This is a genomic window from Serratia sp. szju (assembly GCF_044594185.1).
In the GTDB taxonomy this organism is placed as follows: domain Bacteria; phylum Pseudomonadota; class Gammaproteobacteria; order Enterobacterales; family Enterobacteriaceae; genus Serratia; species Serratia bockelmannii.
In genome coordinates this window covers 4,734,993-4,791,225 of the sequence record NZ_CP172576.1, presented here as the reverse complement: position 1 = coordinate 4,791,225, position 56,233 = coordinate 4,734,993, and the positions used below count along the sequence as shown (strand labels likewise).

Here is a 56,233-nt window from a genome sequence, read left to right as displayed (position 1 = left end):
ACCATCTGCGCGGGCCGATGTTTGGCACCGGCGAGTTCTCCTGGGGGATCAGCAACGGCTGGTCGTTGTACGGTGGGGGCATCGCCGGCGGCGATTATAACGCGCTGTCGCTGGGGATCGGGCGCGATCTGATGGCGCTGGGGGCGCTGTCGTTCGATGCCACGCAGTCGCGTGCGCGTTTGCCGCAGGATGGCACGCTGACCGGCGGTTCGTACCGGCTGAGCTATTCGAAGAACTTCGATGAATACGACAGCCAGGTCACCTTTGCCGGTTACCGCTTCTCCCAGGAAGATTTTATGAGCATGGGGGACTACCTCGATGCGCGTTACGAAGGGGGACGCAGCGGCAAGAGCAAGGAGATGTACACCATCACCTTCAACAAACAGTTCCGCGATCTGGGGCTCAGCACCTATCTCAACTACAGCCACCAAACCTACTGGGATCGGGCGCCGAACGATCGTTACAACCTGATGGTATCGCGCTACTTCGATATCGGCGATTTCAAGAACGTCAGCGTTTCGCTGTCGGCCTATCGCAACCGTTACAACGAGCGCAACGACGACGGGATGTACCTGTCGCTGTCGCTGCCCTGGGGCAGCGCCGGGACGCTCAGTTACAACATGACGCTCGATCGCGAAGAGAACGCCCATCGGGTCGGGTACTACAACCGGGTTGATGAACACAACAACTATCAGATCAGCGCAGGCGCCGCGCGCAGTGGGGCGACGGCCAGCGGGTATTACAGCCATCAGGGCGATATGGCGCAGATCAATGCCAACGCCAGCTACCAGGCCGGCCGGTACAGCGCCGTCGGCATCGGCGCGCAGGGCGGCCTGACGATGGCGGCGGAAGGAGCGGTGCTGCACCGCGTCAATACGCCGGGCGGCACGCGCTTGCTGCTCGATACCGAAGGCGTCGCCGGTGTACCGGTACGTGGCTATGGCAGTACGGTGCTGACCAACCGTTACGGCAAGGCGGTGGTGGCGGATGTGAACAGCTACTACCGCAATAAGGCCAGCATCGATCTCAACAGCCTAAGCGACAACGTCGAGGCGACGCGTTCGGTGGTGCAGGCCACGTTGACCGAGGGGGCTATCGGCTACCGCAAGTTTGAAGTGATTGCCGGCGAGAAGGCGATGGCGATCGTCAAGCTGGCGGACGGCAGCGAGCCGCCGTTCGGCGCCACGGTGCTGAATGCCCGTAAGCAGGAGACCGGCATCATCAATGACGGCGGCAGCGTTTACCTGTCCGGCCTCAACCCCGGCGAGCGCATGAGCGTGCACTGGAACGGCGCGGCGCAGTGTGAAATCCAGCTGCCGGCGCCGTTGCCGGCCGAAATGCTGATGAACACGTTGCTGCTGCCTTGCCGTCCTCTCACCGGTAACAAGCCGGCGGAGAACGCCAACTGACATACACCCGGCGGAGTGCGCTCCGCCGCTAAACCGCCGGGGCGGGCTCGCCCGCTTCCGGCCGACTGGAACCGTGAAGACATGATGAATCTGACTATGACCAGAAAGACCGTTTTCCTTGTGAGCCCGCTCGTCGCCGCGTTGGCGATCGGCGCGGTCAGCCTGCCCGCTCATGCGGCCATTGCGCTGGATCGCACGCGTGTGATTTTCGACGGCGACCTGAAAACGGTCAGTCTCAACATCAGTAACCAGAACAAACAGTTACCTTATCTGGCGCAGGGATGGATCGAAGACGATCGCGGCAACAAAATCCAAAACCCTTTTACCGTGCTGCCGCCGGTGCAGCGGGTGGAGCCGGGCAAACCGAGCCAGGTGAAGATCCAGTCGCTGCCGGCAGCACGTCAGCTGCCGCAGGACAGGGAGACGCTGTATTACTTCAATCTGCGCGAGATCCCGCCGCGCAGCAATAAGCCGAACACGCTGCAGATAGCGTTGCAGACGCGCATCAAAATGTTTTATCGCCCGGCGGCGCTCGCCCCGAAAAAGAACGCCGCACCGTGGCAGGAGCAGCTGACGCTGACCCGGCAGGGCGACAAGTACGTGGTGAACAACCCGACCCCTTATTACGTGACGATCGTTGAGGCGAGCGCCGGCAAGGGCGGGAAAGGGGCCGCCGGCTTTGAACCGTTGATGGTGGCGCCGAAGGCCAGCGCCCCGCTGAACGTCTCCGCCGCGAGCCTCGGTAGCGGCCCGTCGCTGGCGTACATCAACGATTACGGTGGTCGGCCGCAGTTGAACTTCCGCTGCGCCGGCAATGCCTGCCAGGTCGTACCGGTCGCCAAATGACGATCCGCGCGCAAGCAGGGAAGACAGAGTGAACACAGCGGAGTGAACGAATCATGCAACGAAAGATCCCCATGCTGTTGGGAAAGGCCTATGAACGTCATCAGCGACGCACTATCGGCCTGACGGTGTTGGCCGCGCTGATGGTACCGCTGACGGCAGGCACGATGCTGATGCTGATGCCGCCGGCCCGCGCGGTGGACAACTGGGACGTGGAGGGCGCGAATGGCACGCTCCACGTCTACGGCGCGTTAACGGAAAGCGCCTGCAGCCTGGAAATGACCACCGCTCGTCAGGAGGTTTGGCTGGGGGAGACCGGAACGGCGCACTTCCAGCGTCCGGGCGATCGCGGCACGCCGGTCGCCTTCGAGCTGACGCTGAAAGACTGTCTGCGGGCGCCGGCGAGCAATCGCGACGCCTGGACCGGGGTTCTGGCCTGGAGCGGCAGCCAGCCTGCGGTGTCCGTCGCGTTTTCCGCGCCGACGGATGACGACGCGCCGGGTCTGGTCAGGGTGGCCGGCGTCACCGGATTGGGGTTGCAGTTGGCGGATGCCAGCGGCCTGCCGGTCCGCCTCGGCGCGCGCAACAAACCGATCTTGCTGACGCCGGGGCAAAACACCCTGACGTATACGGTGACGCCGGTGCGCACCCCGGCGACGCTGAGCGCCGGCGCTTACCGCGCGGCGATCGATTTCCGTCTTTATTACGACTAATACGCCGCTTGCGCCTGGTAGGCGCAAGCATAACCAAAGGGAGTGGCGTCATGCGCGCGACAGAGACGAACCGGCGCCGAAGCGCGCTGCTGGGAGCCGGCATGGTCATGCTGGCCGGCATGATGGCGCAGCCGGCGGCTGCGGCGGAAAACATGCGCTTTCACGGTACGCTGGTGGCCGAGCCGTGTGTCATACAACCGGGGGATGAGGACATCCAACTGGATTTCGGCACCATCGTCGACAAATACCTGTACCTGAACACCCGCACCCACAGCCAAACCTTCGCGTTGCACCTGACTGAATGCGATCTCAGCCTGGGCAATACGGTGGCCATTACGTTTACCGGCACCGAGAACGCCAAACTGCCCGGCCTGTTGGCGCTGGATACCGGCAGCCTGGCCTCGGGGATCGGCATCGGGCTGGAGGACAGCACCGGCAAGGCGCTGCCGCTCAATCGCGCCAGCGATAAATTCCGCCTGAATGCCGGCAACACCACGCTCACGCTGCAGGCCTATGTGCAGGGGGAGCCGGAGGCCATCCAAACGAAGTCCATCGGCCGCGGCACCTTCAGCGCGGTGGCCACCTTTACGTTGGAATACGAATAAGCGTCTACAAGGACAAGAAACGCAATGATGATAAAGCCCCTCAATCGCGCCCTGCGCATGGGCCTGCTGTGCCTGTTGGCGTTTAGCGTCGCCGCCTGTCAAAACCAAAAGTCGGGCAAGCCCGCCGTGAACACCAAAAATCAGGCTGTGCAAGCTCCGTCAGAAGAGGCTTTGCGCAAGCAGCGTGAGGCCGAGCAGCTGCGGCAGTGCCAGCAGCAACTGGGTGCATTGCGCACGATCGACGAGAAACAGTATCAGCGCTACAAACAGGCCTTCGACAGCCTGATGAGCGGCGCTTCGCAGTACGCCAACCTGCGCGCCAGGGTAAACGGCGACACGCAGGAGACGGTGGATGCGCTGTATCGCTACAAGGTCAACTATCTGTGCGCCGGGGTGAATCAGGCGGTGTTGACCGGCTTGGCGGATCGCGGGGAGCAGGTTAAATGAGGCTGCGCCTGCTGGGCTGTGCGGCTCTGCTGTTCACCGGCGTCGCGCAGGCGGACGACGGCGTGCCGGCGCTGCTGCAGTTTGCCGAGCAGTATCAACGGCAGAACACCGCGCCGAAGAGCGAAAACGCGGCGCCCGCCGACCGCGAGGCGGGGCAAAAAAAGCGTGAGCCAGCAAAGCGTCCGCCGGACACCCACCAGCCTGCTTCATCGGCCAAAGCTTTTACGCTGAGCCAGGAATTATTGACGCGTGACCAACAGCTGGCGCGCCAGCGAATGGAACTGACGATGTTGCGCCAGGAACTTACTGCGCTGCGGGCGGAGAAAGCGGCGCCACCCGTCGCAGCGTTGCCGGACTCGTCGACGCTTCAACAGTGGATTGCCGGGCTGGGCGCTGCCTGGCGAGGTTCGCCCGACGCGCAGCGCGCCGAGGCGCTGTTGCGTCAGGCGACGCAGGAAACCGCCAAAAGCAGAACGACGGCGGCGCAGGCCGAACGGCGCGTCACCGAACTTGAGTCTGCCGCGCAGGCATCGGCACAGACGCTTGCACAACGCCAACGCGAGCACCAGGAGGCGTTGCACGCTCTGCGCGCCGTGTTGGAAGAAAGCGAGCAGAAGCGGGCCGGTGAGCAGAAGGCGACTCAGCAGGCGCGCGAAGACCTGCTGGCGTTGCGTAAGCGGCTGCAATGGGAGATGACGCCGGAGCAGTTGAAGGATGAACGCAAGCGGTTGTCCTATGCGGCGGGCAGTGCGCTGGGGCGGGATATTCAGGGGTTGATGGCGGAGCGTCAAAGCTGGGGCGTACCGGTGGACCGCGACAGCCTGTTGGCGGGCGTTATCGACAGCGTGGCGGGGCGTTTGCAGCTGCCGCCGGATGAACTGAATACGCTGACGGCGCAGGCGGATGCCGCCGCCGTGGCCGCGCGTGAGAAACGCGTTAACCAGCAGCGGCGGCGCGATGACGATTACCTGACGCAGTTCAGTCAACAAAAGGGCGTAAAGCAGTCGGCGATGGGCTTCTGGTATCGGGTGGATTACGCCGGGGAGGGCGCGCTGGCGCCAACGGCGGTGGTCGATGTCGTGGTGAAAGAGAAGCTGACCGACGGCACGGTGATCCAGGATATGGATCTGAGCGGCAAGGTGCTGTCGCAACCGCTGTCCGAATACCCGCCGCTGTTCCGGGAGGCGATAGGTCATCTGCACAACCACGGCTCGTTGACGATGGTCGTGCCGTCGGCGCTGGCCTACGGTGAAACCGGCTACCCGCCGAAGGTGCCGCCCAACGCCACCATGGTTTATGAATTGCGCATCGACAACAGCCAGGCGCCGGTGAAGGGCGTCCAGGCGGTTAAACGGGAAGCCGACACGGCGGGAGAACAGGGATGAACACGATGATAAAAATCGCGCTATTTGATGAGAATCGATACTTCAGCGCCGGTTGGCAAGAGGCCCTGGCGCTGCATTTCAGCACTTACGGCAAGCGCACGCTGTTAGTGGATGCGCGGCAGGTTCACGAAGCCGATTTGGTGTTCTGCTATTTTCCTCCCGGCGTGCAAAGCTGTTTTTGTCACCTCTCTGAGGCGCAGCCCGCGGGGCGTAAAACGCTGTATTTCTCGTTGCGAACGCCGGAGGGACGGCATAAACGCACCGTCGGTAACCGCTGCTCGCTGGAGGCTGGCGTCATCTACCACGATATGCCGTTGGTTTCGGCGCTGTATCAGGTGAGCGCCGAGCTGGAGCGGCGCAGCAAATGGCCGGGCAGACTGCGCTGTGGCAGGAGCTGCGTATGCCAACACCGGGGCCTGACGCTGCGCGAACAAGAGATCATGCGCTGCATGACGCGGGAGATGGGAGTCACGCAAATCGCCCGGATGCTGGACATTAGCGTGAAGACGGTCAGCAATCACAAGATGAGCGTCATGCGCAAAATGGGATTCCGGCGTAATGCCGAACTTTACGGCTGGCTGCGGCACAGCGCTCGTCCCGGGGCTGTGGGGCTTCGCGCGGGTATTCAGCCCGGCGTTGCGGCAGGAAAGGATCGCTATTGAAACGGCGCCGGCCAAGTCACACCGGCTGGCGCCTTAAGTACCTCGCCGTGGCGATCAGTTGCAGGCCACGATCTTGATCGCCAGCCCGCCCTGTGAGGTTTCGCGGTATTTGACGTTCATGTCTTTGCCGGTCTCGTACATGGTTTCGATCACCTTATCCAGACAAACCCGCGGTTCGCTGGTCCGGCGCATCGCCATGCGTGCGGCGTTGACCGCCTTAACGGCGGAAATGGCGTTGCGTTCGATGCAGGGCACCTGAACCTGGCCGGCGAGCGGATCGCAGGTCAGCCCCAAATGGTGCTCCATGGCGATCTCCGCCGCGATGCACACCTGCGCCGGGCTGCCGCCGAGCAGCTCGGTCAACCCGGCCGCCGCCATCGAACAGGCCACGCCCACTTCCCCCTGGCAACCCACTTCGGCGCCGGAGATCGAGGCGTTCATCTTGTACAACGCGCCAATCACGCCGGACGCCAGGAAGTAGCGTGTGTAGGAGTTGGCGTTCACCGGGCGGATGAACTTGTCGTAGTAGGCCAGTACCGCAGGGATAATGCCACACGCGCCGTTGGTCGGCGCGGTGACCACGCGGCCACCGGCGGCGTTCTCTTCGTTGACCGCCAGCGCGAACATGTTGATCCAATCGACCACGTTCATCGGATCGATATTGTTCTTGTCGCCGGTCACCAGAATGCGTCGCAGCGCGGCGGCGCGGCGCGGCACTTTCATCGGGCCAGGCAGCAGGCCTTCGGTGTTGATGCCGCGCTCGATACCGGCGCTCATCACCTGCCAGACGTCGGCGAAATGCGCGTCGATGTCCGCTTTGCTGCGCAGCGCCAGCTCGTTCTGCATCACCAGGCCGGACAACGACAGCCCGGTGTCTTTGCAATGCTGCTGCAGATCGTGCGCCGATTTGAACGGGTAGGGCACCGGCGTGGCGCCCTCGGCAGACTGGCCGAAGTGTTCTTCGTCGACGATGAAACCGCCGCCGATCGAGTAATAGGTTTTGCTGTGCAGCAGGCGTTCACCGGCGAAGGCACGGATGCGCATGCCGTTTTCGTGCAGAGGCAGGTTGTCGCTGTGGAAGTTCATGCCGCCGTGCAGCGGAAAATCCACCTCGTGGTGGCCGTTGGCCAGCGGCAGGCGGCCGCGCTGTTCCACGTCGCGGATAAAGCCCGGAATGCTGTCGATGTCCACGTCGTGCGGCAGGTTGCCGGCCAGGCCCATGATGATGGCGATGTCGGTGTGGTGGCCTTTACCGGTCAACGACAGCGAACCGTAGACGTCGACCACCACGCGGGTGGTGTCCTGCAACTGCTGGTGGGCGATCAGATCGTCGACGAACTGTTTGCCGGCCTTCATCGGGCCAACGGTGTGGGAACTGGATGGGCCGATGCCAATTTTGAAAATATCGAAAACGCTGACCATGGTCTCGCCTCCTTCTTCAGGTTTCAGGCGGTGAATACGGGAAATGGGGGAGTGCGGGAGGGCCGGCGCGCAAGCGGCGCCGGCCGGGCGTGATTAGCCGAGCAGGCTGAACACGATAGCAGAGATGGCGATCAGACCCATCACAACCACGAACACGTTGCTGATGTGGCCGCTGTACTTGCGCATGGCAGGCACTTTACGAATGGCGTACATCGGCATCAGGAACAGCAGCATGGCGATGATTGGGCCACCCAGGGTTTCAATCATGCCCAGGATGCTTGGGTTCAGGGTGGCGACGATCCAGGTGGTCACCAGCATGAAGATAGCGGTCATGCGGTTCAACTTGGCGGTGCTGACGGTTTTGCCACGGCTCTTCATCGATTTGGCAACCAGACCGTTGAAACCTTCACGAGCGCCGAGGTAGTGGCCCAGGAACGATTTGGTAATGGCGACGAAGGCGATAACCGGCGCGATGTACTCGATCATCGGGTTGTTAAAGTGGTTAGCCAGGTAAGACAGAATCGAGATGTTCTGCGCCTTGGCTTCCGCCAGGTTTTCCGGCGTCAGGCTCAGCACGCAGCTGAACACGAAGAACATCACGGTCAGCACCATCATGATGTGTGCATAAGCCAGAATGCGGGAGCATTTCTTCTCGGCATCTGCGCCGTACTCTTCGCGTTTGGCGACGGCGAAAGCGGAGATGATCGGCGAGTGGTTAAAGGAGAACACCATTACCGGGATTGCCAGCCACAGGGTCATGATCAGGCCGTGGCCCATGCCGGTACCGCTGCCGGACAGCGACACGTTTTCGAAGATGGCGCCGGTCCAGTTAGGGATCAGGTATACCGCCAGCAGCATCAGCACCGCCACGAACGGGAAGACCAGAATGCTCATGGTTTTCACGATGGCCTGCTCACCGAAGCGCACGATGGTCATTAGGCCGACGATCAGGATCAGCGACAGAATGGCGCGCGGCGGCGACGTCATGCCCAACTGGTGGGTAATGAAGCTGTCGACGGTGTTGGTGATCGCCACGCTGTAAACCAACAGAATCGGGTAGATGGCGAAGAAGTACAGCAGGGTAATCAGTTTACCGGCGGTGATGCCGAAATGCTCTTCCACTACAGCGGTGATGTCTTCACCGGGATTTTTGCCGGACAGCACGAAACGGCACAGGCCGCGGTGGGCAAAGAAGGTCATCGGGAAAGCGATGATGGCCATGATGATCAGAGGAATCAAACCGCCGATGCCGGCGTTGATGGGCAAGAACAGGACGCCTGCGCCGATGGCGGTGCCGTACAGGCCCAACATCCACATGGTATCCGTTTTACGCCAGGTACTGCTGGAGCCCGAGGCCGCAGAGGCAATTGTGCCGGTCTGTGTAGTGTCCATAAATATCTCCGAAGTGAACACGAATTTAAAATTAAAAGGCAAAACTTAAGGTTAAACCGTCAAACGTCCTATTCAGGCAACGCTTGCGGTAAGAATCAGGTGTTGCTTGCGGGGATGTTTTGGCGTCCCCCTGGTTGTTTATTGTGTTCATTACCAAGGCACAGCGCCGGGTAATTCACTAAAGACTTTCCACCGTCACGGGTGATAAAAGTCGTTACCGCTGCCGACAGGTCATTGCCTGTCGATTTTTGTTGGCGGCAAGATAACGATTTACAGTAGAAACAACCGTGATCCTGCTCTCAAATGCGTAATATGTGTAGTTATCTGCTTTTTTATCGATTTTTCGCGCATTTGTTGCACATTTGTGTAAGATTTTGTGCTGAGAACGCTCTCATAAAATTTTCTGCGATTATGCGGCTTGTACAATAATTAGCCGGATAAAGCGCTGTGCTCAGCAGCAAGCCGAGCAATATATTTTATGCGTGGTTTTGGATCTAGCGAAAAACCCGGATTAAGCAGTTTTAGTGATGTGGATCACATTATGTTTTTAAGGTAAATTGAATTTATCTTTTTGTTTTTAATGATTTTTATTTAAAATTCACCGCTAGTAACGAAGGGAAATTACTTACGTGGTTAGCGGATAAAAATGCGTAACCATTCATCATATAAATAACAGATAGCTAACAGGTATTGGTGAGATTTGCTGCAATCGCGTAAACCGCCGTTTATTTAAACTTCCTGGCCTTTGGTACGATTTATCATATAAAAGCCATAAATAGCCGTTAATTCACCCAGCCGACCGCGTGTTTAGCCTGCGAAAAAATAATCACGCGGGTGAGCTGTTGCATTTTATTAACCTGATGTTGCGTGCGGATAAGCGAAAAACGCGAATTGATTGCGCATTATTTGTTCATTTTTGGGTGAGGAAAGAGGGATATCGAAACGGTGCGCCGTCGGTTATGACGGCGCTGAAGGCGGATTAATAGCGGATAGCGATGGCGTTGTCGTTGAAGAATGCCAGGAAGTCGGCGGCCGGTTGGCGGTCGGTGATCACCCGATCGAATTGTGTCAGGGGGCCGATGCAGGCCGGTTTGGTTTTGCCGAATTTGCTGTGGTCTGCCACCAGGATCTTTTGCTGCGCCATCGCCATCGCGCGATGCTTCATCTCCAGTTCGTCGAAGTTGAAGCAGGTGGCGCCGTGCTGCAGACTGAGGCCGGCGGCGGAGATAAAGGCGATATTCGGGCAGATATGATCGAGCTCGTTACGGCCGCTGACGCTGGAAAAGATGTAGTTGTTCGGCTTGAACTCACCGCCGCACAGGACCACTTTGCAGTTCGGTTTGTCCTGCAGCGCCAGGAAGGTGTTCAGCGAATGGCACACGGCGGTGAAGGTCAGTTCGTCGGCGATGGCGTCGATGATCGCCGGGGTGGTGGTGCCACAGTCAAAAAACACCGTGTCGTTTTCATTGATCAGCGGCGCTGCCAGCAGGCCGATGCGCCGTTTCTCCGTGACCTGTTTGGCTTTTTGATCGGAAACGAAGTAGTTGGTCACGCCGTTGCTGCGCGGATCGGTCACCACGTAGCCGCCGAGCAGCACCACCGCCGCCGGCTCGGCGCTCAGATCGCGGCGAATGGTCATCTCCGAGACCCCTAGCAGCGCGGCGGCTTCTTTCAGGTGGATCTTGTCAGCGCGTTTTAACGCCTGAACTAACCGGTTGATACGTTCTTCGCGCCGCGTTTCCATAGATCCGTCTTCCCACAGGTAGTAGAGGTAAAGGGGCGTGCCGGCATTTCCGGCGCTAAACACAACAATGCGGGGCAATATCGGGCCGCATCAGCCGCCCGTATTGTCCCGCATCGGAGTGTATGGCCATGCCCGTCAGCGCAAGCCGACGATCAGTAGCTGCCCGCCGCCGGCTGGGCGCCGGATACGATGGCGACGCCGGAGCTGGTGCCGATGCGCGTGGCGCCGGCTTTGATCATCTTCTCGGCGGTGGCGCGATCGCGCACGGCGCCGGAAGCTTTCACGCCCATTTCGCTGCCCACAGTCTCACGCATCAGTTTGACGTGCTCTTCCCGAGCGCCGCCGGTGCTGAAGCCGGTGGAGGTTTTCACGAAGGCGACATCGAGTTCGCGACACATTTCACAAACCTGGACGATCTGCGCATCGCTGAGCAGGCAGGTTTCCAATATTACCTTCAACGGGATCGCCGCGCAAACCTCGCGCACGGCGGCGATATCGGCTTTCACTTCGTCCAGCAGGCCGCTTTTCAACCAGCCGACGTTGATCACCATATCGATCTCTTGCGCCCCGGCGGCGATCGCCGCTTTGGCTTCAAAGGCCTTGGCGACGGTCAGGCCGGCACCCAGCGGGAAACCGATCACCGAGCAGACTTTCACGGTGCTTTCTTGCAGCAGCTGGGCCGCCAGCGGCACGTAGCCGGAGTTGACGCATACCGCATAGAAGTTGTGCTGCTGTGCTTCTTCGCACAGTTTGGCGATCTGCATTTCGGTGGCGTCCATGGCCAGCAGGGTGTGGTCGACATAGCTGGCGTAATCGATGTTTTCGGTGGTCATCGCGGTTCCTTAGTGAGGTTAAGACAGTAAACGGAGTGAGGAATGTGAAAATAATAACATTCCGATGCCGATAAACCTAGTGCTGTTTAAAAAATGTCGATCCGATCGTCGCTATAATGCTGTTATAGGTATAGCTTAAAGGCGTTTCATTTGTTATTTAAATAACATTTTGTGGCTCGCGGCCTGCGCGGGCGAAACGTCGAGGGAAAAAAGATGAAGATCAACATCGATCTGGCTCCTGAAGCTTTCGGGGCGCATCGGCAGGAACTGTTCCGCAATGCGGATTTTGCGGTGAGCGCGCATCGCTGCGCAGAACGTGGGCCGATGTTAACGCTGGCGAACTGCCGTGGCGCGCTGACGGTTTTACCGTATCAGGGCCTCGCGATCTGGGACGCTGAGTTTGACGGTTACTCGCTGAAGTCGGGCCGCCGCAGCGTGCGGGGCGCCGGCAGAAAGCGCGCTGACGACGCTGCGTTCTATCCCGCCTGGCCGCATCAGGACGGTGAGCCGCTGCAGATGCAACGCGTGTGGATCCAGCTGGCGGGCGATGAGCTGACGTTGCACGGCGAGGGGGAGCGGGCGGGCGGGCGTTGGCGCATCGGCCCGGCGCTGCGTCTGGCGGCCCAGAGCGCGCAATTCGCCATAGAGATGAAGGTCACCAATCAGGCCGAGCGGCCGCAGCCGCTGCGCTATGTTTGCGGCCTCAACTATGACTGCATTCCTGATGCGGTATTCCGCCAGAACCTGCCGACGCCGGCTTTGTTAGGGGATACGATCGGGCAGGAACTGTTGTGCTCCGACGATCTGACGCGCTACGTGGATCAGGCCGAATTCTTTATGCTGGCGCCGCAGGGCCGGCGTTATGTGACGCGTTTTGCCACCGAACAATTCAACTATGGTTTCCGGCGCATCGCTGTCCAGGGCAACAGGCAGTTGCTTTCCTTTATCCAGCCGGCAAACTGCCGCCCGAATGCGCCAGAGGGTGAGGGAGTGATGCTGGGAGCGGGAAAAACGCGGACGTTCTGTGTGACTACTGGCGTGGTGTGAAAGCAGGGGCGGTAACGCCCCTGTCATGTTGTGCGGTTACTCTTTCACCCAGCCGCGTCGAATGGCGAAGGCAAACAGGAAGCGATACAGGCGCGACAGCTTGTCGGCGAGGATATCGCCGAACAGATTCCATACCAGCTGCGCGAACAGGCAGCCGACCAGGCCGAGCAGGAAACCGCCAACCATATCCAGCGGCCAGTGCACGCCGAGGTACACGCGTGACCAGGCGATGCCGGCGGCGACAATCATCAGCAGCGCGCCGGACCAGACCCGGTGCCAGAACAGGAATGCCAGCGCAAAGGTAAAGATGGCGGTGCCGTGATCGCTGGGGAACGAGCTGTCCGGCGCGTGCGCCAGGAAGGTATAACCCACGCCGGCGACGAACGGACGCTCATGCGGCAGCAGCGCGCCGATAGCGGAGGCGGCAAGCATGGCGAACAACAGCGCGATCGTGGTTTTCGCCACCACTTCGCGCTGTGAAACCAGCTGGCTTTGCGGCCCCCACAGCCACAGGCCGACGATCAGCAGCGGCACGATAATGATAAGATCGCGCGCCAAAAAGGTGGCGAAATCGATCATCCATTCGGGAGACGCCGGGGTCGCATTGATCCAGGCGAAAAGAACATGGTTTAGCTGCTCCATAACCGTTACCTCATCTTGCGGCGCCAATAGCCGCTAATCATCCAATAAATAGCCAACTGGCTTAACCAAACCCACCAACCCGCCCACAGGTTATGGGTAAGAAAATGTGCGCCACGCATGATCTGACCAAAGCCCATCACCATGCCGAGCGCAATGCCGCCGCACCAGCACCACCAGGCCAGGCGCGGACGCTGCGGATAAAACAGGAAAAACAACGCCATCACCGCGAAACCGCTCGAGGCGTGCCCGCCGGGGAAACAGCGACCGGGGCCCGGCAGCGCCGGTACCGTGCCGAATAGCGGGAAGGACATCGCCTTGCCGCCGTACTCAATCAGATCCCACGGACAGGAGTGCGCGCTGGTGGCTTTGAGAATGCCCACCACCAGCGGGCCGATACCAATCAGCAGCATGGTTACGATCAGGCGCGCGCTGCGGCGATAGAGGCCCCAAAACAGTGTCAGCACCGCCCCTACGATCACTATCTGCTTCAACAGGCGGTGATTGATCAGATCCAGCCAATAATTGTTTTGCCACGGGAAATGCCCGCTGGCGGCATCGTACCAATAATTGCTGATCGCCCAGTCCAGCTGTTCGTTACGGGAGAGCCATAGAAACACCAAACCGCTGATCAGCAGGCCAAAAACTTGCCAACGGTAAAAGGATGCCGACAGGGAGTAAAGGGCGGTTGTCTTAATTTGCGGTGTCGTTGAGGATTGATTTAATGACGATTCTGGATTCACGCGCAGGCTCAGTGACAGGATTGAATGACGTTACTGTAATAATTCTGTCTTAAGAAAACCTTAGTCCGCCGGTAAGAAAACCCTATCTGATACACTTGCTTGTACGAAGGTAATCGCTGGTTTTTCTCGTCTTAACCCGAGGGTGCGCTGGCTAATTGCTCCAGTTAACGGTTTATATTAGGCGATTGTCACTATTGATTGCCTATTGTAAAGAAGATTAAACCTGTGGCGAGCTTAGCGGTAGTGTATTAGTTTATAGACGGATTATTTGACAAAATGTAGGGATAAAACATGAACAAGGCATCCGTTGTATTTTCCGGCCTGCTGATGGCCGTTTCCGCCGGCGCTATGGCGGCGACCTCTGGCGATGACGCGGACATGAGCAAACAGCCGCTGGAAAAAGTCGCGCCTTACCCGAAAGCCGAGAAGGGTATGAATCGCCAGGTGATCTACCTGCCGAAGCAAGAGCACGAAGAGAACTACAAGGTAGAGCTGCTGATCGGCAAGACGCTGGAAGTGGACTGCAACCGCCATATGATTGGTGGCACGTTGGAGACCAAAACCCTGTCCGGCTGGGGTTACGACTACCTGGTGCTGGAGAAGCTGTCTGAACCGGCCTCGACCATGATGGCCTGCCCGGACAACACCAAGACCAAGAAATTCATCGCCGCTAACCTGGGCGACGCCGCGATGCAGCGCTACAACAGCCGCCTGCCGATCGTGGTGTATGCGCCGAAAGACGCGGAAGTGAAATATCGCATCTGGAAAGCCGAAGATACCGTAAGTCAGGCTGAGCAGAAATAACCGCCGCCTGACGCCGCTCCGCTGGCCATTCCCGGTTGGCGGAGCCTTTCTCCTTCCTGTCTCCTTATCATTCCCGCATCTTTGACACTCGACTGATTGCTTTCGGACGTGGCTTTTAGCCGCAACATGGCAACGAAATACGCTCTTCACATGGCACAGGAAGCACGCAGCTGCATGGATGGGAGAGGATGCGCGCGTATAGAAATAGAGCAAAGAAATCTTTACTGAATTGTGATAATTTTGCCCATACCCTATTTAGGCGTGACACAGAAGATAAGGATATCCAATGCGTTATCGTTCGCTAACGCTCGACGAAACCAGAAAAAGTCGCCCATCTGGCGAGCTGCACTGTGATGGCGCGTCTGTGCCGACCACGGAACCTTACGAGTGGGCTGGCGCCGTATGAAACTGATTCATTTCTCCTCTGAACACACGGCGCCGGAAAGCTTTTCCAGGATACTTAACCCTACAGCAGCGCGGTATGAGCTGGAACGGCATTATCTGTTCGGCGGCGCAGCCGGCATATCGATAAGCAGCCGGTATCCGATTACCCGCAATACTCAATCCGGGATTGGCGTCACCGGTTATCGTGAGGACGTGGCTGTGAAGCGCAGCGTGCTCGATGAGATCAACCGGGGCGGCTTGCTGGCGATTGATCAGGGAATGGGCACCTGGACGCCGACGAAATATGCTTTTTACGTCGACGCGGAAGGCCGATTACAGCGCTACCCAGGCAGCTCTCTTCCCGCCTTTTATCCTATCGGGCGCGTGATCGCCCGCTATGAAGAAATGGTTAGCCGCTATGGCCACCGGGCAAAACCGACGGTGCTGCCGGCGAGGCAGAATACGTCCCGGAATCCCCCTCTGCAGCAAGCCATCGCGACCGCAGTAGCAACCGTTGCCGCCACGGTGCAGGCCATCCGTCCGCTGACCAAGGCAGAACGCTGGCAAGAACGCCAGTACCTGATAGGGCGAGGCAACCGCAGCATTTACCCGGATGCGCGCATAGCTGCACAGCGCCTGGCGGAGAACAACGTTGCGGTCGAAAAGGCGAAGTTGGCGGAGAATGTCTATAAGACCACTAACCCGCTCAAGGACACGATAGACATCCCTGAAGGCTGGAAGGATATCAGTAACAATGATGGGGCGCTGGGTAAACTCGGTTTAAGCAAAGATATGCTCTATGACGATGAGGATACGCCGGGCTTTCTGGCTCGGGTTTATCAGCCTGATGAGAATGTCTTTGGCAAAGCGATGAACCCGACGGTGGTGTTCCGCGGATCGCGTGCGCCCGAGTTCCCGGAGGGAATAAGCAAGGCTGCCCAGAAAGCGTTATTGAACGGCGATTTGTCAGGGATTAAAAACCTGAGTGACTGGTCAAATAACGGCGCTCAGGGGTTGGGGTTTAATTCTGAATACTACAAAAAAGCGGTCAATATCGGTAAAACAATTAAAGGCGATGTTGGGATATCTGGCCATTCTCTGGGTGGAGGCATGGCATCTGCGGCCTCTATGGCCAGCGGTAAACCGGCATGGACGTTTAATGCAGCAGGCCTGAATGCGGGAACCGTAAAAAAATACGGCGGCTCTATAATAGGCAGCGCCGATAATATTCAGGCATATCGCGTAAAAGGAGAGCTGTTGACCAAACTGCAGGAGGTTGACTTGTGGGAGGACGCCAAAGACCTCAAATTTTATCCGCCTGCGGTGATGGCGAAAGAACGGCTGTCCATGTTGGCGCCTGACGCCGTGGGAGTAAAACACACGCTTCCCGGTGGAGCAGGTTCGCTGCTGGATAAGCACGGTATAGACCAGGCGATACAATGCATTGAAAATGAAAAAGACGATGACATTGCCACAATCAAGGGAAGAATATGAAAAAAATCATACTCATTATCACGATGGTAGTGTCTACACTCATCATGCAGGGGTGCAAACAAGGTATGGATCTACAACCACAAGATTACTTTGAAGGGACGCAGCTGGACATCGCCACCATCATCTACGAGGGGGACAGGCAAAAGCTGGATAAGGTTTTACCGACGGTAAGCAAAGAAACGTTAAATCGGCCGGCTAAGGCGGATATGACGTTGCTATTCTGGGCGATCAATAACGCTATCTTTGACAAGAACACGCCAGAGCGGCTCAAGATCATTACGGATTTGGTCAAGGCGGGAGCAGACCCATTGCAGCCAAGGCCGGAAGGGAGAAGTAGCCCGGCTGAGTATGTCATGAAAGCGGATAAAGGCGTCTGGATACAGGCTATGCTTGAAGGCGGACTATCGCCTAATGCAAGGGATGAAATAAACAATCAGCCAATAATTTTCAAGAGTTTTCAAGCGGTTAATACAGAGACATTGAGTACTCTAATAGCTTACAAAGCTGATGTTAATATCAAAGGCGCTATGAACAGAACGCCATTAATTAATGCGCTGTATAACAGTTGCCCAGAACACATTGAGGTTCTTTTGGCTCATGGCGCTAACCCATTAGCCAAAGATGATTTTAATGACAGCTTCCTTTCTTTGATTTCTGCGGAAATAGCCAAGGGAGACAAAAGTAATTCTTATATAAAGAAATTAATTAAAATTAAAGAGAAAATAAACATTATGAATTAGTTGGCTCTCAGGTGGGTGAAATAATTGGCGTTTGACGTGGATGGGATGGGTATGGCATGAGGCACATTATTCTCATTATCACCGTGGTGCTATCGATTTTTGTGATGCAGGGATGCAAACAAGGTAGGGATTTACAACCACAGGATTATTTTGAAGGGAAGCAGCTGGACATCGCCAATAGCATCTACGAGGGTGACAGGCAAAAGCTGGATAAGGTATTACCGACGGTAAGCAAAGAAACGTTAAATCGGCCGGCCAAGGCGGAGATGACGTTGCTATTCTGGGCGATAAACAACGCCATCTTTGACAAGAACACGCCAGAGCGGCTCAAGATCATTACAGATTTAGTCAAGGCGGGGGCTGAGCCATTACAACCTCAGCCTAACGCACCAGGCAGCCCCGCTGAATTTGTTATGAAAGCGGATAAAGGCATCTGGATACAGGCTATGTTAGAGGGCGGACTTTCTCCAAATGCTAGGGATAAGGTTCATAATCAACCCATTATATTTAATAGTATCTTTGCAAAAAACACAGAAACATTAGAGGTCATGTTGGAGCATGGTGCTGATATAAATATAAGAAATTCACTGGGTGATACGCTGCTCATCGATGCTTTAGACTATCACTCCTATGACCACGTCATTCTTTTATTAGAAAAAGGCGCCGATAGCGATATAAGAGGCAACTCGGGTTGGACGATGGGTAATCAACTACAACGGCTGATTAATAGGAGTACGGACGGCAGTGAGGCGAAAGCGTCTCTTGAGCGCATCAAAGACGAGCTAATTAAGCGTGGTGGGAAATGGCCACCTCTCCCCGTCAGTAAATAAGCCGTCTCGCTGTATTACCGGAAACTGGGCACATGTTGTAAAGGTGTTCTTACCGCAGAGGCATTGTCCACAGACGGTCGAGTTGCGAAAGTTTGCTTGGGTTGCGCACGATAAATACCTGAGCCAGTCGGCCTTCGGCATTCAAGCTGAGACTGACAGACGCCGTAATACGGCCTTGTTCGGATAGCAAGGCGCCCGGCACGCCATTGATGAGCGCGTGTTGCCAGAGATAGGCTCGCCAAAATACGGGCAATTTACCGCCGATAAACTCGAGTACGTCACGTTTGCCGACGAGTTCAGCCAGGTTGGCGGGCACTTTGCCGCCGCCGTCCGCACTGAGCTTAACGTCTTCGGACAACAGGGTCGAAAGCGGTTCGATATCTGCCGTTTCCACCGCCGTTTTGAAAGCGATCAGCAACGCCTCCTGCCGCTCTGTGGGCTGGGTTTTACGCTCCTCTGGGCGGCCAACTTTTTCGCGCGCGCGTGACACCAGTTTACGACACGCCGTTTCTTCCCCACCTAATGTCGTGGCGAGATCCGCGTAGGGCAAGTCAAAGATGTCATGCAGCAAATAGGCTGCGCGCTCGCGGGGAGTGAGTCTTTCGAGCAACAGCATAAAGGCCGTCGACAGCGACGATGCGAGTTCCAACGTCTGCTCGGGCGTTTTGGCTACGGCGGTTTGAATGGGTTCTGGTAGCCAAATACCGACATAATCGACGCGAGCCTGCTGCGCGGCGCGCAGCAGGTCAAGACAACGACGAGTGCAGACGGTGGTCAGCCAGGCCGCAGGATTCAGAATGCTGTGGCGATCCGCATGTAACCATTTGATATAGGTATCTTGCACGGCATCTTCCGCGTCGGCCAGAGAACCTAAAATACGATAGGCGAGGCCGATCAGAAACGATCTTCTCGATTCGAACAGTGCTGCATACTTGTCGTTTTTCATATTAGTGGCCGGAAATATGAATTCTATTCCACAGATTTATCATAGTGATATTTGCGGTTAGCGCGCTGATTTCTTCCTCGGAATAGTACGCGCGCAATGCCGCACGCAGTGGGCCATACTCGGTATGGCGTTCAAGCCGCGTTAACGCTTCTGTCCAGGCAAATGCGGCGCGCTCGCGAGGCGTGAAATCATCAACGTGTTCCCATACCACCAGCCTGTCCAGACGTGCGTTGGTTTCACCGTCCTCGCGCGCTTCTTTGGTATGCATCTCGACACAGTAACCGCAGCCATTGATTTGCGAAGCGCGCAGGAGGACGAGATGGTAGATCTTGCGCTCCAGATTGTGCGCATCGATAGCGCCATGCACTTTCAGCAGCGCGGAAAAAACGTTGGCAATGGTTTGCGCATGATTGACAGGGTCGGTATTCACTAACGTAGTCATAAGAACTCCTCATTTATCGGGTTAACACATATAGATGACGAATGAGAAGAGGGATGTGTGACCGAACCACAGCAAAAATGTGCATTTTGGGGCCGTGGGCCGTTGATGTAATACGTTTTTCAGGCAACAAAAAACCCGATAATCTTGAACCTAAAAGGCGGGATTATCGGGCTCCACAAAATGGGGACATCAAAGAAAAGCAGTGGCACTAATTCAGACTGCGGCCCCCAACGAAAGTTCTGGCCGGCGACAAAAAAATCAAAATATTTTTATCGCCGATCCATCTCTCCCGCTAATCGATCAGCCGAGTATGCCCGGCCATAGCACCACGATGAGTGAACCCGCCAGCGTTAACAGCACGTTAGCGATGGCGTAGGTGCCGGCGTAACCCAGCGCCGGGATGTTGCTGCGCGCGGTATCGCTGATGATCTCCATCGCCGGCGCGCAGGTGCGGGCGCCCATGATGGCGCCGAACAGCAGGGCGCGGTTCATGCGCAGCACATAGGCGCCGAACAGGAAGCAGATAACCACCGGCACCAGACTGACGATCAGCCCGGCGATCAGCATCTGGCCGCCGACCGCACCCAGGCTGTGGCCGATGCCGGCGCCGGCGCTCAGGCCCACGCCCGCCATAAACACCATCAGGCCGAATTCTTTCACCATGTTCAGCGCGCCCTGCGGAATGTAGCCGAAGGTCGGGTGGTTGGCGCGCAGGAAGCCGAGCATGATGCCGGACATCAGCAGGCCGGCGGCGTTGCCGATGCCGAACGAGAAGTTGCTGAACTGTATGGTGATCTGGCCGATCAAAAGGCCGATGATGAAGAAGGCGCAGAACGCCAGCAGATCGGTCACCTGGCTGTGAATCGAGATAAAGCCAATTTTCTCCGCCACGCTCTTCACCCGGCGTGCGTCGCCGCTCACCTGCAGCACGTCGCCTTTGTTGAGCACGATGCTGTCGTCGATCGGCATTTCGATCTGGCTGCGGATCACGCGGTTGAGGAAGCAGCCGTGGTCGGTCAGCTTTAGCTGGCTCAGGCGTTTGTTCACCGCGTTGCTGTTCTTCACCACGATCTCTTCGGTGACGATGCGCATGTCGAGCAGATCGCGATCGAACACTTCCTTGCCGTTGCGGAAGCTCGGGTCCAGCCGCGCGTGGGCGTCCGGGTAGCCGACCAGCGAAATCTCGTCACCCACCTGCAGCACCGCGTCACCGTCCGGGTTGGCCAGAATGCCGTTGCGGCGGATGCGTTCGATGTAACAGCCGGTCTGGCGGTAGATGCCCAGTTCACGCAGGTTCTTGCCGTCGGCCCAGGCCACCAGCTCGGGGCCGACGCGGTAGGCGCGGATCACCGGCAGGTAGACCTTGCGCTGGCTGTCGGTGTCCAGGCCGCGTTCGCGGGCGATCTGCTGGGCAGAGGTGGACAGGTCCTGGTGTTGCAGCTTCGGCAGGTAGCGCGCGCCGAAGATCAGGCTGACCAGACCGATCAGGTAGGTGAGGGCGTAGCCGAGGCTCAGATGATCCTGCGCCGCCAGCAGCGCCGGGCCGTTGACGATGGTGTTGCGTAGCGTGTCGCCGGCGCCCACCAGCACCGGCGTGGAGGTCATCGAGCCGGCCAGCATGCCGGCGGTCAGGCCGATGTCCCAGTGGAACAGCTTGCCGAGACCGACGGCGAGCACCATCGCCGAGCCGACCATCACCAACGCCAGCATCAGGTAGTTTTTGCCGTCGCGGAAGAAAATCGAGAAAAAGTTGGGCCCGGCTTCTACGCCGACGCAGAAAATAAACAGCATGAAGCCGAGATTCAGCGCCTCGGTGTTAATGGCGAAGTGTTGCTGGCCGAGCAGCAGGGAAACCACCAAAACGCCAATGGAATTACCGAGTTGGACGGAGCCCAGACGGAGTTTACCGAGGCACAGCCCCAGTGCGAGTACCACGAACAGTAACAGAATGTAGTTACCGTTTAACAAACTAGCGACGTTTATGTTCACGGAGGATAACTTATTGTTTACCAGTAAGTGCTTGATATAGATAACTATAAGAGATAAATTCAGCCTTAAAACGACGTCATAAATCACCACCAGCAGAAAGCGAAGCGAACCATCGTTCGGCGGCGTTCATTCTAGACGCTATGACCGATGACAGCCAGCACAGAAAGCTGATTTCCTGCGCCGCCGTGCGCATTTAACTCTCTTTTGACCAAGGAAAAAATTCGGTTCAGCGTCACCTCACGGGGGGCCGGACCGATTTCTATTGATGCGGTAATTGGGCGGGGGAGAATTCGCATGACGAGTTATCGATATTGGCTGGGCATTCTCAGCTGTTTTCTGTTGTTCAGCCTGGTGTTTCTCGGCCAGCAAACCGGCCTGTTCGGCAGCACGGATCATGAGCACCACGGGGAAACCGGCCTGCTGCTGTTCGTTGTCCCCGGTGCGATCGCCAGCTATCTGTCGAGCCGCAAGCGGCTGCTTTGCCCGTTGCTTGGCGCGCTGTATGCGCTGCCGCTGTGCCTGCTGATCCGCCACTTCTGGCTGACGCCGTCCTATTCGTTCTGGCAGGAGTTGGCTTATGCCACCAGCGCGGTGTTCTGGTGCGTGTTCGGCGCGATGCTGATGCTGTTCGCCCTCGGCCTGTTGCAGACGCTGCAGCAGCTGCACCGGCGGCAGCGGCAATAAAAAAAGGCGCGTTAAGCGCCTTTTTTGTCGTTCAAGAACTTACTGGAACAGGTTCAGGTGTTCTTTGGCGTAAGCTTCGAAATCGGTGCAACCGCCGATGTGCTTCTCATCCAGGAAGATCTGCGGCACGGTTTCAACCGGTTTACCGACGGTTTTTTCCAGATCGGCCTTGGTGATGCCTTCCGCGTGGATGTCAACGTAACGGAAGTTGAAATCGTCGCGTTCTTCAGTCAGTTTTTCCGCCAGTTCTTTAGCGCGGACACAATAAGGACAGCCAGGACGCCCGAAGATTACTGCAAACATGCAACGCTCCTTAATTGGATTTTCAATAAATGGTTCGCTATTGCAACGACATCCCGTCACCGAAAAAGTCATTACCTGCGTCAGATGGCGCCTACTATGCCCGTTGAGGCCATGAAAAAAAAGCAGGAATTACCTGTTAATCTGATTCATGTAACCAATTAGTCAGCCGGGGCTGTCGCCGTTGGCGGGAATTCACTACACTGGGGGCGGACCTTCTGGAGAAGAAAAATATGCGTTCATTCGGTGACTTACCGCGCCCGGTGCTGGTGTTGGAAGGGCTGGGTATCGTGATGTTGGTGCTGGCCTACCTCAGCATTCACGGCCACCTGCAGCTGCCTGGCTGGCTGGCATCGCAGCAGGCGGCGGTCGGCATGATTTTCCTCGGCGTGGCGTTGATGGTGCCGGCGGCGGCATTTCTGGTGTGGCGCGTGGTGCAGGGCTTTGGCCCGCTGATGCGCGGCGGGTTGCCGCCGGAAAACGATCGCCGCAAACCGCGAGATGCGGATGCATCGAAAGATAATCAGGACCGTGATCCGCGCGCCTGAGTGCCGCGGCCGCTAACCCGCCTGCCGGGCAGGCGTTGGCTTTTGGGGTGACGAGTGAAAATTGCCATTCTTTCTCGCGACGGAACGCTCTATTCATGCAAGCGGCTGCGTGAAGCGGCGGAAGATCGCGGGCACAGCATCGATATCATCGATCCGCTTTCCTGTTATATGAACATCAACCCGGCGGCGCCGACCATTCACTATCGCGGCCGCCAGTTGGAGCGTTATGACGCGGTGATCCCGCGCATCGGCTCCGCCATCACCTTTTACGGCACCGCGGTGCTGCGCCAGTTCGAGCTGCTTGGCAGCTACCCGCTCAACGAATCCGTGGCCATTACCCGAGCTCGCGATAAGCTGCGTTCGCTGCAACTGCTGGCGCGGCAGGGCATCGATCTGCCGATCACCGGCTTTGCCCATTCGCCGGACGACACTGGCGACCTGATCGAGCTGGTCGGCGGCGCGCCGCTGGTGGTCAAGCTGGTGGAAGGCACGCAGGGTATCGGGGTGGTGCTGGCGGAAACCCGCCAGGCGGCGGAAAGCGTGATCGACGCCTTTCGCGGGTTGAATGCCCATATCCTGGTGCAGGAATACGTGCGCGAGGCGCAGGGGCGCGACGTGCGCTGCCTGGTGGTGGGCGGCCGGGTGGTGGCCGCCATCGAGCGGCAGGCGAAGCCCGGCGAGTTTCGCTCCAACCTGCATCGCGGCGGCACCGCCCGCAAAGTGACCATCACCGCCAGGGAGCGGGCGATTGCGGTCAAAGCGGCGAACACGCTGGGGCTGGACGTCGCCGGGGTGGATATCCTGCGCGCCGAGCGCGGCCCGCTGGTGATGGAGGTCAACGCGTCGCCGGGGCTGGAAGGGGTGGAGACCACCACCGGGTTGGACATTGCCGGCATGATGATCGAATACATCGAGCAGCGCGGCCGGCCGGGGTTCCGCCTGAAATCCGGTGGTTGACGGGGCGGTCGGCGCGCTTTTCCCGCCGAGCAATATCTTAATTAGTGAATTAAGCCGCATTGATCGTGGCGTATCGGGTGAATATTCCGTAAGCTATGCGCCTTTTCGCGTTTTGAATATTGTGAGGCTGGTTATTATGGATTCACTCATTGTCCCCGATTTGGCGCTGTTGCGGCGCTGGCTGGATCAGTCGGGCATTTCTTTCTTTGAGTGCGATTCCTGCCAGGCGCTGCACCTGCCGCACATGCAGAACTTCGACGGCGTGTTCGACGCCAAGATAGATCTGGTGGACAACGTCATCCTGTTCTCCGCGCTGGCCGAGGTGAAACCGACCGCGCTGATCCCGCTGGTGGCGGACCTGAGCCAGATCAACGCCAGTTCGCTGACCATCAAGGCCTTTGTCGACATTCAGGACGACAACCTGCCGAAGCTGATCGTCTGCCAGTCGTTGAGCGTGGCGGTGGGCATCACCTACGAGCAGTTCACTCATTTCATGCAGCAGGGCGAAGAGCAGGTCTCGATGGTGATCCTCGAGGCGCGGGCGAACGATCTGCTGTTTATGGGGGACGAAGAAGAGATCCCCGCTGGCGCCGTGCGTCAGCCGATGCTGCACTGATCCTCGCCGTACCTTAAGCATGCCGTCGCTCCGGCGGCATGCTGCCGTTATTCCCTTCCGCAATAAAATATTCTGCACTTTGGCCTTTGCCGCCCGATCTTTCTCGTCTTTTGTGCCGTTAATGGCGTATCACATAGAGAAAAACTGCATAAAAAATCGATAAATGGCGTTTTTTACCCTGGGGGCTGGCGGGTTGCGATGGCAGCGGCTATGCTGCTGATTCTGCAAAGGGCTTGCGATTTCCCTTGTAACCACGCGAGCAGGGCAGTGCAAAAAGGCGCATGCAATCATATGCATAGCCATTCATTTCGCGGTTGCAACGATTGCGCTCAATCAGGAAAGGTTTTGTATCGCTGCAGATACAAGTTCAATTCTATGATTTACCCTGTTTTGGAGGAAGTTACGGATGGTCACCCAACGTAAAAAGTGGTTATCGGGTGTGGTTGCCGGTCTGTTGATGGCCGCGTCCGTCACGGCGTCAGCCGAAGAGAAAACGCTGCACGTGTATAACTGGTCCGACTATATCGCGCCGGATACCCTGGCCAAATTCCAGAAAGAAACCGGCATCAAAGTGGTGTACGACGTCTTTGACTCCAACGAAGTGTTGGAAGGCAAACTGATGGCGGGCAGCACCGGTTATGATCTGGTGGTTCCTTCATCCAACTTCCTCGAGCGCCAGTCGCAGGCCGGCATCTTCGAGCCGCTCGACAAGAGCAAAATGCCCAACTACAAGAATCTCGATCCCGAGATGCTGAAGCTGGTTGCACATAATGACAAAGACAACAAATACGGCATCCCATACCTGATGGTGACCACCGGCATCGGCTACAATGTCGACAAGGTGAAGGCGGCATTAGGCAAAGACGCGCCGGTCGACAGCTGGGATCTGATCCTCAAGCCGGAAAACCTCGAGAAGCTGAAAAGCTGCGGCGTCTCCTTCCTCGATGCGCCGAGTGAGGTTTACGCCACCGTGCTGCACTACCTGGGCAAGGATCCCAACAGCACCAATGCGGCGGACTATACCGGCGCGGCCAATGATCTGCTGCTGAAGCTGCGGCCGAGCATTCGTTACTTCCACTCTTCACAGTACATCAACGATTTGGCTAACGGCGATATCTGCGTGGCGATCGGCTGGTCCGGCGACGTGATGCAGGCGGCCAACCGCGCCAAAGAGGCGAAGAACGGCGTGAACGTGGCCTATGCGATCCCGAAAGAAGGGGCGCTGACCTACTTCGACATGTTCGCCATGCCGGCGGACGCCAAGAACAAAGACGCCGCGTACCAGTTCCTGAACTTCCTGATGAAACCTGACGTGATGGCGGGCATCAGCAACTATGTCTATTACGCCAATGCGGTGAAAGATTCCACGCCGCTGGTGAAGGCCGAGGTGCGCGAGAACCCGAACGTCTATCCGCCGGCCGATCTGCGCGCCAAGCTGTTCACGCTCAACGTGCAGTCGCCGAAGCTGGACCGTGTCATTACCCGCGCATGGACTAAAGTTAAAAGCGGGAAGTGATGATGGGGGGATACCCCCCGATCGTCGGTAAACCGGCAGGCGGGCGCTCCCCGCCTGCACTGCTGTTTTGGGCCACGGCACTCGCCGTGGTTTTGTGCCGCTTTACGCCGGAGAGCACCCCGATTGAACGACGCCATCCCTCGTCCTCAAGCCAAGTCGCAGAAGGTCTTCACCCCTCTGCTGGAAATCCGTAACCTCACCAAAACCTTCGACGGGCAGAATGCGGTCGAAGACGTCAGCCTCACCATCTACAAGGGCGAGATCTTTGCGCTGCTTGGGCCGTCTGGCTGCGGCAAGTCAACCTTACTGCGCATGTTGGCCGGCTTTGAACAGCCGACGGAAGGGCAGATCGTGCTCGACGGGCAGGATATGTCGCACGTGCCGCCGTACCAGCGGCCGATCAACATGATGTTTCAGTCTTACGCGCTGTTCCCGCATATGACGGTAGAGCAGAACATCGCCTTCGGCCTGAAGCAGGACAAAATGCCGCGGGCGGAGATCGCCGAGCGGGTGGCGGAAATGCTGGCGCTGGTGCACATGCAGGAGTACGCCAAACGCAAACCGCACCAGCTTTCCGGCGGCCAGCGGCAGCGGGTGGCGCTGGCGCGCAGCCTGGCCAAGCGGCCCAAGCTGCTGCTGCTGGATGAGCCAATGGGCGCGCTGGACAAGAAGCTGCGCGATCGCATGCAGTTGGAAGTGACCGATATTCTCGAGCGCGTCGGCGTCACCTGCGTGATGGTGACGCACGATCAGGAAGAGGCGATGACCATGGCGGGGCGCATCGCCATCATGAACCGTGGCAAGTTCGTGCAGATCGGCGAGCCGGAAGAGATCTACGAGCATCCGAATAGCCGCTTCAGCGCCGAATTTATCGGTTCGGTCAACGTCTTCGACTGCGTATTGCAGGAGCGCCACGACGATGCGCTGATCCTGCAAAGCCCCGGATTGCGCCATGCGATCAAAGTAGATCCGGACGCCTCGGTGGTGGACGGCGTGCCGATCCAGGTCGCGCTGCGGCCGGAAAAGATCCTGCTGTGCGAACAGGTGCCGGAAGACGGCTGCAACTTCGCGGTAGGGGAAGTGGCGCACATTGCCTACCTGGGCGATCTGTCTATTTATCACGTGAAGCTGCACAGCGGGCAGATTATCAGCGCCCAGCTGCAAAACGGCCACCGTTTCCGCAAGGGGATGCCCACCTGGGGCGATGAAGTGCGTCTGTGCTGGGAAACCGACAGCTGTGTCGTGTTGACGGTGTAGCGGAGCCGCTGAGGAGTAACCCATATGACCCTGCTTTCTGAACGCACGCCGGAGCCGCCGGCCAAAACGCCCGGCACCCTCAAGGCGCTGTTCCACCGCCTGCTGATGGCTCACGGCCGCAAGCTGGTGATCGCATTGCCGTATTTATGGCTGACGCTGCTGTTCATGCTGCCGTTCCTGATCGTGTTCAAGATCAGCCTGGCGGAGCTGGCGTTGGCGGTGCCGCCTTACACCGAGTTGATGAGCTGGGTGGACGGCAAGCTGAACATCGCGCTCAACTTCGCCAACTACCTGCAACTGACCGACGATCCGCTGTATATCGACGCCTATCTGCAGTCGCTGCGCGTGGCGGCGGTCTCGACGCTGTGCTGCCTGATCATCGGTTATCCGCTGGCCTGGGCGGTGGCCCACAGCAAGGCGTCGACCCGCAACATTCTGCTGCTGCTGGTGATCCTGCCTTCCTGGACCTCGTTCCTGATCCGCGTCTATGCCTGGATGGGGATCCTGAAAAACAACGGCATTCTGAATAACTTTCTGATGTGGCTGGGGGTGATCGACCAACCGTTGGTGATCCTGCACACCAACCTGGCGGTGTATATCGGCATCGTTTATTCCTACCTGCCGTTTATGGTGCTGCCGATCTACACGGCGCTGATCCGGCTGGATTACTCGCTGGTGGAGGCGTCGCTGGATCTGGGCGCCCGGCCGCTGAAAACCTTCTTCAGCGTAATCGTGCCGCTGACGCGCGGCGGCATCATCGCCGGTTCGATGCTGGTATTCATTCCGGCGGTAGGGGAGTTCGTGATCCCGGAGCTGCTCGGTGGGCCAGACAGCATCATGATCGGCCGCGTGCTGTGGCAGGAGTTCTTCAATAACCGCGACTGGCCGGTGGCTTCGGCGGTCGCCACCATCATGCTGCTGTTGCTGATCGTGCCAATTTTGTGGTTTCACAAACACCAGAACAAGGAAATGGGGGGGCAGGAATGAACAACTTGCCGGTAGTGCGTTCACCGTGGCGCATCGCCATCCTGACGGTCGGCTTTACCTTCCTGTATGCGCCGATGCTGATGTTGGTGATCTACTCCTTTAATAGTTCCAAGCTGGTGACGGTGTGGGCCGGCTGGTCCACGCGCTGGTATACCGAACTGTTTCACGACTCGGCGATGATCAGCGCGGTGGGGCTCAGCCTGACCATCGCCGCCGCCTCCGCCACCGCCGCGGTGGTGCTGGGCGCCATCGCCGCCGTGGTGATGGTGCGGTTCGGCCGCTTTCGCGGTTCGACCGGCTTTGCGTTTATGCTGACTGCGCCGCTGGTGATGCCGGACGTGATCACCGGCCTGTCGCTGCTGCTGCTGTTCGTGGCGATGGGGCACGCTTTCGGCTGGCCGTCGGAGCGCGGCATGTTCACCATCTGGCTGGCGCATGTCACCTTCTGTACCGCTTATGTGGCGGTGGTGATCAGCTCGCGTTTGCGCGAGGTGGATCGCTCGATTGAAGAGGCGGCAATGGATCTGGGGGCGCCGCCGCTGAAGGTGTTCTTCGTCATCACCTTGCCGATGATTGCGCCGGCGCTGATCTCTGGCTGGATGCTGGCGTTTACCCTGTCGCTGGATGATCTGGTGATTGCCAGCTTCGTCTCCGGCCCGGGCGCCACTACGCTGCCGATGCTGGTGTTCTCCAGCGTGCGTATGGGGGTGAATCCGGAAATTAACGCGCTGGCCAGCCTGATCCTGCTGGTGGTGGGCATTCTCGGCCTGATCGCCTGGTGGTTTATGGCGCGCTCGGAAAAACAGCGATCGCGTGAATTGCAGCGGGCGGCCCGTAGCTGAATCGTAACAAACCTGCTATTTTTGCAATCAATAAGTATTGCAACTAACTACCTGACTTTACATGCGCCATCTGTATTGGTGGCGCGTCGTAGCGGAACACGGATATGTCAGACATGCTGAAAAGCGGGCAGGGAATGAGATCGACTTCGGATGCGCCGGTGCCGGTGATGGTGGCGGGCACCGCCATGGTGGCGATCAAGTGTATCAGCGTGGTGTTGTTGTTGGGCGAACTGGGCGTCGACGGCGCACAGGAGTTCGTTAACACCAGCGCGCAGGCGTGGGATTCTACCTTTATCTTTCTGGCCGGCCTGATGCTGCTGTGCCTGCAAATCAGCTGTGGCTTTGCGGTGATGCGCGGCCGCAACTGGGGACGCTGGGGCTATGTGGTCTGCCAGTGCATCGTGGTGCTTTACCTGCTGTTGGCCACCATTGGCAGCGTCTTCCCCGAGGTGTTCACCGTGGAGGGGGAAACCAGCGGCCAAATCCTGCACGTTCTGATCCTGCAAAAGATCCCCGACGCGGTGATCCTGGCGTTGCTGTTCGTTCCTGCCGCCAGCCGCCGCTTCTTCACCGTGCGCAAGTGAGATTTTAGGCGTGCGGAGTGGTAAACTCTGCGCCCTTAATTCGTCATCCTGAACTTCACGGTAATCTTCATGCATTGCGCTTTGTATACGGCGGGTACCTGCCGTTCCTGTCAGTGGCTGGAAAAGCCCTATCCGCAGCAACTGGCTGACAAACAGCATCACCTGCACTCGCTGCTGGCCGGGTGCGACGTCGCGCAGTGGCTGCAGCCGATGGCGGGGGAGCTGAGCGCATTTCGCAATAAAGCCAAGATGGTGGTCAGCGGCAGCGTGGAGCGCCCGCTGCTCGGCATGCTGCACCGCGACGGCACGCCGGTCGATCTGAGCGACTGCCCGCTGTATCCCGCCGGCTTTGCGCCGATGTTTGCGGTGCTGAAAAGCTTCATCGCCCGCGCCGGCCTGACGCCGTATAACGTGGCGCGCAAACGCGGCGAGTTGAAATACCTGCTGCTGACCGAAAGCACGCTCGACGGCGGCGTGATGCTGCGTTTCGTGCTGCGCTCGGAAACCAAGCTGGCGCAGCTGCGCGCTGCGCTGCCGTGGCTGCAGCAGCAGCTGCCGCAGCTCAAGGTGATCTCCGCCAATATTCAGCCGGTGCACATGGCGATCATGGAAGGGGAGCGCGAGATCGCGCTGACCGAACAGCAGGCGCTCGAGGAACAGTTCAATCAGGTGCCGTTGTTCATCCGCCCGCAAAGCTTCTTCCAAACCAACCCGCAGGTGGCCGCCGAGCTGTATGCCACCGCCCGCGACTGGGTGCGCGCGCTGGGTATCGACAGCATGTGGGATCTGTTCTGCGGCGTCGGCGGTTTCGGCCTGCACTGCGCGCAGCCGCAAACGCAGCTGACCGGCATCGAAATCAGCGCGGAAGCGATCGCCTGCGCGCGCCAGTCGGCGCAGCGGTTAGGGTTGTTGCACGTAGATTTTCAGGCGCTCGACTCCACCCGCTTCGCCACCGCCGAAGGCCAGGTGCCACAGCTGGTGCTGGTTAACCCGCCGCGGCGCGGCATTGGCCAGGCGCTGTGCGACTACCTGAGCCGGATGGCGCCGGACTATATTCTCTATTCCAGCTGCAACGCCGAGAGCATGGCGAAAGATATCGAGACGTTGCCGGGGTACCGCATCGAACGGGTGCAGCTGTTCGACATGTTCCCGCATACCGCGCACTACGAAGTGTTGACGCTGCTGGTGCGGCGTTTATAAAACATAAGGCCCGGTTATCCGGGCCTTATTGCTTATTGCGGGAACCATTTGTCGTTGATGGCCTTGTAGGTGCCGTCGGCCTTGATGGCGTCCAGCGCGGCGTTCAGCTTGGCCAGCAGCGCCTGGTTGTCGGGGCGCACCGCGATGCCGAGGCCGGTGCCGAAGTATTGTGCATCGGTGATGTGCTCGCCGACCGGCGCCAGCTGCGGGTTGGTTTTCAGCCACTCGTTCACCACGGCGGTGTCGCCGAACACGCCGTCGATACGGCCGTTTTTCAGCTCCAGAATGGCGTTCTGGTAGCTGTCGTAAGAGACGGTGTTAATCTCCGGGTGCTTGTCCTGCATGTATTTCTGGTGGGTGGTGCCGTTTTCCATGCCGAGCTTTTTGCCTTTCAGATCCGCCAGCGAGCTGAACTTGCCTTTTTGCGCGATCACGATCGCCGAGTTGGCGTAGTAAGGCTGGGTGAAAGCGACCTGTTTGCTGCGTTCCGGCGTGATGTCCATACCGGAAATCACCGCATCGTATTTCTTGAATTTCAGCGCGGCGATCAGGCTGTCGAACGCCTGGTTGGTGAAGGTGCACTGCGCCTGCATCTGTTTGCACAGCGCGTTGGCCAGATCGATATCGAAGCCGACGATCTGGTTGTTGGCGTCCAGCGATTCGAACGGCGGGTAGGTGGCGGAGGCGGCGAAGCGGATGGTCTCGGCCGCGGTGGCGTTAAAGGTCATCCCGGCCAACATCGTCGCGGCAAGCAGCAGTTTTTTCATGCGTAGAGCTCCTGTCTGGATCCTGAAAGTGATTATTCGCTATCGTTTGTTTTTACTGGTAATCGCCAGAGTTTTTTGCGTGTGCGCCTGCTGATAACCCTGCCACTGAGTGAATTAAAATGCAATATAAATGATTAAATATTGCCGCAGAGATAAAAAAAGCCCCGCACGATGGCGGGGCTCATGGGGAGAGGCGGTCTCAGTTGCGGCGCTCAAACGCCAGCGCGCGGCGCTCCACCAGCCGCATCAGCAGCGTCAGCAGGCCGTTGACGCACAGGTACACCAGGCCCGCGGCGCCGAACACCATGACGTCGTAGGTGCGGCCATACATCAGCTGGCTGTAGCCCATCACTTCCATCAGCGTGATGGTGTAGGCCAGCGAGGTGCTTTTGAACACCAGCACCACTTCGTTGGAATAAGACGATAGCGCGCGTTTGAAGGCGAACGGCAACAGGATGCGCAGCGTTTGCCGGCGCGACATGCCCAGCGCTTCGCACGACTGCCACTGCCCGGCGGGAATGGCGCGCACCGCACCGTAGAACAGCTGCGTGGTGTAGGCCGCGCTGTTCAGCGCCAGCGCAATCATCGCGCACAGCCAGGGCTGCGACAGCAGGTTCCACAGCCACGGGTAGTCGCGGATCGCCGGGAACTGGCCGGGGCCATAGTAGATCAGGAAGATCTGCACCAGCAGCGGCGTGCCGGTGAACAGCGTCACGTAGATCTTGACCAGCGGCGTCAGGATCGGCGTTTTCAGCGTCAGGATCACCGTCAGCAGCAGCGACAGCAGCAGCGCGACGATCAGCGCGGCGACGGTCAGGGTTAGGCTGGTGTGCAGCCCTTTGAGGATTTCCGGTAAATACTCAATCATCAGACCGGCCCCCGCTCAAAGCGCGTGGCGCGCAGCTCAATGCGTTTGATGACGTATTGGCTGAACAGCGTCACCAGCAGGTAGATGGCCGCCGCGATCACATACCAGGTAAAAGGCTCCTGGGTGCGGGTGGCGATGCTCTTGGTTTGCAGCATCAGATCGTTCACGCTGATCAGCGACACCAGCGCGGTGTCTTTCAGCAACACCAGCCACTGGTTGCCGAGGCCGGGCAGGGCGTGGCGCCACATCTGTGGCATGATCAGGCGAAAGAAGATCGCCGCCTTGCCCAGTCCCAGCGCCTGGCCGGATTCCCACTGCCCCTGCGGCACCGCTTTGAGCGCGCCGCGCAGCGTCTGCGAAGCGTAGGCGGAATAGAGCAGGGCCAGAGCGATCACCCCGCACAGGAACGGACTGACTTCGAAATTGTCTATCGCCAACTGAATCGGCAACTGGAACAGACCGAGGTTGAGGGTAAAGCCGTCGGAGAGCATCAGCAGCAGCTGCGACGAGCCGAAATAGATAAACAGCACCACCAGGATTTCCGGCAGGCCGCGCAGCACGGTCACCCAGGCGGTGCCGAGCCAGCTGACCGCTTTCCAGCGGGACGATTCCCATACGGCGAACAGCATCGCCAGAATCAGCCCGAGGATCAGGGCGCAAACGGCAAGGCCGACGGTCATGCCGGCGGCGCTTGCTAAAGGTTGTAATTCATTCATCGGGGCGTATTACTGCTGGAACCATTTTTTGTAGATGGTTTCATAGGTCCCATCCTGCTTAATCTTGTCCAGAGCGGCATTGAACTTGCCCTGCAGATCGGTATTCTTCTGGCGCACCGCGATGCCGAGGCCGGTGCCGAAGTAGTCTTTATCCGTCACTTTGTCGCCCACTGCCGCCAGCGCGTCATTCTGCTTCAGCCACTCGTTGACCACCGCGGTATCGCCGAACACCGCATCAACGCGGCCATTCTTCAGATCCAAAATGGCGTTCTGGTAGCTGTCGTAAGGCACGGTGGTGATTTCCGGGTGCTTGTCGGTCAGGTATTTCTGGTGGGTGGTGCCGTTTTGCACGCCCACCTTCTTGCCTTTCAGCGCCGCCACGTCGGCGATTTTGCCTTTCTGCGCGATGAACAGCGCCGAGTTATCGTAGTACGGCTTAGTGAACAGCACCTGCTTTTCACGTTCCGGCGTAATGTCCATGCCGGCCATGACCGCATCGAAACGCTTGAACTTCAGGCTAGGGATCAGGCTGTCGAACGCCTGGTTGGTGAAGGTGCACTCGGCCTGCATCTCTTTGCACAGTGCGTTGGCCAGATCGACATCAAAACCCTGAATCTTGTTGCTGGCGTCAATAAATTCAAATGGAGGATAGGAGGCTTCGGTAGCGAAACGGATGGTTTCGGCTGCGGAGGCGGAAACGCTGATGCCGGCCAGAACGGCGGCGATTATTAGTTTTTTCATCGCAAAATCCCCAAATTACAGCAAGTTAATTGTTAGTGTGATAAGTAGTTGGCAAACTCGGTGGTCCGCGGCTGCGTAAAGTGGCTGCTGTCGCCTTGCTCCACCACGTGGCCGTTTTCCATGTACACCACGCGGCTGGCGGTTTTGCGCGCCACTTCCACTTCGTGGGTGACAATCACCTGAGTGATGCCGGTGCCGGCCAGTTCGCGAATGATGCTGACGATCTGAGCGGTGATTTCCGGATCCAGCGCCGCAGTCGGTTCATCGAACAGCAGCACCTGCGGTTCCATCATCAGGGCGCGGGCGATCGCCACGCGCTGCTGCTGGCCGCCGGAAAGGTGCAGCGGGAAGCGATCGGCGAAGTCGGTCAGGCGCAGACGCTTGAGCAGCTTGTCGGCGCGCTCCATCGCCTGAGCCTTGGTCAGACCCAGCACGCGGCAAGGCGCCTCGATCAGGTTCTGAACCACGGTGAGGTGAGGCCACAGGTTGTATTGCTGGAAGACCATGCCGACGTTTTGGCGCAGTTCGCGGATGGCTTTCTCGCCCGGCGCCTGCTTGAAGTCGAATTGGTTGCCGGCGATCTGCAGTTGGCCCGAACGCGGCATTTCCAGCAGGTTCAGCACCCGCAGCAATGAACTTTTCCCGGCGCCGCTTGGGCCAAGCAGCACCAGGGTTTCCCCGGCTGGACAATCCAGCGTGATGTCAAACAGCGCCTGGTGAGCGCCGTAATAGCAATTGATACCGTTAAGTTGAATACTCATGCGCCAGAATTGAATAGACATTGATGCCGCAAATGTTAACTTCCACAGAATACTTATGCAATCTTTGTGCGTTAAAATTTATGAGTGTGCGGCGGGACAGTAAAAGATTAGCACAAGATACCGCGACTCAGGCCGAGGGAGGGGATTTGTGGCGCAGGCTGTGATATCGGTAGCGAAATTTTTTCTATTGGACGAAATTTGAGCTGTTGACTGACGGCGGGGATGACCGACGCGGCAAGCCCGCGTCGGCCAGGGTATCGCGGGTTACTGGTTTTCCAGCACCTGGCGCACGCTGCCGTTGGTGGCGTGTGCTGGAACATTCAGGTAGCGAATATCATCAACCACCCAGCAGGTACCTTCGCGCACCATCAGCACTTCGTCCTGCCAGTTCACGGTGCTGTTGGCGTCTTTTTGATAGCTTAAGTCGACGCGCAGCGGAATGTTTTTCGCATCGGTGTTAGGAATGGTCGAGGCGCTGGCGACGGAGGCGCTGCTTGGCCCTTGCGCATTGCCGGAGAACAGATCGCCGGTTATCCGGTGCTTGCCCGGGTTCTGGCCGGCGCTGACCAGATCCTGATACAGCACTTTGCTCAGATAGGGCTGCAGCTGCGCCAGGCGGTTACTGTCCGGCAGGCCGGCGCCCTGCTGGATGTGCAGGTCATAGAACTTTTGCGCGACCGTATCCGGGCCGCCTTCCACACAGCTGCCGCTGCGAGTGCCGATATCCTTGTATGCCGGTTCCACCGTGGTACAGGCACTCAGCAACAGCGCTAAGGGTAAAACAGCCGCAATCGTTTTTGTTTTCATCTTATTACCTTATGTGAAAGTCTCTACCATGAAGACCGATAGCTTACAGTATAAATGCGTTTTTTGGCCTTGCATTCGTACTGCGTGCCATTGATTAAGCGAACATAACGCCAATCTTCTGGTCATAGATACGTTGAATTAATCAAACAAGGAGTTCTGATGCAGCTTTCAACTACCCCGACCCTGGAAGGGTTCACCATCACCGAATACTGCGGCGTCGTCACCGGCGAAGCGATCCTCGGCGCCAACATTTTTCGTGATTTCTTCGCCGGCGTGCGCGATATCGTCGGTGGCCGCTCGGGCGCTTATGAGAAAGAGCTGCGCAAGGCGCGCTTGATTGCGTTCGAAGAGCTGGAAGATCAGGCAAAAGAGCTGGGCGCCAACGCGGTGGTCGGCATTGATATCGATTATGAAACCGTAGGTAAAGACGGCAGCATGCTGATGGTGACCGTCAGCGGCACCGCGGTGAAAGTCAGCCGCTAACGCCATTCTCCGCGCCCCGGCCGTTCCGCCGGGGCGACATCCTGTAGGTTCATCCCACCTTGTGCTGATCGACGATCGGGCGGTGTTCCTGCGGTTTCACCGGCGCCGGCGCTTGGCGATGCGGCATCGGCTGAACGGGCGGCTGATGGATCTGCGGCGCCGGGGCAGGATGCGGCATGATGCGCGCTTGCGGCACTGCCAACGGGCGTTCTATCGTCGGATGCTGTGGCGCTGCCGGTTCACGAACTATCGGCGGCGCAGCGTGCGGCGCGACCTGAACCTGTGGCCGCACGGCGGATGGATGCACTGGCGCGGCGGTCTGCATCGGAGGCGTCCGTACCGACGCAGCATGCACGGCCATCGGCTGCTGCGCGTGGGGCGCTGCCGGCGCGGTATGCGTGAACGTCGGCATGCTCCTCGGTTGTTGCACATGGGGCGCGTTGACCGACTGTTGCACGTGCGGCGCGGCCGCTACCGGCTGGGTGTGTGCAAAGGTTGGCAGGGTCATCGGCGCATGGGCCGCAGGCGCGACGCGCGGCTGCGCGTTAGGCGTCGGCGGGTTGAAATGCGGCGTCGGTGCGGCGGTCGTATTGTTGTAGTTATTCACTGTATGGGTGCTGCGATTCACATTGTTCACGTTGTTATATTGATTGATGTTGGTGACGCGATTCACCACGGTGGTGGAATGCGATACGTAGGGCGCATCGCGGTAGACCACCGGTTGGCGTCGATCGTCCCAGCGCATATCCCAGTTGTGCCAGCCGCTGTTGTGCTGATTGAACAATGAGGCGACCGCAATGCCGACACCGAAGCTGATCACGCCGGCCGCCAACATGTCGCCGCCGCTGTAGCCCGAAGGTTGATACCGATAGCTCGGATAGGCTGGGATCGGCGTGCCGTAGGCCACCCAGGGATCGTAATGTGGGACGTAAACCGTATCCGGCTGGCTGGGTTCGATGACGATGGTTTCGCCCGGCGCCGCTACCACGCGCTGGCGATCGGGCTGCTGCTCAACGTAACGGGTGGTGGGGGCCACGACGATGCGCTGCTGCGGGGTGTTTTTCAGCGTGCCTTGGCTGGCCGCCCGTTGACGCATCACCTGAATGGCGTTCATCACGTCGGTGGGATCGTTCAGGTAGGCGCTGCCCAGGGCGGTGGTCCAGGGGATGTTTTTCGCCATTTGATCGAGCACGTCGGGGAATTGCACCAGGCCGCGCACGCTGGGATCCCAGGGCTGAGCGTCGGCCGCCGAGCTGAGCGCCGCCGGTTGCAACCCGCGGTTTTGCGCCAGCCAGGCATCCGCGGCGTTGATTTGGTCAGGATAACCCGCGCCGGCCAACACCTGCGCCAGCAGCTTGTCGGGGAACAGCGCCACCGGGCTGACCAACTGGTACAGCTGGTCGGCAGTCAGCGGCGTATAGGCCGGCGTACTGGCACTCGCGATGGGCGCGGCCGGGGACGGTGCGCTTGCCCCCATCGCGTCAGCGACTTTTTGCCGATCGCAGCCGCTGAGCGGCAGCATGGCGGCACAGAGCAACCAGGACAGATAGCGTGGCGTCAACATGTTCGACTCCGCTCTTTCGGCGCAGATGATACTTTGAGACTATCATGGGCGGGAAAGGCCGCCAGTCGGGAGCAACACTCGCTTGCACATCGGCGTTGTCTGTCATCATTTCTCGACGAACGTGATGATTGGATACAGGTCAATCGCGTCGCGTTACATCTCACGGACGTCAATCAGGAGGATAAGTGAAAATTTGGCCAGGGATCATCACCGCCGCGCTGTTGGCGGGATGCCAAAATCCGCAGCAGGACACGCTCGTCGATCGTGGCGCTTACCAGCTCGAAACCTTGCATCAGGCGCAGGGCGCCGATCGGCGCATTCGGTTTCTGGTGATGCACTATACGGCGGAAGACTTTCATTCATCGCTGAAAACGCTGACCGATGAACACGTCAGCGCACACTACCTGTTGCCGGCGCACCCGCAGCGCGAACACGGCAAACCGACGGTGTACCGGCTGGTGCCGGAAGCGATGCGTGCCTGGCATGCCGGCGCCAGCGTCTGGCGCGGCCGCAGCAACCTCAACGACACCTCGATCGGCATCGAAATCGTCAACAAGGGGTTCACCCGCAGCATGCTGTTCACCCATTGGCAGCCTTATACGGCGGAGCAGATCGCCGTGCTGATCCCGCTGAGCCGCGACATCATCCAACGCTATGGCATTCAGCCGCAGGACGTGGTGGGGCACAGCGACATCGCGCCGCAGCGCAAACAGGATCCCGGCCCGCTGTTCCCCTGGCGGCAGCTGGCGCAGGCCGGCATCGGCGCCTGGCCGGATGAACGGGACGTGCAGCGGTTGCTGGCGGGGCGCGATCGCCATGCGCCGGTACCGATGGCGCCGCTGCTCGAAAAGCTGGCGCGTTACGGCTACGCGATCGACCCGTCGTGGGATGCGCGGCAGCAGCGCAATGTGCTGGCGGCATTTCAGATGCATTTCCGGCCCGACGATGTTCGCGGTAAGCCGGATGCAGAGAGTGAGGCGATTATCGATGCGCTGCTGGTGAAGTACGGCGCGGCGCGTTGATTACAGGCCGTGCAGTTTGCCGTGATCTTTCAGCCAGCGGGCGGTGCGCGCGATGCCTTCTTCCAGCGAGACGATCGGCTGATAGCCCAGCTCTTGCTGCGCGCGGGTGGTATCGAGCGTGAGGTCGAAGTTGAGTTTGGCGACGCCGTAGTGGGTCAGCACCGGCTCCTTTTCGCTTTTGTTGCCCAGGCGCTCCATGCCGCGCGCCATCATGTCTAGCATCGGGTAGGGGACGGAGCGGATGTGGCACTTCATGCCCAAATCGTCGATCAACTGCTGCACCACGGTGCGAAGCGGACGCGGCTGCTGGTTGGTGATGTTGTAGGCGCGGCCGGACGGCGTATCTTCTTTTAGCGTCGCCAGCCACATGGCGTGCACCGCGTTCTCCAGATAGGTCATGTCCACCATCGCCGCGCCGCCGCGCGGCAGCAGCAGGTTGCCGTAGCGTTTGATCATCTGCAGCAACCGCGGCAGCATCACCTTGTCGTGCGGCCCGAACAGGCCCTGCGGGCGCAAAATGGTGAAATGGGTCTGCGGATTGGACAGCGCCAATTGCTGGATCACCTGCTCGCCGGCGGCCTTGCTGCGCGCGAACTCGTTGGCGTAACGCTGCGGGCGAAAGTCTTCGGTTACGTTGCGGTGATGGTGGTAGTCGAAATAGATCGCCGGGGAAGAGATGTGAATGAACTGCGCCACGCCATAGGCCGCCGCCCATTCGCCGAGGCGGCGGGTAGCGCGGACGTTGGCCAGTTCGAAGGCTTCTTCGGTGCCCCAGGGCGAGGTAAAGCTGGAGCAGTGCCACAGCACATCGACGTCCGCCAGCATCGCTTTGGCCTGCGAAGAGATCAGGTTGGTGAGATCGGCATGAATGAACTCCGCGCCCATTTTTTCCAGCAGGCCGCCCATCGCCTGGTTGCGGCCAGTGGCGCGCACTTTGATGCCCTGGCGGCGCAGATATTCAACGGCGTTACGGCCTAACCCACTGGTTGCACCGGTGACCAATACCTTCATAACGGACTCTATTCTCACCCAAAATCGGAATACCGGCGGGCGCTTGCGGCGCTCCCAGCAAATAAGATGCCATTCTTCCGTGATTTCGTGCGCTATGCAATCGGAAAGCCCCGAAGCACAGCGGCAAACTGTGCGGTTGATCGACAAATGAACGGCATTCAGCGCTGTTGGCGGTCCAGGTTCTCGGCCAACGTCGCGATGCGCTTCGCCATGCCGCGAAAAATGAACAGGTGTGCGGGCATCATGGCGAACCAATACAGCAGCCCGCTGAAGCCGGCCGGATGCCACCAGGCGCGCACGTCCAGCGTGCGGCGATCGCCGCGATCGGTAATGGTGAAGCTCAGCCGCCCCAGCCCCGGCGCCTTCATGCCGAACAACAGCGCCAGTTGCCGCAGCGGTTTCAGCGTGATGACTTTCCAACCGTCAATCTCGTCACCCAGCGCCAGGGTCGCGCGCGCCGGGCGGCCATAGACCACGCCGTTGCCGATCATGTCGTCCATGCGGGCGCGGATCCGCCACAGGATATTGGCGTAGAAATAGCCTTCCTCGCCCCCCAACTGCTGCACCGTTTGCCACAGCGCCTGGCTGGAAGCGGCGGTGTCGAGCGAACACCCCGCCTGTTTCGGGTAATAGCCGTAGCCGGGGCGCCAGCGGGCCCGCGCCGCCGGATCGTAGCCCCAGTCGGCGGAATCGACCACCTCCAGTTCGCGCTGCAGCGTGGCGGTGACCGCCTGATCGAAGGTGTGCAGACGTTGCGGGATCAGGGCCTGCAACGGTTTGCCGTCGGCGGGCAGATCGTGCTTCAGGCCCTGGATCAGCGCGCGCGCGATCGGCGTCGGCACCGAGGTGATCAGGCTGATGAACCACACTGAAATCAGTCGCGTCGGCAAGGGGATCGGGATCAGCCAGCGCCGCTTGCCGCTGATGGCGATAAAGCGTTTGAACATATCCTGATAGCTGAGGTATTCAGGCCCGGCGACGTCGAAGATGCGGTGTTCCTCCGCCGGGTGCGCCAGCAGATCGGCCAGGTAAACCAGCAGGTTCTCCAGCGCCACCGGCGAGGACTTCGAGCGCACCCAGCGCGGCGGCGTCAGCACCGGCAGGTTATAGACCATGTCGCGCATCACTTCGAACGCCGCCGAACCGGGGCCGACGATGATGCCGGCGCGCAGCTCGGTCACCGGCACACCGCTCTGGCGCAGGATCTCGCCGGTCAGGCGGCGGGCCGCCAGGTGCGGCGAACTGTCGTCGTTCGGCTGCAGCGCGCCGAGAAAGATCACCTGTTTGACGCAGGCATTGCGTAGCGCGTCGCGCAGGTTTTCCGCCGCCTGGCGTTCCTTCTCGATAAAGTCGTCGCCGTCGCCCATCGCGTGCACCAGATAGTAAAGCGTATCGATTTCCCACAGCGCCGCGCTCAGAGTTTCCGGGCGGTACAGATCGACATACAGGCAGTTGACCTGCGGCCAGTTCTGCTCCTGCAGCCACTCGATGCGCCGCGCGGCGGCGGTAATCTGGTGCCCCTGTTCGATCAGGTGCGGGATCAGGTTCTGGCCTATATAGCCGCTGGCTCCAAGAACCAGTACGCGTTGGGGTGTCATCGGGCCGCCTTGTGCGGTAAGAGGATTGGCAGAACGACAGGATGCCAAATTCAGGGTTTAAATGCACATTTTGTATGGGTATAAGTCGGTTGCATCCATCCTGGCGCAGGTTCACACTACGCGCCCCTTATCGCACGAAAAACCGGATGCCATGAAGCTCAATGTGATTTGTTACGCCCTGCTGGGTCTGGCGCTGATCGCCAGTTTGTTCTCGCCGCATCCGGTGTGGATGTGGTTGGTGCTGGCCAACCTGCTGACGTTTCTGATCTACGGCGGCGATAAGCTGGCGGCGCGCAAAGGGTGGCGACGGGTGCCGGAGGCGACGCTGTTGCTGTTCGGCGCGCTGGGCGGCTGGTTGGGCGCACTGGCGGCACAGCAGCTGTTTCGCCACAAAACCCAGAAGCAGCCGTTTAAAACCTGGTTCATCCTCAGCGTGGCGCTCAATCTGGCGGCGGTGCTGGGGCTGTGGTACTGGGTTTACGGCCGCTGGATCTTCTGACTACAGCAGCAGCGGCAGAGTCGCGCTGGCGGTGGCCTGCATCGCCTGAGCGTAGGCGGGATCGCGCTGAGTCAGTTCGGCGATCATCAACTCCACCAGCAGCATGGCGCCGACCTTGGCCGGCAGGGCGCCAGCGGTCAGCGGCCCTTCCGGTTTAGCCGCCACCAGCAGCGTATCCGCCATCTTGGCCAGCGGGCTGCGTTGGGTATTGCTGACGGCGATCACGCGTGCGCCGCGCCCTTTGGCCAACGTCACCGCATGCAGCACGTCCTTGGTTGAGCCGGAGCTGGAGATGACGATCAGCAGATCCCGCTCACTCAGCGAGGCTGCATTCATCGCCGCCCGGTGCATGTCGCTGAACAGCTGCGCCGGTTTGCCGAGGCGCAACAGCTTGTAGTGCAGGAAGTCGCCGATGATGGCGCTGGCGGCGACGCCGTAAATCTGCACCGAAGCACAACGTTGCAGGCTATCCGCCGCCTGTTGCAGCGCCTGCGGATCCAACAGCGCGCCGGTATCCCGCAGCGCCTGTACGCTCTCTTCCACCAAATTTTCCGCCGCGCTTTGGCGCGTCGCCGCTTCCGGCTGGCTTTGTTGCAAGCTGAGGGCCAGCGCCATTTTAAATTCGGTATAGCCTTTGCAGCCGAGATGGCGGCACAGCCGTGTGACGCTGGCTTCGCTGGTGGCGCTTTCACGCGCCAGTTCGGTGATGGTCAGGTAAACGGCGCGGGAAGGCTCCGCAAGAAGATAGTTGCCGAGCTTTTGCAGCGTGGGGCTGTACCCCGCCAAATCCTGCCGCAGCCGCAATAACAAGTTGCCTGTATTCATCACGTTACCTTTCTGAGTATTCCCGTTTCTATTGTGGCGGAAAGACGCCGCGGCTCGCCAGTGAAATCGACGGATTGTGAAGCCGATCATCGTTATGAATAAAATTTTCATTAAATTAATTTTAATGTGGTAAAAATTTTCATCATAAAAATGATGTCGGGGGAAAATTTATGTCAACACCAGAATTGCCGCGCTCCGGCGGTTGGTTCGAAAAAGCCCAGCTGTTCGGCAAGTCGTTCATGCTGCCGATCGCCGTGCTGCCGGCGGCCGGCCTGCTGTTGGGGATCGGCGGTGCGCTGTCCAATCCCAATACCGTCGAGGCGTATCCCTTCCTCGATGTCGGCTGGTTGCAAAGTATATTTACCGTGATGGCCAGTGCCGGTGCTATCGTGTTCGCCAACCTGGCGGTCTTGTTCGCGGTCGGCGTGGCGGTGGGGCTGGCCAAAAGCGACAAGGGCACGGCGGGGCTGGCTTCGCTGATCGCCTATCTGGTAATGAACGCCACCATCAATGCGCTGTTGAAAATCAACGGTACGCTGGCCACGCAGAACGCGGGCGCGGTGGGGCAGGGAACGATTCTCGGGATCCAGACGTTGGAGACCGGGGTGTTCGGCGGAGTGGTCATCGGTTTGGTGACCTGGTATCTGCACGGCCGCTATAACAAGATGGCGCTGCCACCGTTCCTGGGTTTTTTTGGCGGCTCGCGCTTTGTGCCGATCGTCAGCTCGCTGGCGGCGATGGCGGTCGGTGCCCTGATGACGGTGGTGTGGCCGCATTTCCAACAGTTGATCTTCGGCATGGGCGGTCTGGTAGACGCCAGCGGCTATCTCGGGACCTTTATCTACGGCTTCGTATTGCGCATGCTCGGGCCGTTCGGCCTGCATCACATCTTCTATCTACCGTTTTGGACCACCGCGCTTGGCGGCAGCGAAGTGATCAACGGACAGCTGGTGGAAGGCACACAACGCATTTTCTTCGCCCAGTTGGCCGACCCGAATACTCAGCAGTTCTACATTGGCACGGCGCGTTTCATGTCCGGCCGTTTTATCACCATGATGTTCGGCCTGGTCGGCGCCTGCCTGGCGATGTACCAGAGTGCGCGTCCCGAGAACCGCAAACGCGTCGGCGGACTGTTGCTGTCGGCGGCGCTGACCTCGTTTCTGACCGGCATCACCGAACCTATCGAATTCTCGTTTCTGTTTGTCGCGCCGGCGCTGTACGTGGTGCACGCGCTGTTCGACGGCCTGGCGTTCATGATCGCTCACATCCTGCATATCACCATCGGCCAGACGTTCTCCGGCGGCTTTATCGATTTCATGCTGTTCGGCGTGCTGCAGGGTGAAGCGAAAACCCACTGGATGTACGTCCCGCTGGTCGGTGTGCCTTGGTTCTTCCTGTACTACTTCACGTTCCGTTTCCTGATCCTGCGCTTCAACTTTAAAACGCCGGGGCGCGAGGCGGAAACTGCGCCGGAAGCGGTGATGACGGGCACCGAACGCTCGCAGCAGGTGCTGGCGGCGCTGGGCGGCAAAGAGAATATCGTCGAACTGGATTGTTGCGCCACGCGGTTGCGCGTGACGGTGAAGCAGAGCCGGTTGCTGGACGAAAGCGGGCTGAAGGCCAGCGGCGCACGGGCGCTTATCGTTCGCGGCAACGGTGTTCAGGTGATCTACGGCCCGCACGTCACCATCATTAAAAACGAAGTCGAGGAGTTGTTGGATTTATGACGCTTTCCATTTTGCAGCAGATTGAGGGGCGCCTGGTGGTGTCTTGCCAGGCGCTGGACGACGAGCCGCTGCACAGCGATTTTATCATGTCGCGCATGGCGCTGGCGGCCGAGCAAGGCGGCGCGGCGGCGATCCGCGCCAACGGCGTCGAAGACGTCAACGCTATCATGCGCACGGTGGCGCTGCCGGTCATCGGCATCATAAAGCGCGATTATGCGGGCAGCGACGTGTATATCACGCCGACCCTGCGTGAAATCGATGAGTTGATGGCGGCGGCGCCGCAGATGATCGCGCTGGACGCCACCGGCCACCCGCGGCCGGGGGAGTTGCAGCTGGCGGCGTTGGTCGCCGCGATCCGCGCCAGGTATCCCCGGCTGTTGTTGATGGCGGACATCGCCACTCTGGAGGAGGCGCAAGGGGCCGCCAGATTGGGCTTCGACTGCGTGGGCACCACGCTGTACGGCTATACCGCCGAAAGCCGGGGCGCCCGACTGGCGGATAACGATTTCGGCTTTCTGCGTGCGGTGCTGGCGGCGGTATCGGTGCCGGTCATCGCCGAAGGCAATGTCGAAACGCCGGCGATGGCCGCGCGCTGCCTGTCGCTGGGGGCGCATGCGGTGGTGGTAGGGGGCGCCATTACCCGCCCGCAACAGATCACCCGCCGCTTTGTCGACGCCATCGGCGGGCGATAAGAGGCTCCCCGGCGCACCGGGGAGGGAAATCAGGCGTGCTGCTGAAGAAACTCCCGCCACAGTTCGACCACCCGCTGCAGATCCTGACGGCTGACGTCGAGGTGGGTCAGAATGCGTGTCAGCGGGCCGCTGCTGATCAGCACGCCGCGTTCGCGCATCCACGGACCGAGTTTGGCCGCCAGCGCCGGCGTTTGGCGCAGGTACAGCACGTTGGTCTGCGCGCCGGGTTCGGCGATCTCTACGCCGATCTGCCGCAGCTGTTGCTCCAGCCAGACCGCGTTGTCATGGTCTTCGCGCAGCCGCGCGACGTTATGCTCCAAAGCGTAAAGACCGGCCGCCGCCAGGATGCCGGCCTGGCGCAGCCCGCCGCCGGTCATCTTGCGCCAGCGCAGCGCGCGTTGGATGAAAGCCTCGCTGCCGCACAGCAGCGATCCGACCGGCGCACCCAGTCCTTTCGACAAGCAAATGGTGAAGGTGTCGCAGTATTGCACGATCTCTTTTAGCGGCAGGTTCAGCGCCACGGCGGCGTTGAAGATGCGCGCGCCGTCGATATGCAGCGCCAACTGCCGCTCGCGGGTAAATTGCCACGCCTGCTGCAGGTAGGTCTGCGGCAAGACTCTGCCGCTGATGGTGTTTTCCAGGCTCAGTAGCCGAGTGCGGGCGAAGTGGATATCGTCGGGTTTGATGGCGGCGGCGAGCTTGTCCAGCGGCAGCGTGCCGTCCGCGTCAGCCTCGATCGGCTGTGGCTGAATGCTGCCCAGCACCGCTGCGCCGCCGGCCTCGTATTTATAGTTGTGCGCCTGTTGGCCGACCAGATACTCGTCGCCGCGCTGGCAGTGGCTCAGCAGCGCCACCAGGTTGGCCTGGGTGCCGCTGGGCAAAAACAGCGCCGCCTCTTTGCCCGATAGGCGCACCGCCTCGGCCTCCAGCGCGTTGACCGTCGGGTCATCGCCGTAGACGTCGTCGCCGACCTCTGCCTGAGCCATCGCCTGGCGCATGGCGGCGCTGGGGCGGGTGACGGTGTCGCTGCGTAGATCGATAAGCATAGGGTTCCTGGAATATAAGGGAGAGGAAAAGGGTACATGGCATCATATACCCTTTATTTCACCGGGGCAGCTGGCTTAGCGGAGCCAGTTGGTTTTCGCCAGCTCGACCACTTCGTCGCCGCGGCCGTTGATGATGGCGCGCAGCATGTACAGGCTGAAGCCTTTCGCCTGTTCGAACTTGATCTGCGGCGGCATCGCCAGCTCTTGCTTGGCGGTGACCACGTCCAGCAGCGCCGGGCCGGGATGCGCCAACATCTCCTGCAGCGCGCCGTCCAGATCCGACGCTTTTTCCACGCGGATGCCCTTGATGCCGGCGGCGTTGGCGATCGCCGCGAAGTCCGGATTATGCAGATCGGTGCCGTCGGTCAGGTAGCCGCCGGCCTTCATCTCCATCGCCACGAACCCCAGCACGCTGTTGTTGAACACCACGATTTTCACCGGCAATTTGAGCTGCGCCAGCGACAGGAAATCACCCATCAGCATGGTGAAGCCGCCGTCGCCGCACATGGCGATCACCTGTTTATCCGGCGCGGTGGCCTGGGCACCGATCGCCTGTGGCATGGCGTTGGCCATCGAACCGTGGTTGAACGAGCCGAGCAGGCGACGCTTGCCGTTCATTTTCACGTAACGGGCGGCCCACACCGTCGGCGTGCCGACGTCGCAGGTGAAGATGGCGTCGTCGCTGGCGTACTGGCTGAGCTGCTGCGCCAGATATTGTGGGTGGATCGGCTGGTCGTCGTTGGCGGTCGCCAGCCCGTCGAGCTCCTTGCGCGCATTGCGGTAGTGCTCCAGCGCCTTGTCGAGGAATGCCCGGTCGCGCTTGGGCTCCAGCTGCGGCAGCAGGGCGGTGAGGGTGGTGTGGATATCGCCCACCAGCGCCATATTGACCGGGCAGTGCGCGCCGATGCTGCCGGGGTTGATGTCGATCTGAATGATGTTGGCGTTGGTGGGGTAGAACGCGCGATAGGGGAACTGGGTGCCGAGCAGCACCAGCGTGTCGGCGTTCATCATCGCGTGGTAGCCGGAAGAGAAACCGATCAGCCCGGTCATGCCGACGCTGTAGGGGTTGTCCCATTCGATATGCTCTTTACCACGCAGCGCGTGCACCACCGGCGCCTGCAGCAGCTCGGCCAGCTTGACCACTTCATCGTGCGCGCCGGCGCAGCCGCTGCCGCACATCAGGGTGATGTTCTTCGCCTTGTTCAGCGTTTCCGCCAGCTTGTTCAACTCGCTCATCGGCGGCTGCACCAGCGGCAGCGCCGGGGTATGCCAGGTCAGGGTCGCGTCTTCCGGCGCCATGCGCAGCGCCACGTCGCCCGGTAAGACGACCACCGAGACGCCGCGATTGAGGATCGCCTTGCGCATGGCGATCTCCAGTACGCGCGGCAGCTGTTCCGGGTTGGAGACCAGTTCGCAATAGTGGCTGCATTCGCGGAACAGCTCCTGCGGATGGGTTTCCTGGAAGTAGCCGCTGCCGATTTCGCTGGAAGGAATGTGTGCGGCGATCGCCAGCACCGGCACATGGTTGCGGTGACAGTCGAACAGGCCGTTGATCAGATGCAGGTTGCCGGGGCCGCAGGAACCGGCGCACACCGCCAACTGGCCGGTGAGCTGGGCTTCGGCACCGGCGGCGAAGGCGGCCACCTCTTCATGGCGGGTGCCCAGCCATTCGATGGTGCCCATGCGGTGCAGGCTGTCGCTGAGGCCGTTGAGCGAATCGCCGGTTACGCCCCAAATGCGTTTTACGCCGGCTTGATCCAGCGTTTTGGCGATCAGTGTGGCTACGGTTTGCTTCATGGTTCCCCCAAACATGGTTTGAAAAACGATGTGGACTCGATCCGGTGAGTGGCAGCAGAACAACTGCAAGCATAGCTTACCGGCTGTGAACGAGATGCGGTCAGGAAGGGTAAAGAGCGTAGGACGGGAAGCAGTGTAACTGGGCTGGCCACGGGGAACTTGCCGATAAATGCCCCATCGCGGCGATGGGGCCAGGGGATCACGCCAGCGTGACGTCACCCTGCAACTGGCAACTGCAGGCCAGCACGTAGCCTTGCGCTATCTCTTCCGCGCTCAGCGTCATGGTGCTGGTGGTGGTGTAGTCGCCCTCGAGGATGCGGGTTTTGCACGAGCCGCACACCCCGGCGCGGCAGGCGGCGTTGACCGGCAGGGCATTGGCCTCCATCGCCGCCAGCAGCGTGCTGCCGACCGGCACGCGGAATTCGCGCAGCGGGCGCGCGGCGCGCAGCGTCAGTCCTTCGGTGGCGTCGGCCTGCGCCGTCGGCGTGTGGAACTGCTCTTTATGGAAATGCTCGGCCGGCACGCCGAGCCGGCGACAAAGCTGCTCCACCTGATCCATGTAGGGCGCAGGGCCGCAGGTCATCACCGTGCGTTCGGCGATATCCGGCGCCGCCTGCCGCAGCGTCTGTTCATCGATACGGCCGCTGAGGTAGCCGGGTTGCAGATCCTGCTCGGCCATCAGCGTCAGGCGCAGCTGCGGATGGGCGGCGCACAGCGCGCGCCATTGATCGGCGAAAATCGTGTCGGCGGGGGTGCGTACGTTAAAGATCACGGCGATATCGCAGGCCGGACGGTTAGCGGTCAGCCAGCGGCACATCGAGACGATCGGCGTCACGCCGCAGCCGGCGGCCAGCATCAGATAACGATCGGCCGGGTGGCGCTCGCAGCTGAATTCGCCCTGCGCGTCGGACAGCCACAGCGTGTTGCCGGGCTTGACCTCTTGCGTCAGCCAGCGCGACCCGATGCCGTCCGGCAGGCAGCGCACGCTGATGTTGAGAAAGCGGCTCTGGCCGGGCGAGGAGGAGAGCGTATAGGCGCGCAACGTCTCCTCGCTGTTGCGAATGCTGACCAGCGCGAACTGGCCAGCCTGGTAAGGGTAGAAAACGTCGCAGATCAGGTTCAGCGTCCAGACGTCGGCGGTTTCACGCTGGATGGAATGCACCTGCATGCGGTTCGGGCAAAGCGGAGTGGGTTGAGTCATCGGGGCACCTCAAAAAACAAAGGGGCCGGCGCAGGCGGCCCCATAACGTAACGGCATCAGGCGAGCAGCGCTGCAATATCCTGCTCGACGGTGGTGATCGGACGCAGGCCGAATTTCTCGTTGAGGATCGCCATCAGGTTGTCGGTCAGGAAGCCCGGCGCGGTCGGGCCGGTGACGATGTTTTTCACCCCCAGCGACAGCAGCGTCAGCAGAATGACGATCGCCTTCTGTTCAAACCACGACAGCACCAGGCTGAGCGGTAGCTCGTTGACGCTGCAGCCGAGCGTATCCGCCAGCTTGACCGCCAGCATGATGGCGGAGTAGGCGTCGTTGCACTGGCCGACGTCCAACAGGCGCGGCAACCCTTCTAGCGTGCCGAAGTCCAGCTTGTTGAAACGGTACTTGCCGCAGGCCAGCGTCATGATCAGGCAGTCTTGCGGCACGCTGCGGGCGAAGTCGGTGAAGTAGCTGCGCTCGTCGCGGCTGCCGTCGCAGCCGCCCACCAGGAAGACGTGGCGCAGTTTTTTCTGCGACACCAGGTCGATGACCGTGTCGGCGGCGTTCAGCAGCGTCTGGCGGCCGAAGCCAACGGTGATCAGGTGCTCAATCTCGGTGTAAGGGAAGCCGTTCATGCCCTGAGCCTGGCGGATCACGGCGCCGAAGTCGTCGCCTTCCAGATGGTTGACGCCCGGCCAGCCGACGATACTGCGGGTCCAGATGCGATCGCCGTAGTTGCCGACGTTAGGATCGATGATGCAGTTGGAGGTCATCACGATCGGGCCGGGGAATTTGGCGAATTCCGTCTGCTGGTTCTGCCAACCGCTGCCGTAGTTGCCCACCAGGTGCTTGAATTTTTTCAGTTCCGGATAGCCGTGCGCCGGCAGCATTTCACCGTGGGTGTAGACGTTGACGTTTTGCCCTTCGGTTTGTTCGAGCAGCATGCGCAGATCTTTCAGATCGTGGCCGGAAATCAGAATGGCTTTCCCGGCCACCGGGCGCACGTTGACTGCGCTGGGCTGCGGATCGCCGTAGGCCTGGGTTTCACCGCGATCGAGGATCGCCATCACGTTGAAGTTCATCTTGCCGATGCCCATGGCGTTGTTCAGCAGGGTGTCGACGTCGCGCGGCCGGGTGCCGAGCCAGGCCATAAAGGCGTGGTAGTCGGCATAGAGTTGCTCGTCGAACTGGCCGAGCACGTGCGCGTGTTCCATATAGGCCGCCGCGCCTTTCAGGCCGTACAGGCACAGCATGCGCAAACCGTGTACGTCGTCGCCGACCTCGGCCTTGTCGCTGTTGAGGGCAAACTGCGCCGCCTGCAGCAGCAGCGCAGGCATATCGTTGCCGGCCAGCTGCAGCGCCGCCATCGGGTGATCGACGCGCACGCCGGCATCCAGCAGCCGGCAACGGGCGGCCAGCGAGTCGCGCAGCAGCAGGGTTTCCCGCGCGTAGCCGATGATGCGCTGGGAGTCGAAGTTGACGTTGGTCAGGGTGGAGAAGAAGGCGCGCGGGGCGAAGCTGTCGATCTCGTGGTCGACGATGCCCAGCGAACGCGCCTGCAGCGCCCAGGCGGAGAGTCCCTGCAGCGCCGCCACCAGCAGATCCTGCAGATCGGAGGTTTCCGCCGTTTTTCCGCACATGCCCTGAGCATACGAGCAGCCGTTGCCTGCCGGGGTACGGATGGTTTGTTCACATTGCACACAGAACATAGTCGCTTCCTTTTATTTTTAAAGTTGCATTTATAATGCTTGTTTAAAAGCATAGATCGGCGATCGGGGTTGCAAAAGGCTTTTGTGCGACTACTGCGGGCAAGTTTGATTTAGCGCAATTTTGCCGTGCGGATGGGAATGATTACGCTTTGGGGGCCGGGTAGCCCCCAAGGGAAAAGGATCAGGAGAACAGGGCGATCAGCACCGGCGCCAGCAGGCTCAGCAGGAAGCCGTGCACGATGGCGGGGGGCACCATGTCCAGCCCGCCGCTGCGCTGCAGCACCGGCAGGGTGAAGTCCATCGAGGTGGCGCCGCACAGGCCGAGGGCGGTGGAGCGGCTGCGGCGCACCAGCGTCGGGATCAGCATGATCGCCACCAGCTCGCGCGCCAGATCGTTGAAGAACGCGGCGCTGCCCATCACCGGGCCGTAGGCGTCGGTGATCAGAATGCCGGACAGCGAGTACCAGCCGAAACCGGAGGCCATCGCCAGCCCGGCCTTGATCGGCAACCCCAGCAGCTGCGCCGCCAGCGCGCCGCCGGCCAGCGACGCGACGGTCACCACCAACGCCACCAGCGTGCCGCGGCGGTTGAGCACGATCTGGCGCAGCGTCATGCCGCTGTTGCGCAGCTGAATGCCGACCAGCAACAGCAGGAAGATCAGCGCATATTCGCTGCCTTTATGGGCGAACTGCAGCCATTGCCACTGCGTCAGGCCGAGCAGGAAGCCGCCGAGCACCACGCCGCAAAGCTTGAGCGACTCCAGCGCCATATGCACGCGCGAGGGCAGCTTTTCCTGTTTATGGCTGCTGCGCCACGGCATGCGCCGCTCCAGCAGCGCCAGCAACAGCAGATTGGCGCAGAGAATGCAGAAGAAGAACACCGCGCTGTACTGGAAGATCAGCACCAGGTTACTGCTGAGATCTTCCATAAACGCCAGGCTGATGCCCATGAAAAACAGGATCACGTACACCATCCAGCTGAGCAGCCGGTTGATCAGCACCAGCAGCGGGCGATGGCGTAAGGGAATGAGGTAACCGACAATCAGCGGTAACAGAATAATCAACAGTCCTGAGTACATGGTGCAACGAGTGTCCTTGAGTTTTGATGCGCGCCGAACGGCGGCGAGGAGCACACGCTAACCAAAAGCCCGGCCGGAGTAAAGCGGCAGATTTGACGCTGGCCGCTTGACCTGCAAGGGGTTTTTTGACCATGCTCTGTGAAGGTCGCCTCATTGAAGAGGCGACGGCGCGCACGGGAGGCGGCGGATGTTCTTGGAGCGTATCGAAATTGTAGGTTTTCGCGGCATTAATCGGCTGTCCCTGATGCTGGACGACAACACGCTGTTGCTCGGCGAAAACGCCTGGGGTAAATCCAGCCTGCTGGATGCGCTGACGCTGCTGCTGGCGCCGGAGCAGAAGCTGTATCGGTTTGAAGCGCACGATTTCCATTTCCCCCCCGGTGAAGAGTCGGCCAAAGAGCGCCACCTGCAGGTGGTGTTCACCTTCTGCGAAAAAGACATCGGTCATGCGCACCTACCGCGTTATCGCCACCTGACGCCGCTGTGGGTCAAGGGCGAGGATGGCCTGAGCCGCATTCATTACCGCTGCGAGGGCGAGCTGGCCGACGACGGCACGGTGTGCACCTGGCGCGGTTTTCTCGACGCCGACGGCAATGCCTTTCAATTGCACCATATCGAACAGCTGGCCCACGCCATCATCCGCATTCATCCGGTACTGCGCCTGCGCGACGCGCGCTTTATTCGCCGCCTGCGCCCCAGCAGCCTCGGCGATGAACGTAAACCCGATACCCAGGCGTTGGCGCAGCAGCTGGATCAGCTGACGCGCGAGCTGGTGCGCAATCCGCAGAAGCTGACCAACGGCGAGCTGCGTCAGGGGCTGGCGGCGATGCAGCAGCTGCTGGAGCACTATTTTGCCGAGCAGAGTTCGCAGGTGGCGCGGCCACGCCGCCGCGGCGGTGAACCGGAGCAGGACGCCTGGCGTGCGCTGGACGGCATCAACCGCATGGTGGCCGAACCGAACAGCCGCAGCATGCGCCTGATCCTGCTGGGCATGTTTTCCACCCTGCTGCAGGCCAAGGGCGACGTCAAGCTGGATCCGCACGCCCGGCCGCTGCTGCTGGTGGAAGACCCGGAAACTCGCCTGCACCCGATCATGCTGTCGGTGGCCTGGGGGCTGCTCAATCAGCTGCCATTGCAGCGCATCACCACCACCAACTCCAGCGAACTGGTGTCGCTGGTGCCGGTGGAGCACGTCTGCCGGCTGGTGCGCGAGTCGGGCCGGGTCGCGACCTACCGTCTCGGGCCGCGCGGGCTGAGCGCCGAAGACGGGCGGCGCATCGCGTTTCACATCCGTTTCAACCGGCCGTCGTCGCTGTTCGCCCGCTGCTGGCTGCTGGTGGAAGGCGAGACCGAAGTGTGGCTGCTTAACGAGCTGGCGCGCCAGTGCGGCTACCATTTCGAGGCGGAAGGGGTGAGGGTCATCGAGTTCGCTCAGTGCGGCCTGAAGCCGCTGCTGCGCTTCGCCCGCCGCATGGGCATCGAGTGGCATGCGCTGGTGGACGGCGATGAGGCGGGCAAAAAGTACGCCAACACCGTACGCAGCCTGCTGGACAATCATGAAGACAACGAACGCGATCGGCTGACCGCGTTGCCGGCGCCGGACATGGAACACTTCATGTTCCGCGAAGGGTTCGCCCCGGTCTATCACCGAATGGCGTCGGTGCCGATCAACGCGCAGATGCCGGTGCGCAAGGTGATCCTGAAAGCGGTCCACCACTCGTCGAAGCCGGATCTGGCGATCGAGGTCGCGATGCAGGCCGGCGAATGGGGCACGGACTCGGTGCCGCCGCTGCTGAAGAAAATGTTCTCACGGGTGATCTGGCTGGCGCGCGGCCGGGCAGACTGACGGCCCGCCGGGCGTTATCGGGCGCAGAAATGCGCCGCCAATCCCTGTTCCAGCTCATCCAGCAACTGATAGCGGCGGCGATACTCGGCGCGCTTCTTGCTGGCAACCTCTTCGATCGGTTTGCGGGCGATGCGTTCGGGCAGCAGGAAATAGCCGCTGTCGAGCGGTTTGGCGCCCATCGACAGCCAGAACTGATCGTAATCGGCGTGCAGTTGATCCTTCTTCTTACTCTGGTAACGCCAGTTTTGATAGATATGGGTGGCATTGCCGACGGCTACGATCTGGCGGATGCCGAGGTGCCGCGCCAGCGTGCAAATGCCTTCCAGCACCAGCCGTTTGGGGAACAGACCGTGGCACTCTTTGGTGGTGTGCTGGATCTCGGCGTGCGGCACCTCATGGTTCGCGCCCTGCAGGCCGCCGATGAACAGCGTCGGCTGCTGCTGATAATGCATCAGCGCAAAGGTGATCTCCGCCAGCATCACGCCGTTGGCGTTGCGCAGCAGCAGCGTGGCTTCCCCTTCCTTATTCAGTTTGTCGATCGCCGCCAGTTCCAGCGTGATCGGCGCTTCGTTTTTGCCCATCGCGCGGGCCAGCACGAAAGGCTGTGGGCCGAGGTGGCCGAGACGCATCTTTAGCGGCATGCGCTGCACGATGAGATCGTAATGATCGCGCAGGGCGAACAGGCATTCGATCTTGCTCATGTTGGCTGCCAGGTAGGGGCGATGCAGCTTGCACGGCAGGTTCGGCTGCGCGCTCAGGATCTCCTCCAGCAGTGGGTTGCTGGCCAGGGTGCTGAGCAGGCCGCTGGTGGTGCGCCAGTTGAGCAGCGAGCGGCCGAGAAACTTCAGGCGAAACGAGGTTTTTTTCCAGGCGTTGCTTGGCGCCTTTTCGCCATTGATCAGCGCCGTCATCAGTTGCCAGCCGTTAAGCGGCCGGGCGGAGGCGAGTGGGTAGCTGAGCTGTGACATGATGAAATCCTTGGCTGTGTTGAATGGCGCTATTTCATCAAGGCTTCACTAAACGAGAGTTCAATGCTGAACTGTAACCAGGCGTGTCTCCACATTGTGTTGAGCTAAGGTTTAGTTATTCCCTACGGTGCGTGCTAATTTAGCTCCGCCGCCGCAATGGGCGGTCGATATTCACAAGCACAGGCAGGTCAATTTTGACAGGGTTTAAAGGACACAAACGCCGCTGGATACTCGCACTGGCGGTGATTGCGGCGATTGCCGCGGCGGCCGTTTGGCACTTCCGCCATCCGGCGCCAACCGATTTCAAAACGGTAAAGGTCACCAAGCGCGATCTGCAGCAGAACGTGTTGGCGACCGGCCAGCTGGACGCGGTGCGCAAGGTTGACGTCGGCGCGCAGGTCAGCGGGCAGTTGGAAAAGTTGTATGTCGAGATCGGCGACAAGGTGAAAAAAGGCCAGTTGCTGGGGGTTATCGATCCGCAACAGGCGCAGAACAGCATTCGCGAAGGCGAGGCGACGCTGCGCGAGCTGCATGCGCAGCTGCTGCAGGCACAGGCCGAGCAGCAATTGGCGGCGGTCACGCTGCAGCGCAACCAGGCACTGGCCAAACTGCAGGCGGTATCGCGTCAGGATCTGGATCAGGCAGCGACGCAGCTGGCGGTGAAGAAAGCGCAGGTGGGCACCATCAATGCGCAGATCGCCCGCAACCAGGCCAGCCTGGATACCGCCAAGATCAACCTGGCCTACACCCGCATCGAAGCCCCGATGGATGGCGACGTGGTGCAGATCACCACGCTGCAGGGCCAGACGGTGATCGCGGCGCAACAGGCGCCGAACATTCTGACGTTGGCGGATCTCGGCACCATGCTGGTGAAGGCGCAGGTCTCGGAGGCTGACGTCATTAACCTCAAGCCGGGTCAGAAGGCCTGGTTCACGGTGCTGGGCGATCCGACTCGGCGCTTCGACGGCGTGCTGAAAGACATTCAGCCGACGCCGGAAAAGGTCAATAATGCCATCTTCTATTATGCGCGTTTCGAAGTGCCCAACCCGGAAAGGCTGCTGCGCTTGCAAATGACGGCGCAGGTGCATATTCAGCTGGCCGGCGTCGAGCAGGCGCTGGTGATCCCGCTGGCGGCGTTGGGTGACCAGATCGCCGACAATCGCTACCACGTCTCGGTGCTGAAACAGGGCAAGGAAGAGAAGCGTGAGGTGGCTATCGGTCTGCGCAACAATATCGATGTGCAAATCCTCAGCGGGCTTGAGGCGGGCGATGAGGTGATTGTCAGCCGCGGCGGCGTGGAGGCCGGCTGATGGCGGCGCTGTTACAGCTGAGCGGCATTCGCCGCAGCTACCGTTCCGGCGAGCAGACGGTGGAGGTGCTGAAGGGGATCAGTCTGAGCATCGACGCCGGGGAAATGGTGGCGATCATGGGGGCCTCCGGCTCCGGCAAATCGACGCTGATGAACATTCTGGGCTGTCTGGACAAGCCGAGCGCCGGGGTCTATCG

The 56,233-nt window shown here is 59.9% G+C and carries 56 protein-coding genes (2 of these 56 only partly in view); 30 read left to right on the top strand and 26 right to left on the bottom strand.

Translation table 11 applies throughout. The annotated features are described in order from the left end of the window. The 7 genes from RE418_RS22695 to RE418_RS22665 form a co-directional block, all read left to right on the top strand. On the top strand, positions 1 to 1,409 hold the 3' portion of the coding sequence (locus RE418_RS22695; protein ID WP_075201352.1) for an outer membrane usher protein. 1,126 nt of this gene lie to the left of the window's left edge; only the last 1,409 of its 2,535 coding nucleotides appear in the window; the start codon falls outside the window, past its left edge; the stop codon is at positions 1,407 to 1,409. A gap of 81 nt (positions 1,410 to 1,490) precedes the next feature. Beyond that, the gene (locus tag RE418_RS22690; protein ID WP_089180720.1) at positions 1,491 to 2,255 is read left to right on the top strand and encodes a fimbria/pilus periplasmic chaperone; all 765 of its coding nucleotides are present in this window, start codon (positions 1,491 to 1,493) and stop codon (positions 2,253 to 2,255) included. A 71-nt stretch (positions 2,256 to 2,326) separates the two neighbouring features. After that, positions 2,327 to 2,965, top strand: a complete 639-nt coding sequence (locus RE418_RS22685) for a fimbrial protein (RefSeq protein ID WP_053088499.1) — start codon at positions 2,327 to 2,329, stop codon at positions 2,963 to 2,965. A gap of 50 nt (positions 2,966 to 3,015) precedes the next feature. After that, entirely contained in the window at positions 3,016 to 3,570 is a 555-nt protein-coding gene (locus RE418_RS22680) for a fimbrial protein (protein WP_049205924.1), read from the top strand. Between the two features lie 24 nt (positions 3,571 to 3,594). After that, complete coding sequence (locus RE418_RS22675; protein ID WP_089180721.1) at positions 3,595 to 4,017, top strand: hypothetical protein; 423 nt, start codon at positions 3,595 to 3,597, stop codon at positions 4,015 to 4,017. Next, on the top strand, positions 4,014 to 5,402 hold the full coding sequence (locus RE418_RS22670; RefSeq protein WP_089180722.1) for an FKBP-type peptidyl-prolyl cis-trans isomerase N-terminal domain-containing protein: 1,389 nt from the start codon (positions 4,014 to 4,016) through the stop codon (positions 5,400 to 5,402). Before RE418_RS22675 ends, RE418_RS22670 begins: the two co-directional genes overlap by 4 nt. After that, positions 5,399 to 6,064, top strand: a complete 666-nt coding sequence (locus tag RE418_RS22665; RefSeq protein WP_049295312.1) for a helix-turn-helix transcriptional regulator — start codon at positions 5,399 to 5,401, stop codon at positions 6,062 to 6,064. The genes RE418_RS22670 and RE418_RS22665 overlap by 4 nt, the downstream gene beginning before the upstream one ends. Positions 6,065 to 6,118: 54 nt before the next feature. Here RE418_RS22665 and RE418_RS22660 read toward each other — a convergent pair whose 3' ends face one another. The 4 genes from RE418_RS22660 to deoC all read right to left on the bottom strand — a co-directional run bounded on the left by RE418_RS22660 (position 6,119) and on the right by deoC (position 11,455). Then, the gene (locus RE418_RS22660; protein ID WP_089180723.1) at positions 6,119 to 7,486 is read right to left on the bottom strand and encodes an L-serine ammonia-lyase; all 1,368 of its coding nucleotides are present in this window, start codon (positions 7,484 to 7,486) and stop codon (positions 6,119 to 6,121) included. Positions 7,487 to 7,579: 93 nt separating this feature from the next. Next, on the bottom strand, positions 7,580 to 8,878 hold the full coding sequence (locus RE418_RS22655) for an HAAAP family serine/threonine permease (RefSeq protein WP_004938697.1): 1,299 nt from the start codon (positions 8,876 to 8,878) through the stop codon (positions 7,580 to 7,582). 979 nt (positions 8,879 to 9,857) lie between these two features. Continuing rightward, positions 9,858 to 10,622 (bottom strand): DNA-binding transcriptional repressor DeoR, encoded by a 765-nt coding sequence (gene deoR / locus RE418_RS22650; RefSeq protein ID WP_025302222.1) that lies wholly within the window; start codon positions 10,620 to 10,622, stop codon positions 9,858 to 9,860. A gap of 152 nt (positions 10,623 to 10,774) precedes the next feature. Next, entirely contained in the window at positions 10,775 to 11,455 is a 681-nt protein-coding gene (gene deoC / locus RE418_RS22645) for a deoxyribose-phosphate aldolase (RefSeq protein WP_025302223.1), read from the bottom strand. 213 nt (positions 11,456 to 11,668) lie between these two features. Here deoC and RE418_RS22640 point away from each other — a divergent pair, with 213 nt between their 5' ends. Further along, positions 11,669 to 12,502 (top strand): hypothetical protein, encoded by an 834-nt coding sequence (locus tag RE418_RS22640; protein WP_089180724.1) that lies wholly within the window; start codon positions 11,669 to 11,671, stop codon positions 12,500 to 12,502. Between the two features lie 36 nt (positions 12,503 to 12,538). On the opposite strand, the gene ybjG is transcribed toward RE418_RS22640, so the two are convergent. Continuing rightward, positions 12,539 to 13,144 (bottom strand): undecaprenyl-diphosphate phosphatase, encoded by a 606-nt coding sequence (ybjG, locus tag RE418_RS22635; RefSeq protein WP_399675584.1) that lies wholly within the window; start codon positions 13,142 to 13,144, stop codon positions 12,539 to 12,541. A gap of 5 nt (positions 13,145 to 13,149) precedes the next feature. After that, on the bottom strand, positions 13,150 to 13,884 hold the full coding sequence (locus RE418_RS22630; protein WP_049205939.1) for a phosphatase PAP2 family protein: 735 nt from the start codon (positions 13,882 to 13,884) through the stop codon (positions 13,150 to 13,152). 291 nt (positions 13,885 to 14,175) lie between these two features. Between RE418_RS22630 and eco the strand changes: the two genes are divergently transcribed. The 4 genes from eco to RE418_RS22610 all read left to right on the top strand — a co-directional run bounded on the left by eco (position 14,176) and on the right by RE418_RS22610 (position 18,136). Further along, on the top strand, positions 14,176 to 14,688 hold the full coding sequence (gene eco / locus RE418_RS22625) for a serine protease inhibitor ecotin (protein ID WP_033642514.1): 513 nt from the start codon (positions 14,176 to 14,178) through the stop codon (positions 14,686 to 14,688). A gap of 402 nt (positions 14,689 to 15,090) precedes the next feature. Further along, positions 15,091 to 16,566, top strand: a complete 1,476-nt coding sequence (locus tag RE418_RS22620; protein WP_060447504.1) for a hypothetical protein — start codon at positions 15,091 to 15,093, stop codon at positions 16,564 to 16,566. Next, positions 16,563 to 17,306: an ankyrin repeat domain-containing protein gene (locus RE418_RS22615; RefSeq protein WP_060447502.1), complete on the top strand. Its 744-nt coding sequence runs from the start codon at positions 16,563 to 16,565 to the stop codon at positions 17,304 to 17,306. Before RE418_RS22620 ends, RE418_RS22615 begins: the two co-directional genes overlap by 4 nt. 56 nt (positions 17,307 to 17,362) lie before the next feature. Continuing rightward, entirely contained in the window at positions 17,363 to 18,136 is a 774-nt protein-coding gene (locus RE418_RS22610) for an ankyrin repeat domain-containing protein (RefSeq protein ID WP_060447500.1), read from the top strand. A 49-nt stretch (positions 18,137 to 18,185) separates the two neighbouring features. On the opposite strand, the gene sigJ is transcribed toward RE418_RS22610, so the two are convergent. From sigJ to RE418_RS22595, 3 genes are all read right to left on the bottom strand, one after another. Beyond that, positions 18,186 to 19,082 (bottom strand): RNA polymerase sigma factor SigJ, encoded by an 897-nt coding sequence (gene sigJ, locus RE418_RS22605; protein ID WP_060447498.1) that lies wholly within the window; start codon positions 19,080 to 19,082, stop codon positions 18,186 to 18,188. Between the two features lies 1 nt (position 19,083). After that, positions 19,084 to 19,524, bottom strand: coding sequence for a carboxymuconolactone decarboxylase family protein (locus tag RE418_RS22600; RefSeq protein ID WP_060432778.1), 441 nt, complete (start codon positions 19,522 to 19,524; stop codon positions 19,084 to 19,086). Positions 19,525 to 19,824: 300 nt separating this feature from the next. After that, positions 19,825 to 21,513, bottom strand: a complete 1,689-nt coding sequence (locus RE418_RS22595; protein ID WP_043137785.1) for an aspartate:alanine antiporter — start codon at positions 21,511 to 21,513, stop codon at positions 19,825 to 19,827. A 294-nt stretch (positions 21,514 to 21,807) separates the two neighbouring features. Between RE418_RS22595 and RE418_RS22590 the strand changes: the two genes are divergently transcribed. Beyond that, positions 21,808 to 22,197, top strand: a complete 390-nt coding sequence (locus RE418_RS22590) for an inner membrane protein YbjM (protein ID WP_025302232.1) — start codon at positions 21,808 to 21,810, stop codon at positions 22,195 to 22,197. Between the two features lie 39 nt (positions 22,198 to 22,236). Here RE418_RS22590 and RE418_RS22585 read toward each other — a convergent pair whose 3' ends face one another. Further along, complete coding sequence (locus tag RE418_RS22585; RefSeq protein ID WP_004938676.1) at positions 22,237 to 22,500, bottom strand: GrxA family glutaredoxin; 264 nt, start codon at positions 22,498 to 22,500, stop codon at positions 22,237 to 22,239. A gap of 230 nt (positions 22,501 to 22,730) precedes the next feature. On the opposite strand from RE418_RS22585, the gene RE418_RS22580 reads away from it, so the two are divergent. From RE418_RS22580 to rlmC, 9 genes are all read left to right on the top strand, one after another. Beyond that, positions 22,731 to 23,045, top strand: a complete 315-nt coding sequence (locus RE418_RS22580) for a YbjC family protein (RefSeq protein ID WP_025302233.1) — start codon at positions 22,731 to 22,733, stop codon at positions 23,043 to 23,045. 54 nt (positions 23,046 to 23,099) lie between these two features. Beyond that, positions 23,100 to 24,002, top strand: coding sequence for a 30S ribosomal protein S6--L-glutamate ligase (rimK, locus tag RE418_RS22575; protein ID WP_025302234.1), 903 nt, complete (start codon positions 23,100 to 23,102; stop codon positions 24,000 to 24,002). A 136-nt stretch (positions 24,003 to 24,138) separates the two neighbouring features. Further along, the gene (locus tag RE418_RS22570) at positions 24,139 to 24,618 is read left to right on the top strand and encodes a YbjN domain-containing protein (RefSeq protein WP_004938666.1); all 480 of its coding nucleotides are present in this window, start codon (positions 24,139 to 24,141) and stop codon (positions 24,616 to 24,618) included. A gap of 406 nt (positions 24,619 to 25,024) precedes the next feature. Continuing rightward, positions 25,025 to 26,134, top strand: coding sequence for a spermidine/putrescine ABC transporter substrate-binding protein PotF (gene potF / locus RE418_RS22565; protein WP_043137777.1), 1,110 nt, complete (start codon positions 25,025 to 25,027; stop codon positions 26,132 to 26,134). 123 nt (positions 26,135 to 26,257) lie between these two features. Further along, positions 26,258 to 27,391: a putrescine ABC transporter ATP-binding subunit PotG gene (gene potG, locus RE418_RS22560; RefSeq protein ID WP_043137773.1), complete on the top strand. Its 1,134-nt coding sequence runs from the start codon at positions 26,258 to 26,260 to the stop codon at positions 27,389 to 27,391. Positions 27,392 to 27,415: 24 nt separating this feature from the next. After that, a complete protein-coding gene (gene potH / locus RE418_RS22555; protein ID WP_038629107.1) occupies positions 27,416 to 28,378 on the top strand; it encodes a putrescine ABC transporter permease PotH in 963 nt (320 codons plus the stop codon). Further along, positions 28,375 to 29,220, top strand: coding sequence for a putrescine ABC transporter permease PotI (potI, locus tag RE418_RS22550; protein ID WP_025302238.1), 846 nt, complete (start codon positions 28,375 to 28,377; stop codon positions 29,218 to 29,220). Before potH ends, potI begins: the two co-directional genes overlap by 4 nt. 104 nt (positions 29,221 to 29,324) lie before the next feature. Then, complete coding sequence (locus RE418_RS22545; RefSeq protein WP_049205956.1) at positions 29,325 to 29,804, top strand: YbjO family protein; 480 nt, start codon at positions 29,325 to 29,327, stop codon at positions 29,802 to 29,804. 69 nt (positions 29,805 to 29,873) lie between these two features. Next, a complete protein-coding gene (rlmC, locus tag RE418_RS22540) occupies positions 29,874 to 31,004 on the top strand; it encodes a 23S rRNA (uracil(747)-C(5))-methyltransferase RlmC (protein WP_089180725.1) in 1,131 nt (376 codons plus the stop codon). A gap of 32 nt (positions 31,005 to 31,036) precedes the next feature. On the opposite strand, the gene artJ (RE418_RS22535) is transcribed toward rlmC, so the two are convergent. The 6 genes from artJ (RE418_RS22535) to RE418_RS22510 form a co-directional block, all read right to left on the bottom strand. Beyond that, a complete protein-coding gene (gene artJ / locus RE418_RS22535) occupies positions 31,037 to 31,771 on the bottom strand; it encodes an arginine ABC transporter substrate-binding protein (protein WP_015377297.1) in 735 nt (244 codons plus the stop codon). 199 nt (positions 31,772 to 31,970) lie between these two features. Continuing rightward, positions 31,971 to 32,639 carry an arginine ABC transporter permease ArtM gene (gene artM / locus RE418_RS22530; RefSeq protein ID WP_025302241.1) on the bottom strand — a complete coding sequence of 223 codons (669 nt, stop codon included), beginning with the start codon at positions 32,637 to 32,639 and terminating at the stop codon, positions 31,971 to 31,973. Beyond that, on the bottom strand, positions 32,639 to 33,355 hold the full coding sequence (artQ, locus tag RE418_RS22525; RefSeq protein ID WP_025159684.1) for an arginine ABC transporter permease ArtQ: 717 nt from the start codon (positions 33,353 to 33,355) through the stop codon (positions 32,639 to 32,641). Before artQ ends, artM begins: the two co-directional genes overlap by 1 nt. Before the next feature lie 9 nt (positions 33,356 to 33,364). Continuing rightward, complete coding sequence (artJ, locus tag RE418_RS22520; RefSeq protein ID WP_060447493.1) at positions 33,365 to 34,096, bottom strand: arginine ABC transporter substrate-binding protein; 732 nt, start codon at positions 34,094 to 34,096, stop codon at positions 33,365 to 33,367. 32 nt (positions 34,097 to 34,128) lie between these two features. Then, complete coding sequence (artP, locus tag RE418_RS22515) at positions 34,129 to 34,857, bottom strand: arginine ABC transporter ATP-binding protein ArtP (protein WP_038884338.1); 729 nt, start codon at positions 34,855 to 34,857, stop codon at positions 34,129 to 34,131. 264 nt (positions 34,858 to 35,121) lie between these two features. Further along, the gene (locus tag RE418_RS22510; protein WP_043137760.1) at positions 35,122 to 35,664 is read right to left on the bottom strand and encodes a lipoprotein; all 543 of its coding nucleotides are present in this window, start codon (positions 35,662 to 35,664) and stop codon (positions 35,122 to 35,124) included. A 159-nt stretch (positions 35,665 to 35,823) separates the two neighbouring features. On the opposite strand from RE418_RS22510, the gene RE418_RS22505 reads away from it, so the two are divergent. Next, positions 35,824 to 36,147 carry a heavy metal-binding domain-containing protein gene (locus RE418_RS22505; protein WP_004928400.1) on the top strand — a complete coding sequence of 108 codons (324 nt, stop codon included), beginning with the start codon at positions 35,824 to 35,826 and terminating at the stop codon, positions 36,145 to 36,147. 49 nt (positions 36,148 to 36,196) lie between these two features. Here the strand turns inward: RE418_RS22505 and RE418_RS22500 are convergent, their stop codons facing one another. Further along, complete coding sequence (locus tag RE418_RS22500; protein ID WP_060447491.1) at positions 36,197 to 37,711, bottom strand: DUF3300 domain-containing protein; 1,515 nt, start codon at positions 37,709 to 37,711, stop codon at positions 36,197 to 36,199. 185 nt (positions 37,712 to 37,896) lie between these two features. Here RE418_RS22500 and RE418_RS22495 point away from each other — a divergent pair, with 185 nt between their 5' ends. Further along, entirely contained in the window at positions 37,897 to 38,733 is an 837-nt protein-coding gene (locus RE418_RS22495) for an N-acetylmuramoyl-L-alanine amidase (protein WP_089180726.1), read from the top strand. Here RE418_RS22495 and RE418_RS22490 read toward each other — a convergent pair whose 3' ends face one another. Together RE418_RS22490 and RE418_RS22485 are read right to left on the bottom strand one after the other, a co-directional pair. Continuing rightward, complete coding sequence (locus RE418_RS22490; RefSeq protein WP_060447487.1) at positions 38,734 to 39,744, bottom strand: NAD(P)-dependent oxidoreductase; 1,011 nt, start codon at positions 39,742 to 39,744, stop codon at positions 38,734 to 38,736. Between the two features lie 158 nt (positions 39,745 to 39,902). Next, positions 39,903 to 41,342 (bottom strand): DUF2867 domain-containing protein, encoded by a 1,440-nt coding sequence (locus tag RE418_RS22485; RefSeq protein WP_025302247.1) that lies wholly within the window; start codon positions 41,340 to 41,342, stop codon positions 39,903 to 39,905. Between the two features lie 151 nt (positions 41,343 to 41,493). On the opposite strand from RE418_RS22485, the gene RE418_RS22480 reads away from it, so the two are divergent. Continuing rightward, complete coding sequence (locus RE418_RS22480) at positions 41,494 to 41,841, top strand: DUF1294 domain-containing protein (RefSeq protein ID WP_049208096.1); 348 nt, start codon at positions 41,494 to 41,496, stop codon at positions 41,839 to 41,841. Here the strand turns inward: RE418_RS22480 and RE418_RS22475 are convergent, their stop codons facing one another. Next, complete coding sequence (locus RE418_RS22475) at positions 41,842 to 42,669, bottom strand: MurR/RpiR family transcriptional regulator (RefSeq protein ID WP_025302249.1); 828 nt, start codon at positions 42,667 to 42,669, stop codon at positions 41,842 to 41,844. A 167-nt stretch (positions 42,670 to 42,836) separates the two neighbouring features. On the opposite strand from RE418_RS22475, the gene RE418_RS22470 reads away from it, so the two are divergent. Beyond that, the gene (locus RE418_RS22470; RefSeq protein WP_049205971.1) at positions 42,837 to 44,393 is read left to right on the top strand and encodes a PTS transporter subunit EIIC; all 1,557 of its coding nucleotides are present in this window, start codon (positions 42,837 to 42,839) and stop codon (positions 44,391 to 44,393) included. Continuing rightward, positions 44,390 to 45,085: an N-acetylmannosamine-6-phosphate 2-epimerase gene (locus tag RE418_RS22465; RefSeq protein ID WP_049205972.1), complete on the top strand. Its 696-nt coding sequence runs from the start codon at positions 44,390 to 44,392 to the stop codon at positions 45,083 to 45,085. The genes RE418_RS22470 and RE418_RS22465 overlap by 4 nt, the downstream gene beginning before the upstream one ends. Before the next feature lie 29 nt (positions 45,086 to 45,114). Here RE418_RS22465 and ltaE read toward each other — a convergent pair whose 3' ends face one another. The 5 genes from ltaE to RE418_RS22440 all read right to left on the bottom strand — a co-directional run bounded on the left by ltaE (position 45,115) and on the right by RE418_RS22440 (position 51,913). Then, the gene (ltaE, locus tag RE418_RS22460) at positions 45,115 to 46,131 is read right to left on the bottom strand and encodes a low-specificity L-threonine aldolase (RefSeq protein ID WP_049205974.1); all 1,017 of its coding nucleotides are present in this window, start codon (positions 46,129 to 46,131) and stop codon (positions 45,115 to 45,117) included. 75 nt (positions 46,132 to 46,206) lie between these two features. Continuing rightward, positions 46,207 to 47,928 carry a ubiquinone-dependent pyruvate dehydrogenase gene (gene poxB / locus RE418_RS22455; RefSeq protein WP_049295331.1) on the bottom strand — a complete coding sequence of 574 codons (1,722 nt, stop codon included), beginning with the start codon at positions 47,926 to 47,928 and terminating at the stop codon, positions 46,207 to 46,209. 199 nt (positions 47,929 to 48,127) lie between these two features. Further along, positions 48,128 to 49,129 (bottom strand): NADH oxidoreductase, encoded by a 1,002-nt coding sequence (gene hcr, locus RE418_RS22450; protein WP_089180731.1) that lies wholly within the window; start codon positions 49,127 to 49,129, stop codon positions 48,128 to 48,130. Positions 49,130 to 49,185: 56 nt separating this feature from the next. Then, entirely contained in the window at positions 49,186 to 50,835 is a 1,650-nt protein-coding gene (gene hcp / locus RE418_RS22445) for a hydroxylamine reductase (RefSeq protein WP_089180732.1), read from the bottom strand. A gap of 181 nt (positions 50,836 to 51,016) precedes the next feature. After that, positions 51,017 to 51,913 carry a lysine exporter LysO family protein gene (locus RE418_RS22440; RefSeq protein WP_025302256.1) on the bottom strand — a complete coding sequence of 299 codons (897 nt, stop codon included), beginning with the start codon at positions 51,911 to 51,913 and terminating at the stop codon, positions 51,017 to 51,019. A gap of 187 nt (positions 51,914 to 52,100) precedes the next feature. Here RE418_RS22440 and RE418_RS22435 point away from each other — a divergent pair, with 187 nt between their 5' ends. Beyond that, entirely contained in the window at positions 52,101 to 53,759 is a 1,659-nt protein-coding gene (locus RE418_RS22435; protein WP_025302257.1) for an ATP-dependent endonuclease, read from the top strand. A gap of 14 nt (positions 53,760 to 53,773) precedes the next feature. Here the strand turns inward: RE418_RS22435 and RE418_RS22430 are convergent, their stop codons facing one another. Further along, positions 53,774 to 54,727, bottom strand: a complete 954-nt coding sequence (locus tag RE418_RS22430) for a VirK/YbjX family protein (RefSeq protein ID WP_043137726.1) — start codon at positions 54,725 to 54,727, stop codon at positions 53,774 to 53,776. A gap of 194 nt (positions 54,728 to 54,921) precedes the next feature. Between RE418_RS22430 and macA the strand changes: the two genes are divergently transcribed. After that, on the top strand, positions 54,922 to 56,037 hold the full coding sequence (gene macA / locus RE418_RS22425) for a macrolide transporter subunit MacA (protein ID WP_043137722.1): 1,116 nt from the start codon (positions 54,922 to 54,924) through the stop codon (positions 56,035 to 56,037). Then, positions 56,037 to 56,233: the beginning of a macrolide ABC transporter ATP-binding protein/permease MacB gene (gene macB / locus RE418_RS22420; RefSeq protein WP_049204241.1), read on the top strand. Its footprint extends 1,750 nt past the window's final position; 197 of the gene's 1,947 nt are visible here — the first part of the coding sequence; its start codon is at positions 56,037 to 56,039; the stop codon falls past the right edge of the window. The genes macA and macB overlap by 1 nt, the downstream gene beginning before the upstream one ends.

Bases quoted from the DNA above. Each gene is read 5' to 3' on its own strand.
- sigJ (WP_060447498.1), bottom strand. From the start codon at position 19,082: ATGAAAAACGACAAGTATGCAGCACTGTTCGAATCGAGAAGATCGTTT.
- RE418_RS22640 (WP_089180724.1), top strand. From the start codon at position 11,669: ATGAAGATCAACATCGATCTGGCTCCTGAAGCTTTCGGGGCGCATCGG.
- RE418_RS22545 (WP_049205956.1), top strand. From the start codon at position 29,325: ATGTCAGACATGCTGAAAAGCGGGCAGGGAATGAGATCGACTTCGGAT.
- RE418_RS22440 (WP_025302256.1), bottom strand. From the start codon at position 51,913: ATGTACTCAGGACTGTTGATTATTCTGTTACCGCTGATTGTCGGTTAC.
- artP (WP_038884338.1), bottom strand. From the start codon at position 34,857: ATGAGTATTCAACTTAACGGTATCAATTGCTATTACGGCGCTCACCAG.
- artJ (WP_015377297.1), bottom strand. From the start codon at position 31,771: ATGAAAAAACTGCTGCTTGCCGCGACGATGTTGGCCGGGATGACCTTT.
- RE418_RS22585 (WP_004938676.1), bottom strand. From the start codon at position 22,500: ATGTTTGCAGTAATCTTCGGGCGTCCTGGCTGTCCTTATTGTGTCCGC.
- RE418_RS22665 (WP_049295312.1), top strand. From the start codon at position 5,399: ATGAACACGATGATAAAAATCGCGCTATTTGATGAGAATCGATACTTC.
- RE418_RS22660 (WP_089180723.1), bottom strand. From the start codon at position 7,486: ATGGTCAGCGTTTTCGATATTTTCAAAATTGGCATCGGCCCATCCAGT.
- RE418_RS22435 (WP_025302257.1), top strand. From the start codon at position 52,101: ATGTTCTTGGAGCGTATCGAAATTGTAGGTTTTCGCGGCATTAATCGG.
- artM (WP_025302241.1), bottom strand. From the start codon at position 32,639: ATGATTGAGTATTTACCGGAAATCCTCAAAGGGCTGCACACCAGCCTA.
- RE418_RS22500 (WP_060447491.1), bottom strand. From the start codon at position 37,711: ATGTTGACGCCACGCTATCTGTCCTGGTTGCTCTGTGCCGCCATGCTG.
- RE418_RS22490 (WP_060447487.1), bottom strand. From the start codon at position 39,744: ATGAAGGTATTGGTCACCGGTGCAACCAGTGGGTTAGGCCGTAACGCC.
- potF (WP_043137777.1), top strand. From the start codon at position 25,025: ATGGTCACCCAACGTAAAAAGTGGTTATCGGGTGTGGTTGCCGGTCTG.
- RE418_RS22430 (WP_043137726.1), bottom strand. From the start codon at position 54,727: ATGTCACAGCTCAGCTACCCACTCGCCTCCGCCCGGCCGCTTAACGGC.
- RE418_RS22470 (WP_049205971.1), top strand. From the start codon at position 42,837: ATGTCAACACCAGAATTGCCGCGCTCCGGCGGTTGGTTCGAAAAAGCC.
- RE418_RS22690 (WP_089180720.1), top strand. From the start codon at position 1,491: ATGATGAATCTGACTATGACCAGAAAGACCGTTTTCCTTGTGAGCCCG.
- RE418_RS22505 (WP_004928400.1), top strand. From the start codon at position 35,824: ATGCAGCTTTCAACTACCCCGACCCTGGAAGGGTTCACCATCACCGAA.
- eco (WP_033642514.1), top strand. From the start codon at position 14,176: ATGAACAAGGCATCCGTTGTATTTTCCGGCCTGCTGATGGCCGTTTCC.
- RE418_RS22655 (WP_004938697.1), bottom strand. From the start codon at position 8,878: ATGGACACTACACAGACCGGCACAATTGCCTCTGCGGCCTCGGGCTCC.
- RE418_RS22510 (WP_043137760.1), bottom strand. From the start codon at position 35,664: ATGAAAACAAAAACGATTGCGGCTGTTTTACCCTTAGCGCTGTTGCTG.
- potH (WP_038629107.1), top strand. From the start codon at position 27,416: ATGACCCTGCTTTCTGAACGCACGCCGGAGCCGCCGGCCAAAACGCCC.
- RE418_RS22620 (WP_060447504.1), top strand. From the start codon at position 15,091: ATGAAACTGATTCATTTCTCCTCTGAACACACGGCGCCGGAAAGCTTT.
- ltaE (WP_049205974.1), bottom strand. From the start codon at position 46,131: ATGCTTATCGATCTACGCAGCGACACCGTCACCCGCCCCAGCGCCGCC.
- rlmC (WP_089180725.1), top strand. From the start codon at position 29,874: ATGCATTGCGCTTTGTATACGGCGGGTACCTGCCGTTCCTGTCAGTGG.
- RE418_RS22685 (WP_053088499.1), top strand. From the start codon at position 2,327: ATGCTGTTGGGAAAGGCCTATGAACGTCATCAGCGACGCACTATCGGC.
- RE418_RS22570 (WP_004938666.1), top strand. From the start codon at position 24,139: ATGGATTCACTCATTGTCCCCGATTTGGCGCTGTTGCGGCGCTGGCTG.
- deoC (WP_025302223.1), bottom strand. From the start codon at position 11,455: ATGACCACCGAAAACATCGATTACGCCAGCTATGTCGACCACACCCTG.
- RE418_RS22600 (WP_060432778.1), bottom strand. From the start codon at position 19,524: ATGACTACGTTAGTGAATACCGACCCTGTCAATCATGCGCAAACCATT.
- poxB (WP_049295331.1), bottom strand. From the start codon at position 47,928: ATGAAGCAAACCGTAGCCACACTGATCGCCAAAACGCTGGATCAAGCC.
- RE418_RS22680 (WP_049205924.1), top strand. From the start codon at position 3,016: ATGCGCGCGACAGAGACGAACCGGCGCCGAAGCGCGCTGCTGGGAGCC.
- RE418_RS22670 (WP_089180722.1), top strand. From the start codon at position 4,014: ATGAGGCTGCGCCTGCTGGGCTGTGCGGCTCTGCTGTTCACCGGCGTC.
- RE418_RS22480 (WP_049208096.1), top strand. From the start codon at position 41,494: ATGAAGCTCAATGTGATTTGTTACGCCCTGCTGGGTCTGGCGCTGATC.
- RE418_RS22590 (WP_025302232.1), top strand. From the start codon at position 21,808: ATGACGAGTTATCGATATTGGCTGGGCATTCTCAGCTGTTTTCTGTTG.
- hcp (WP_089180732.1), bottom strand. From the start codon at position 50,835: ATGTTCTGTGTGCAATGTGAACAAACCATCCGTACCCCGGCAGGCAAC.
- potI (WP_025302238.1), top strand. From the start codon at position 28,375: ATGAACAACTTGCCGGTAGTGCGTTCACCGTGGCGCATCGCCATCCTG.
- artJ (WP_060447493.1), bottom strand. From the start codon at position 34,096: ATGAAAAAACTAATAATCGCCGCCGTTCTGGCCGGCATCAGCGTTTCC.
- RE418_RS22675 (WP_089180721.1), top strand. From the start codon at position 3,595: ATGATGATAAAGCCCCTCAATCGCGCCCTGCGCATGGGCCTGCTGTGC.
- RE418_RS22465 (WP_049205972.1), top strand. From the start codon at position 44,390: ATGACGCTTTCCATTTTGCAGCAGATTGAGGGGCGCCTGGTGGTGTCT.
- RE418_RS22610 (WP_060447500.1), top strand. From the start codon at position 17,363: ATGAGGCACATTATTCTCATTATCACCGTGGTGCTATCGATTTTTGTG.
- hcr (WP_089180731.1), bottom strand. From the start codon at position 49,129: ATGACTCAACCCACTCCGCTTTGCCCGAACCGCATGCAGGTGCATTCC.
- RE418_RS22615 (WP_060447502.1), top strand. From the start codon at position 16,563: ATGAAAAAAATCATACTCATTATCACGATGGTAGTGTCTACACTCATC.
- RE418_RS22580 (WP_025302233.1), top strand. From the start codon at position 22,731: ATGCGTTCATTCGGTGACTTACCGCGCCCGGTGCTGGTGTTGGAAGGG.
- deoR (WP_025302222.1), bottom strand. From the start codon at position 10,622: ATGGAAACGCGGCGCGAAGAACGTATCAACCGGTTAGTTCAGGCGTTA.
- artQ (WP_025159684.1), bottom strand. From the start codon at position 33,355: ATGAATGAATTACAACCTTTAGCAAGCGCCGCCGGCATGACCGTCGGC.
- ybjG (WP_399675584.1), bottom strand. From the start codon at position 13,144: ATGGAGCAGCTAAACCATGTTCTTTTCGCCTGGATCAATGCGACCCCG.
- RE418_RS22485 (WP_025302247.1), bottom strand. From the start codon at position 41,342: ATGACACCCCAACGCGTACTGGTTCTTGGAGCCAGCGGCTATATAGGC.